The sequence below is a fragment of the Flavihumibacter fluminis genome, from assembly GCF_021491375.1.
GTDB classification, from domain to species: domain Bacteria; phylum Bacteroidota; class Bacteroidia; order Chitinophagales; family Chitinophagaceae; genus Flavihumibacter; species Flavihumibacter fluminis.
The window spans coordinates 57672-115342 of the sequence record NZ_JAKEVY010000001.1; the positions used below are offsets into that span (position 1 = coordinate 57672).

The 57671-nt window shown below is 43.9% G+C and carries 54 protein-coding genes and 1 tRNA gene; 24 read left to right on the top strand and 31 right to left on the bottom strand.

Features of this window, described 5'->3' with window-relative positions; all coding sequences use genetic code 11:
- Window positions 1–38 precede the first annotated feature (38 nt).
- A complete protein-coding gene (locus L0U88_RS00230; RefSeq protein WP_234863468.1) occupies window positions 39–1316 on the bottom strand; it encodes a glucose-1-phosphate adenylyltransferase in 1278 nt (425 codons plus the stop codon).
- Window positions 1317–1360: 44 nt separating this feature from the next.
- Window positions 1361–2779, bottom strand: a complete 1419-nt coding sequence (locus L0U88_RS00235; RefSeq protein WP_234863469.1) for a glycogen synthase — start codon at window positions 2777–2779, stop codon at window positions 1361–1363.
- A gap of 141 nt (window positions 2780–2920) precedes the next feature.
- On the opposite strand from L0U88_RS00235, the gene L0U88_RS00240 reads away from it, so the two are divergent.
- Complete coding sequence (locus tag L0U88_RS00240) at window positions 2921–4525, top strand: MFS transporter (RefSeq protein WP_234863470.1); 1605 nt, start codon at window positions 2921–2923, stop codon at window positions 4523–4525.
- Between the two features lie 12 nt (window positions 4526–4537).
- The gene (locus L0U88_RS00245) at window positions 4538–5533 is read left to right on the top strand and encodes an ROK family protein (protein ID WP_234863471.1); all 996 of its coding nucleotides are present in this window, start codon (window positions 4538–4540) and stop codon (window positions 5531–5533) included.
- 371 nt (window positions 5534–5904) lie between these two features.
- On the opposite strand, the gene L0U88_RS00250 is transcribed toward L0U88_RS00245, so the two are convergent.
- From L0U88_RS00250 to L0U88_RS00260, 3 genes are read right to left on the bottom strand one after another with little or no spacing between them, the layout of a single operon-like run.
- Window positions 5905–6948 (bottom strand): phosphodiester glycosidase family protein, encoded by a 1044-nt coding sequence (locus L0U88_RS00250; RefSeq protein ID WP_234863472.1) that lies wholly within the window; start codon window positions 6946–6948, stop codon window positions 5905–5907.
- Between the two features lie 56 nt (window positions 6949–7004).
- Window positions 7005–7952 carry a lipoyl synthase gene (gene lipA / locus L0U88_RS00255; protein ID WP_234863473.1) on the bottom strand — a complete coding sequence of 316 codons (948 nt, stop codon included), beginning with the start codon at window positions 7950–7952 and terminating at the stop codon, window positions 7005–7007.
- Between the two features lie 17 nt (window positions 7953–7969).
- Window positions 7970–8773 carry a hypothetical protein gene (locus L0U88_RS00260; protein ID WP_234863474.1) on the bottom strand — a complete coding sequence of 268 codons (804 nt, stop codon included), beginning with the start codon at window positions 8771–8773 and terminating at the stop codon, window positions 7970–7972.
- A 50-nt stretch (window positions 8774–8823) separates the two neighbouring features.
- On the opposite strand from L0U88_RS00260, the gene L0U88_RS00265 reads away from it, so the two are divergent.
- Window positions 8824–9228 (top strand): OsmC family protein, encoded by a 405-nt coding sequence (locus L0U88_RS00265; RefSeq protein WP_234863475.1) that lies wholly within the window; start codon window positions 8824–8826, stop codon window positions 9226–9228.
- Here the strand turns inward: L0U88_RS00265 and L0U88_RS00270 are convergent.
- Genes L0U88_RS00270 through L0U88_RS00285 form a run of 4 tightly spaced genes read right to left on the bottom strand, consistent with a single transcriptional unit; the run spans window position 9216 to window position 12574 of the window.
- Window positions 9216–10487, bottom strand: coding sequence for a DUF2851 family protein (locus L0U88_RS00270; protein WP_234863476.1), 1272 nt, complete (start codon window positions 10485–10487; stop codon window positions 9216–9218). The genes L0U88_RS00265 and L0U88_RS00270 overlap by 13 nt on opposite strands.
- Before the next feature lie 43 nt (window positions 10488–10530).
- Complete coding sequence (locus tag L0U88_RS00275) at window positions 10531–11100, bottom strand: Maf family nucleotide pyrophosphatase (protein ID WP_234863477.1); 570 nt, start codon at window positions 11098–11100, stop codon at window positions 10531–10533.
- Window positions 11097–12029 carry a geranylgeranylglycerol-phosphate geranylgeranyltransferase gene (locus L0U88_RS00280; protein ID WP_234863478.1) on the bottom strand — a complete coding sequence of 311 codons (933 nt, stop codon included), beginning with the start codon at window positions 12027–12029 and terminating at the stop codon, window positions 11097–11099. Before L0U88_RS00280 ends, L0U88_RS00275 begins: the two co-directional genes overlap by 4 nt.
- A gap of 23 nt (window positions 12030–12052) precedes the next feature.
- A complete protein-coding gene (locus L0U88_RS00285) occupies window positions 12053–12574 on the bottom strand; it encodes a KdsC family phosphatase (RefSeq protein ID WP_234863479.1) in 522 nt (173 codons plus the stop codon).
- A 112-nt stretch (window positions 12575–12686) separates the two neighbouring features.
- Between L0U88_RS00285 and L0U88_RS00290 the strand changes: the two genes are divergently transcribed.
- A complete protein-coding gene (locus L0U88_RS00290; protein WP_234863480.1) occupies window positions 12687–13703 on the top strand; it encodes an SRPBCC family protein in 1017 nt (338 codons plus the stop codon).
- Here L0U88_RS00290 and L0U88_RS00295 read toward each other — a convergent pair.
- The gene (locus L0U88_RS00295; protein ID WP_234863481.1) at window positions 13684–14493 is read right to left on the bottom strand and encodes a Rossmann-like and DUF2520 domain-containing protein; all 810 of its coding nucleotides are present in this window, start codon (window positions 14491–14493) and stop codon (window positions 13684–13686) included. The two genes, L0U88_RS00290 and L0U88_RS00295, sit on opposite strands and share 20 nt — an antisense overlap.
- Before the next feature lie 16 nt (window positions 14494–14509).
- On the opposite strand from L0U88_RS00295, the gene L0U88_RS00300 reads away from it, so the two are divergent.
- On the top strand, window positions 14510–15352 hold the full coding sequence (locus L0U88_RS00300; RefSeq protein WP_234863482.1) for an alpha/beta hydrolase: 843 nt from the start codon (window positions 14510–14512) through the stop codon (window positions 15350–15352).
- Here the strand turns inward: L0U88_RS00300 and L0U88_RS00305 are convergent.
- Window positions 15349–16008 carry a protein-L-isoaspartate(D-aspartate) O-methyltransferase gene (locus L0U88_RS00305; RefSeq protein WP_234863483.1) on the bottom strand — a complete coding sequence of 220 codons (660 nt, stop codon included), beginning with the start codon at window positions 16006–16008 and terminating at the stop codon, window positions 15349–15351. The genes L0U88_RS00300 and L0U88_RS00305 overlap by 4 nt on opposite strands.
- 44 nt (window positions 16009–16052) lie before the next feature.
- Complete coding sequence (locus tag L0U88_RS00310) at window positions 16053–17777, bottom strand: phospho-sugar mutase (RefSeq protein ID WP_234863484.1); 1725 nt, start codon at window positions 17775–17777, stop codon at window positions 16053–16055.
- 170 nt (window positions 17778–17947) lie between these two features.
- Between L0U88_RS00310 and L0U88_RS00315 the strand changes: the two genes are divergently transcribed.
- Window positions 17948–18910 (top strand): DUF2279 domain-containing protein, encoded by a 963-nt coding sequence (locus L0U88_RS00315; RefSeq protein WP_234863485.1) that lies wholly within the window; start codon window positions 17948–17950, stop codon window positions 18908–18910.
- A 2-nt stretch (window positions 18911–18912) separates the two neighbouring features.
- On the opposite strand, the gene L0U88_RS00320 is transcribed toward L0U88_RS00315, so the two are convergent.
- Entirely contained in the window at window positions 18913–19416 is a 504-nt protein-coding gene (locus L0U88_RS00320; protein ID WP_234863486.1) for a phosphoribosyltransferase family protein, read from the bottom strand.
- A gap of 82 nt (window positions 19417–19498) precedes the next feature.
- Here L0U88_RS00320 and L0U88_RS00325 point away from each other — a divergent pair, with 82 nt between their 5' ends.
- From L0U88_RS00325 to L0U88_RS00335, 3 genes are all read left to right on the top strand, one after another.
- The gene (locus L0U88_RS00325) at window positions 19499–20815 is read left to right on the top strand and encodes a (Fe-S)-binding protein (protein WP_234863487.1); all 1317 of its coding nucleotides are present in this window, start codon (window positions 19499–19501) and stop codon (window positions 20813–20815) included.
- A gap of 66 nt (window positions 20816–20881) precedes the next feature.
- On the top strand, window positions 20882–21634 hold the full coding sequence (locus tag L0U88_RS00330; protein WP_234863488.1) for an SDR family NAD(P)-dependent oxidoreductase: 753 nt from the start codon (window positions 20882–20884) through the stop codon (window positions 21632–21634).
- Window position 21635: 1 nt separating this feature from the next.
- A complete protein-coding gene (locus tag L0U88_RS00335; RefSeq protein ID WP_234863489.1) occupies window positions 21636–22229 on the top strand; it encodes an SGNH/GDSL hydrolase family protein in 594 nt (197 codons plus the stop codon).
- Here the strand turns inward: L0U88_RS00335 and L0U88_RS00340 are convergent.
- The gene (locus L0U88_RS00340; RefSeq protein ID WP_234863490.1) at window positions 22211–22711 is read right to left on the bottom strand and encodes a DinB family protein; all 501 of its coding nucleotides are present in this window, start codon (window positions 22709–22711) and stop codon (window positions 22211–22213) included. The two genes, L0U88_RS00335 and L0U88_RS00340, sit on opposite strands and share 19 nt — an antisense overlap.
- A gap of 150 nt (window positions 22712–22861) precedes the next feature.
- Window positions 22862–22935, bottom strand: a tRNA-Pro gene (locus L0U88_RS00345).
- Between the two features lie 115 nt (window positions 22936–23050).
- On the opposite strand from L0U88_RS00345, the gene L0U88_RS00350 reads away from it, so the two are divergent.
- Genes L0U88_RS00350 through L0U88_RS00385 form a run of 8 tightly spaced genes read left to right on the top strand, consistent with a single transcriptional unit; the run spans window position 23051 to window position 30570 of the window.
- Window positions 23051–24316, top strand: a complete 1266-nt coding sequence (locus L0U88_RS00350; RefSeq protein ID WP_234863491.1) for a dihydroorotase — start codon at window positions 23051–23053, stop codon at window positions 24314–24316.
- Window positions 24313–24834, top strand: coding sequence for a DUF4199 domain-containing protein (locus L0U88_RS00355; RefSeq protein WP_234863492.1), 522 nt, complete (start codon window positions 24313–24315; stop codon window positions 24832–24834). Before L0U88_RS00350 ends, L0U88_RS00355 begins: the two co-directional genes overlap by 4 nt.
- A gap of 9 nt (window positions 24835–24843) precedes the next feature.
- On the top strand, window positions 24844–25791 hold the full coding sequence (locus tag L0U88_RS00360) for a glycosyltransferase family 2 protein (protein WP_234863493.1): 948 nt from the start codon (window positions 24844–24846) through the stop codon (window positions 25789–25791).
- Window positions 25792–25800: 9 nt separating this feature from the next.
- Complete coding sequence (locus tag L0U88_RS00365) at window positions 25801–26937, top strand: glycosyltransferase (RefSeq protein ID WP_234863494.1); 1137 nt, start codon at window positions 25801–25803, stop codon at window positions 26935–26937.
- A 4-nt stretch (window positions 26938–26941) separates the two neighbouring features.
- Complete coding sequence (locus tag L0U88_RS00370; protein WP_234863495.1) at window positions 26942–27517, top strand: D-sedoheptulose-7-phosphate isomerase; 576 nt, start codon at window positions 26942–26944, stop codon at window positions 27515–27517.
- Window positions 27517–28080, top strand: a complete 564-nt coding sequence (locus tag L0U88_RS00375; RefSeq protein WP_234863496.1) for a D-glycero-alpha-D-manno-heptose-1,7-bisphosphate 7-phosphatase — start codon at window positions 27517–27519, stop codon at window positions 28078–28080. The genes L0U88_RS00370 and L0U88_RS00375 overlap by 1 nt, the downstream gene beginning before the upstream one ends.
- Before the next feature lie 20 nt (window positions 28081–28100).
- The gene (locus L0U88_RS00380; protein WP_234863497.1) at window positions 28101–29132 is read left to right on the top strand and encodes a hypothetical protein; all 1032 of its coding nucleotides are present in this window, start codon (window positions 28101–28103) and stop codon (window positions 29130–29132) included.
- Complete coding sequence (locus L0U88_RS00385; protein ID WP_234863498.1) at window positions 29119–30570, top strand: oligosaccharide flippase family protein; 1452 nt, start codon at window positions 29119–29121, stop codon at window positions 30568–30570. Before L0U88_RS00380 ends, L0U88_RS00385 begins: the two co-directional genes overlap by 14 nt.
- Here the strand turns inward: L0U88_RS00385 and lepA are convergent, their stop codons facing one another.
- Window positions 30571–32364 (bottom strand): translation elongation factor 4, encoded by a 1794-nt coding sequence (gene lepA, locus L0U88_RS00390; protein WP_234863499.1) that lies wholly within the window; start codon window positions 32362–32364, stop codon window positions 30571–30573.
- Window positions 32365–32492: 128 nt separating this feature from the next.
- Between lepA and L0U88_RS00395 the strand changes: the two genes are divergently transcribed.
- Window positions 32493–32747, top strand: a complete 255-nt coding sequence (locus tag L0U88_RS00395) for an acyl-CoA-binding protein (RefSeq protein ID WP_234863500.1) — start codon at window positions 32493–32495, stop codon at window positions 32745–32747.
- Here L0U88_RS00395 and L0U88_RS00400 read toward each other — a convergent pair.
- Window positions 32737–33759: a glycosyltransferase gene (locus L0U88_RS00400; protein ID WP_234863501.1), complete on the bottom strand. Its 1023-nt coding sequence runs from the start codon at window positions 33757–33759 to the stop codon at window positions 32737–32739. The genes L0U88_RS00395 and L0U88_RS00400 overlap by 11 nt on opposite strands.
- On the opposite strand from L0U88_RS00400, the gene L0U88_RS00405 reads away from it, so the two are divergent.
- Window positions 33711–34928 (top strand): glycosyltransferase family protein, encoded by a 1218-nt coding sequence (locus L0U88_RS00405; RefSeq protein ID WP_234863502.1) that lies wholly within the window; start codon window positions 33711–33713, stop codon window positions 34926–34928. The genes L0U88_RS00400 and L0U88_RS00405 overlap by 49 nt on opposite strands.
- Window positions 34929–34930: 2 nt before the next feature.
- Here L0U88_RS00405 and L0U88_RS00410 read toward each other — a convergent pair whose 3' ends face one another.
- The 11 genes from L0U88_RS00410 to L0U88_RS00460 form a co-directional block, all read right to left on the bottom strand.
- Window positions 34931–36805, bottom strand: coding sequence for a monovalent cation:proton antiporter-2 (CPA2) family protein (locus L0U88_RS00410; protein ID WP_234863503.1), 1875 nt, complete (start codon window positions 36803–36805; stop codon window positions 34931–34933).
- 3 nt (window positions 36806–36808) lie between these two features.
- Window positions 36809–37372, bottom strand: coding sequence for an NAD(P)H-dependent oxidoreductase (locus L0U88_RS00415; protein ID WP_234863504.1), 564 nt, complete (start codon window positions 37370–37372; stop codon window positions 36809–36811).
- Between the two features lie 40 nt (window positions 37373–37412).
- The gene (locus L0U88_RS00420; protein ID WP_234863505.1) at window positions 37413–37880 is read right to left on the bottom strand and encodes a hemerythrin domain-containing protein; all 468 of its coding nucleotides are present in this window, start codon (window positions 37878–37880) and stop codon (window positions 37413–37415) included.
- Between the two features lie 3 nt (window positions 37881–37883).
- Window positions 37884–38648 (bottom strand): triose-phosphate isomerase, encoded by a 765-nt coding sequence (gene tpiA, locus L0U88_RS00425; RefSeq protein ID WP_234863506.1) that lies wholly within the window; start codon window positions 38646–38648, stop codon window positions 37884–37886.
- Window positions 38649–38662: 14 nt separating this feature from the next.
- Window positions 38663–39850, bottom strand: a complete 1188-nt coding sequence (locus L0U88_RS00430; RefSeq protein WP_234863507.1) for a putative sugar nucleotidyl transferase — start codon at window positions 39848–39850, stop codon at window positions 38663–38665.
- Window positions 39851–39897: 47 nt separating this feature from the next.
- Complete coding sequence (locus L0U88_RS00435; RefSeq protein WP_234863509.1) at window positions 39898–40146, bottom strand: type B 50S ribosomal protein L31; 249 nt, start codon at window positions 40144–40146, stop codon at window positions 39898–39900.
- A 130-nt stretch (window positions 40147–40276) separates the two neighbouring features.
- Window positions 40277–40771, bottom strand: coding sequence for a YajQ family cyclic di-GMP-binding protein (locus L0U88_RS00440; protein WP_234863511.1), 495 nt, complete (start codon window positions 40769–40771; stop codon window positions 40277–40279).
- Between the two features lie 92 nt (window positions 40772–40863).
- Entirely contained in the window at window positions 40864–43320 is a 2457-nt protein-coding gene (locus L0U88_RS00445; protein ID WP_234863513.1) for a TonB-dependent receptor domain-containing protein, read from the bottom strand.
- 220 nt (window positions 43321–43540) lie between these two features.
- Window positions 43541–46021, bottom strand: coding sequence for an outer membrane beta-barrel family protein (locus tag L0U88_RS00450; RefSeq protein ID WP_234863515.1), 2481 nt, complete (start codon window positions 46019–46021; stop codon window positions 43541–43543).
- Between the two features lie 248 nt (window positions 46022–46269).
- A complete protein-coding gene (locus L0U88_RS00455; RefSeq protein WP_234863516.1) occupies window positions 46270–47430 on the bottom strand; it encodes a prolipoprotein diacylglyceryl transferase in 1161 nt (386 codons plus the stop codon).
- A 106-nt stretch (window positions 47431–47536) separates the two neighbouring features.
- On the bottom strand, window positions 47537–47950 hold the full coding sequence (locus L0U88_RS00460) for a BrxA/BrxB family bacilliredoxin (RefSeq protein ID WP_234863517.1): 414 nt from the start codon (window positions 47948–47950) through the stop codon (window positions 47537–47539).
- 218 nt (window positions 47951–48168) lie between these two features.
- Here L0U88_RS00460 and L0U88_RS00465 point away from each other — a divergent pair, with 218 nt between their 5' ends.
- The gene (locus L0U88_RS00465) at window positions 48169–48603 is read left to right on the top strand and encodes an Hsp20/alpha crystallin family protein (RefSeq protein WP_234863518.1); all 435 of its coding nucleotides are present in this window, start codon (window positions 48169–48171) and stop codon (window positions 48601–48603) included.
- A 142-nt stretch (window positions 48604–48745) separates the two neighbouring features.
- Window positions 48746–50062, top strand: a complete 1317-nt coding sequence (locus L0U88_RS00470) for a hypothetical protein (protein WP_234863519.1) — start codon at window positions 48746–48748, stop codon at window positions 50060–50062.
- Here L0U88_RS00470 and L0U88_RS00475 read toward each other — a convergent pair whose 3' ends face one another.
- Window positions 50063–50515 (bottom strand): nuclear transport factor 2 family protein, encoded by a 453-nt coding sequence (locus tag L0U88_RS00475; protein WP_234863520.1) that lies wholly within the window; start codon window positions 50513–50515, stop codon window positions 50063–50065.
- Between the two features lie 66 nt (window positions 50516–50581).
- Here L0U88_RS00475 and L0U88_RS00480 point away from each other — a divergent pair, with 66 nt between their 5' ends.
- Complete coding sequence (locus L0U88_RS00480) at window positions 50582–51004, top strand: hypothetical protein (RefSeq protein ID WP_234863521.1); 423 nt, start codon at window positions 50582–50584, stop codon at window positions 51002–51004.
- Window positions 51005–51106: 102 nt separating this feature from the next.
- On the opposite strand, the gene L0U88_RS00485 is transcribed toward L0U88_RS00480, so the two are convergent.
- On the bottom strand, window positions 51107–52174 hold the full coding sequence (locus tag L0U88_RS00485; protein ID WP_234863522.1) for a DUF4407 domain-containing protein: 1068 nt from the start codon (window positions 52172–52174) through the stop codon (window positions 51107–51109).
- Between the two features lie 181 nt (window positions 52175–52355).
- Here L0U88_RS00485 and topA point away from each other — a divergent pair, with 181 nt between their 5' ends.
- Window positions 52356–54965 (top strand): type I DNA topoisomerase, encoded by a 2610-nt coding sequence (gene topA / locus L0U88_RS00490; protein WP_234863523.1) that lies wholly within the window; start codon window positions 52356–52358, stop codon window positions 54963–54965.
- 163 nt (window positions 54966–55128) lie between these two features.
- Window positions 55129–56004, top strand: coding sequence for a transglutaminase-like domain-containing protein (locus L0U88_RS00495; protein ID WP_234863524.1), 876 nt, complete (start codon window positions 55129–55131; stop codon window positions 56002–56004).
- 218 nt (window positions 56005–56222) lie between these two features.
- Here the strand turns inward: L0U88_RS00495 and L0U88_RS00500 are convergent, their stop codons facing one another.
- A complete protein-coding gene (locus L0U88_RS00500; RefSeq protein ID WP_234863526.1) occupies window positions 56223–57644 on the bottom strand; it encodes a Gfo/Idh/MocA family protein in 1422 nt (473 codons plus the stop codon).
- Between the last annotated feature and the right edge of the window lie 27 nt (window positions 57645–57671).

The window sequence follows — 57671 nt, forward strand, 5'->3', positions numbered from 1 at the left end:
ACACCCTTCTCACATCTCACGTCTGACATCTCACATTCTCAGATCACAAATCCATTTGGTATCACTGCGCCTTTTTTCACAACTACAATCCCATCTTTCACCGTGTATAAGGCATGATCACAGTTTTCGAGGTGAGAGCCACCATTGATACGAACATCATCGCCAATGCGAACATTTTTGTCTACGATCGCATTTTTGATATAGCAACGATCCCCGATTCCAAGGATCGGCTGACCATTTTGACGGGCCAGGTTCATGTCCTGGATGGTTTCGAAATAATCATTCCCCATAAGGTAACTGTTTACCACGGTGGTACCATTGCCGATCCGGGAACGGATACCAACTACTGTATTTTCCACCCGGGAAGCATTGATGATGGAGCCTTCAGCGATGACTGTTTTTTCCAGGGTAGATCCACTGATTTTTGCCGGAGGCAGCATGCGAGCACGGGTATATATCGCATTTTTGTTGTCGAAAAGATTGAACTCAGGAATGTCTTTGGTCAGGCTGATATTTGCTTCAAAGAAGGAATAGATATTCCCGATGTCTGTCCAGTAACCATCATATTGATAGGAGCAAACCTTGTATTTGTGAATGGACTCCGGGATGATTTCCTTTCCGAAATCAGTGGCATCTTTTTTCTCGTTCTCCAGCAAGTCGAACAGCAACTTGCGATTGAAAATGTAAATACCCATTGATGCCAGGTAATTTCTTCCCTGATGGCGCATTTCATCACCCGTATCGCTGATCCATTCGGAGAGGATATCCTTTTTGGGTTTCTCTACGAATGATGTGATAAATCCGTCCGCCGCTTTCAGAATACCAAATTCGGGGGCTTCTCTTTCCGCAACCGGAATGGTGGCGATGGAGATATCAGCTCCGCATTTTTTATGATTCTCCAGCATTTCACTGAAATCCATCTGGTACAACTGATCCCCGGAAAGAATCAATACATATTCACTTTCAAAAGGTGTGATATGACGCAGGCTTTGACGTACGGCATCTGCGGTACCCTGGAACCAGGTAGGGTTATCCGGAGTTTGTTCCGCTGCCAGAATATCCACAAAAGCTGCACTGAATGCACTGAAGTGGTAGGTATTCTTGATATGTCTGTTCAGGGAGGCCGAATTGAACTGAGTTAGTACGAACATCCGGTTGATATTGGAGTTCATACAGTTAGAAATGGGGATATCAACGAGGCGATACTTCCCAGCGATGGGAACGGCTGGTTTACTTCTGCTGGCGGTCAGTGGGTAGAGGCGGGTACCTGCTCCACCCCCGAGAATAACGGCAAGTATTTCTTTGCTGATTGACATATCGTAAAATTTGGATTAGACTGGTTTATGGTATTGTGGGCCTATTAAGGTAGTAAAGATTTGTATAAATCGATGTATTGTTTCGCGCTTACATCCCAGCCGAAATCAAGTTCCATCAGTTTGCGCCGGATGCCATCAAAGCGAAGCTGGTCTTCGTACAATTCAACCGCCCTGTATACACCATGCGTGATATCACCCACACTGGCATTATTGAAGGAAATGCCATAACCACCAGGCTCTCCGATATCAATGACCGTATCGCGCAACCCGCCGGTACGACGAACAACAGGTACCGTGCCATAGCGCATGGCATACAACTGGTTGAGTCCGCAGGGTTCAACACGACTTGGCATCAACAGGAAATCTGCACCCGCGTACATACGATGACTGAGTTGCTCATTGTAACCGATTTTGGAATTATAGAACCCCATCCAGTAGGAACGCATATTTTCCAATTCCTGTTCAACATGGGTTTCCCCACTGCCCAGTACCAGGAAGTTCATACGCTGATCGATATAATAGAGTGAATCTCCAATGGCACGGGGCAACAAATCAGCAGCCTTCTCTCCTACAAGCCTTCCAATGAACACGAATAATGGTTTGTCCGGATTGAGATTAAATTCGGCGCACAATGCTTCCTTATTTGCTCTCTTACCCGCTGCAAGGGAATCAATGGAATAGTGATCAGTCAGATAACTGTCGGTTTCAGGATTCCATACATCACTGTCAATACCATTAATAATACCTGCACATTTCCCTTTTTCGTATTCAAACAGCGCTTCCAGGCCATTGCTGTCCTGCCGCATTTCATAAAGATAACTCCAGCTGACGGTGGTTACCTTCCAGGCACTGCGAATGCCTGCAGCAAGCGGATTGATCATATTATTCCAGTCCAGTATGCCCCAGCGCCAGCCATCCCAATGCGGAATATAGTCCGACTTACTCCAGTCCATCCAACCCTGGTATTGGGCATTGTGGATGGTCAGCACGGTTGGAATATCTTCCAGGTGTGAATACTGGTAGCAGTATTTCACCATGAAGGGAATAAGGGCTGTATGATGGTCATGTACATGCAGGATATCCGGACGATGTTTCCAGGAGCTCAACCAGTCGACTACTGCGATCTGGAAAGATGTGAAACGCTCCGTATCATCCGCGTACCCGTAAATTTTTTCCCGATCCAACAGTCCGTTTATATCAACCAGGTATAAATCAAATCCGAGTTTGTTGGTAGTTTCTTTGATGATGGTATAATCAAACCAGGTATTACCCAGGTAGGCACTTGATTTATGTACCACCTCCCATTTGTTTTCATACAGGAACTTGGTCCGGTACATAGGCATCACCACTTTGTTGATATGACCGGCTTCTGTCAGGTACTTTGGTAAAGCACCTACCACATCACCTAATCCACCTGCCTTCGCCACGGGATAACATTCGGCTGAAACATGAAGAATCTCCATAGAAATAATTACGGTTGAATATAATAAGAAAATGGATTGGGGGGACGATCAATTGAAAAAATTTCAGGCAAATGAAATTCTTCCTATTTTCACTGATTCAGTGCAAGTTCTAATTGCCAAACCAAAAACCTGGATTTTATCATGTCGCAAACCAAACAACCAACCAATACAGGTGCTTTAGCGACGCTTGTAATGGTCTTCTTTTTCTGGGGCTTTATCGCCGCTTCCAACAGTATTCTGATTCCATTCTGTAAAACGCACTTTGATTTAAATCAATTTCAGAGTCAGCTGATCGGCTCAGCGTTTTATGGGGCCTATTTTATAGGCAGTCTGATTTTATTCATCGTTTCCAATAGTTTGGGATATGATATTTTAAACAAGATCGGTTATAAGAAAGGAATTATTTACGGATTATGGATCTCCGTGCTGGGTGCCTTGCTGATCATTCCTTCTGCCAATGCCAACTCCTTTCCGGCGCTGCTTGGGTCGTTGTTTGTAGTTGCTTTAGGGTTTTCTTTGCAGCAGACGGCTGCCCAACCTTTCGCTATTGTACTGGGTGATCCATCCACAGGAACGCAGCGTCTGAACCTGGGTGGTGGTGTGAACTCGCTTGGTACTACCCTTGGGCCCATTATCGTGAGCTTTTTCCTTTTCGGATCGGTTTCTGATGTGGGTAAAGAAGTTACCATAACTAATATTAATACACTGTACATAATTGTAGCTGCTGTTTTTGCCGCAGTTGCCCTCTTTTTCTCCTTTTCAAAAAATCTGCCCGATGGCAAAAACGACGAGCGGTTTGAAAAGGCCAATAAAGCGGCGGGTGCTTTGTTGATGATGACAGGTGTTATCCTGGCAATTATTTTGGTCGGACAGTTTACGGATACCAGCAAACTGGTGTTGCTAATGCTAACCCTGATCGCTGTTGTGGCTATACTTTTTTACTCCAATGCTTCGGCGGTTAAGAGTCCGGAAGGCTGGGGTGCCATGCGTTATCAGCAATTGATCTATGGGATGCTGGGCATTTTTGTATATGTGGGTGTGGAAGTAACCATAGACAACAATTTCGGTGCATTGCTGAAAACGCCGGGCTATTTCAATGAAGTGGGACTTGATGAAAGTGAAATCTCTCATTTTATATCCCTGTATTGGGGAAGTTTGATGATTGGCCGATGGACCGGTGCCATTGGTGTATTCAACCTATCGGCGATGGGTAAACGAATTGCGACGATCGTGGTTCCCTTTATTGCTTTTGCGGTGGTGTTATTTGCCAATCATCTCAAAGGAAATAATATCAGTGATCTTTATGGCTATTCAGTAGTTGTAGTGATCATGATCCTGGCGTTTTTCTATGGTCAGGAAAAACCTGTTAAAACCTTGCTGACCGTATCGGTATTGGCTACCATCTTTATGCTGATTGGGGTCTTTACAAAAGGAATCATATCTGTTTATGCCCTGATGGCCGGCGGCTTGTGTTGTTCGGTTATGTGGCCTTCGATCTTCTCGCTGGCTGTTGCCGGATTAGGCAAATACACCAGCCAGGGCTCAGCTTTCCTGATTATGATGATTTTAGGTGGAGCCGTTATTCCACCTTTGCAGGGGGTGCTCGGAGATATTAAGGATATGCATTTTTCTTATTTATTAGCGGCTGCCTGTTTTGCATTCCTTGCTTATCTTGCGATCAAACTTAAAAACGTATTAACCTCCCAGGGGCTGGATTTCGACAGCCAAATTGGTGGTGGACATTAATTGCAAGCGAACATGAGCATGACTAAAATTCCTTTAGAATACGCCATTGGTGTGGATATCGGCGGTACCAATACCAAGTGTGGTATTGTGAATCGTCGTGGTGAAGTACTGCAGTATGAACAGTTATCAACACCGGAATATGAAAGTCCGGAAGCCTTTGTGGATGCGCTTTGTGTGCGGCTGAATCTGATGATTGAAAAAGTCGGAGGAATTGAGCTGATCAAGGGTATTGGCATTGGTGCGCCGAACGGTAATTATTACACCGGAACGATTGAATACGCTCCGAATCTGCGTTGGGTGGGCGTAGTTCCCCTGGCAGATATGGTTAGCCAGCGCATGGGCCTGGCAACTGCGCTTACCAACGATGCCAATGCGGCAGCAGTGGGTGAAATGCAATATGGAGCGGCCAAAGGCATGCGCGATTTCATCACCATTACGCTGGGTACCGGTGTTGGAAGTGGCATTGTGGCAAACGGTCAGCTTATTTATGGCCACGATGGTTTTGCCGGCGAATTGGGACATACGATTATTCGTCCGGGTGGCCGACCACACTGGTCAACCCAACTCAAAGGTTCCCTGGAAGCCTATGCTTCCGCTACAGGTGTGGTATTAACTGCCAAAGAAATGCTGCAGAATGAACCGGAGAAACCCAGTATGCTGCGTAAGTACAATTTGGAGGAGTTAACCAGTAAGCAAATCTTCGATTGTGCTATGCAGGGAGATGAGATTTCACAATCGGTGTATCGGTTTACCGGACAGATCCTGGGTGAATCCCTGGCCAATTTTGTAATGTTTTCTTCCCCGGAAGCGATCATCCTGTTTGGTGGACTAATCAAAGCAGGTAATCTCATTTTTGATCCAACGATTGAGCATATGGAGCGGAACCTGCTGCCAATCTTCAAGAATAAAGTGAAGGTTATCAAGAGTGATCTTCATGAGGCCGATGCCGCCATTCTGGGAGCGAGCGCATTGGTATGGGAGATGAAGCAGAGTAGTTCGTCGCTGTGAGGAAGATGTGAGATGTGAGACGTCAGACGTGAAAAGTGAAAAGTGAACGGTGAAAGATTGTGAAAGGAAAAAAGTGAAAAAGGAGCCGGGATTTGCGGCTCAGATTCAAATAAAATCCCGGTCAAATTTAATTTGACCGGGATTTTTTATTAATAAGGTCCAAAATCACCCACTCTTTCCAGATTTTTATTGGTGGTAATATGAATCAGCTTCCAAGCATAGGATTGCCTCTAAGTGACGATACTAGTTGTATAATTTTGTAGGGTATAATTACAATTGTTTCTGGTGTTTGAACTTGATAAGGCATCTCAAAGGCTTGATTTCTTCTCACATCTCACATCTCACGTTTCACCTTTCACCATTTTCACCTTTCACTTCTCACCTTTCACCTTCCATACCATCGCTGCCGGTACTGCCCGTTGACCCTCTTTATCGGATGGCCGGATGGTTTCCTTTCCGTTGACCAGCATACAGGAACTACCGCCTCCATCCAGGTTGAGCGCTTCCATACAGCCCAATTGAACAAGAATTGCTGCTGTTTCGGTAAGGGTGGCACCTGCTGCAATACCAGGATTTCTGCCCTCGATGACCAGCACAATTAGTTTGCCTTCTTTTGTATAACCAATAGCTGTTCGGGGATGAGCATCGTTGATTGCATTTCCGGCAAATTTTCGCTCCTGGTTATTGGTAATGTTTATTGTGCTGTTTTGAACCAGCACAGGGCCTCCTCCAATTACCGTTTGCATTTTCCATCGGTGGAGTTGAGTACTGAATGAAGAATGATTGACAATGGTGGTTGAGCTTTTCGCATTGGTCAATAAAAATGTAGTACTGCTATCTTTGATTAATGGAGGAGCCCATTGCGTCGCATATGGTTTTCGTTTGTTCTTCGCTGTGAAAGTCCAGGCAACGTCCATTTCTCCTTTCTTATTAATTCCAAGCGCACTTACAAATGGATGATAGTATAACCCGCTGTCAACTCCCCTGCCTGCTATGGTATGCTGATTATAAGCCAGCAATCTGCCCCTATTAACAATAATGTTCAGGTTCAGATTGTCTTTAAAGGAAAAGAAACTGGTATTTACGACGAGTACCGGATGATTGTTTTTCTCATAAAACCCGGCCGGACTGAGCCGCCGGTTTTGGGTGGTATCATGCTCAATCTGCAATATACCGGAACGTGGATCAGCAATCACATAAAATGCACGGAAGGGTTTGTTCTGATACATCCCTTCAAATGAATATACGTCCATACCAGGTGGTAATGGACCGAAATCAGATGTCCTGTTTTGCCAGTTAATCGAGCTATTGTTTTGGGAATCAGTATCACTTGTAATACTACTTACATCCTGGGCATTGGCAGTGAATGGAAAAAATAAAAGGCCGGTTAAGGCCTTTAAAAAAATATTACTCATGCTATTAACTTGAGAGTTGAATTCAATGTTAGTTCAGTGAGGAAAAAACTGTTACATCAGGAAGCTTTATAAACTTCCATACCCTCCTTTTCTTCCATCCATTTCTGCTTTCCATACCCGGGAATAACATGACGCTCGGAGTGATAAGAAGAACGCACCAGCGGACCACTTTCCACGTAATCAAGTCCCATGTTATAACCGATTTCACGGTACTCAGCAAATTCATCCGGGTGCACAAACCGATCTACCGGTAAATGCTTTTTAGTAGGCTGAAGATATTGCCCTATTGTTACTACATCCACTCCGTTATCGCGCAAATCGGTCAGTGTCTGGATTACTTCTTCTTTGGTCTCTCCCAATCCAAGCATAATACCACTTTTTACACGCATACCACCTTCTTTCAATGTTCTCAGCACTTCCATGCTTCTCCAGTATTTTGCCTGGATACGAACGCGTTTGGTAAGTCGCTCTACAGTTTCAATATTATGCGAAACCACTTCCGGGGCGGCATCAATTACCCGCTGAATCTGGTCTTTTATGCCCTTAAAATCGGGGATCAGGGTTTCCAGGGTGGTTTCGGGGTTCAACTGCTTCACAGCTTTAATGGTATTGTACCAAATAGTAGAACCTCCATCTTTCAGTTCATCCCGGTCTACAGAAGTGATAACCGCATGTTTCACTTTCATCAGATAGATAGCTTCCGCTACCCGCTGGGGTTCATCCCAGTCAACCGGGTCAGGCCGTCCGGTAGCTACTGCACAAAAGCCGCAACTCCGGGTACAGGTATTGCCAAGGATCATAAAAGTGGCAGTGCCTTCGCCCCAGCACTCTCCCATATTGGGACAGTTACCGCTTTCACATATTGTATGAAGCTTATGTGTATCTACAAGAGAACGAACATGTTTATAACTTTCCCCGGTGGGAAGTTTAACTCTAAGCCAATTTGGCTTTTTGATAGCAGACTCAGATTTCGGAACAGCTGCAACTACGGGTAATTCCTGCATAATGGAACAAAATTACATTACTTACGCTTACCAAAGAGTACGGTTACGTAAGCATTAAAAAACAGGTTCCTTTCTTTATTGTTCACCATCTGCAGTACCGACTGGCTATAATATTCAAGGTTAACCCCTGCTTCAATTGCGGAAACCACTTCATTGAAGCGGCCATAATCAAAGCGAAGTGCTGCTTTAGCATGTGCACCCGGATTGAATTTTACCTCTCCCCATCCTACTGTAAAACCGGAAGCTCCCAGGTAAGCATACTGGCGGAAATCGTCAATTTCTGTAAAACGTTTACGGCTTCTTTCCTCGGTGGTACGATCCACTACATCTACATAGTACGGCTTCTCTAGTCCGAAGCTGATGCCACCTGCCCAGATGCCGGTTACAGATACCCCGTTTTTATTGCTTTTTCCACCAATCAGGTATTGCTGACCGTAAGCTCCTTTTAATTGATAAAAATTATTAGCTTTCCCAAAAACATATTGATTCACGTTCCCGGTGAACAAATCAATACTTCCGGCATCCTTATCTTCCTTGGGATGTTTTTTTTCGTTGAATTCAATCTGAATTAACCTCGTTTTGCGTGGTGTGATAAATTTCCCCTTTTCAAAAAAGATTCCCCAGCCATCACTATTGAGTCTTAATCCGAATACATTGTGTTTATCGAAAATCAATTGCCCTTCTTCTTCCATCTTCAACAAGGCATTGATTCTTTCTTTTTTTTCAGCTTTCTTATCCTTCCTGGAGGACGCGGGATTGGATTGGGCCCATACCATGGTTGTCATCACAATTCCTATCGGTAATAACAAGATTTTTTTCACAGTCATTTTTTTAGGTACCTGCTAGCGTAAATTTATACAAAAATAACAGCATGACAGCATCCGTTGTTTACGAAGGACATTTACGTTGTAAGGCCACACACCTGCAGAGCGGTACCTCTATTGAAACTGATGCCCCAACAGATAACAGGGGAAAAGGAGAGCGTTTTTCACCTACAGATATGGTTTGCGTAGCGCTTGGAACCTGCGCCATTACTACAATGGGCATTAAAGCACAGGATATGGGAATTGAACTGGCTGGTACTACCATTGATATTCAAAAACACATGGTCAGTGACCCCAGAAGAATAGATAAAATTGATGTTATACTGCGTTTCCCACAAACGTTAAACCTAAGTGAAAAAGATCGGGTCATCCTGGAAAGGGTTGGAAACAACTGCCCGGTGTTTAAAAGTTTGTCTCCGGATGTTAACATGAACCTGGTTTACGAATGGTAAGGTTCTTTTAATAAATAGCGACCAATAGAACAATCCAGGCAGCGTCTTGCCTCGCAGTAATACTTCTTAAGTTCAATCAGGGCCTGGCTTTCAAGTGCCGTTTCGGAAGTGGCTCCCGCACGTTGCCACTGTTTAATCAGCGCATTTCGCTCAGCTGGCAGACTGCCAATCCAGTTGATTGCTTTTTGCTGAAGAGCCGGCTGCTGTTGGTGAACTCCTGCTGCATACAGGTAAGGAATAATCACATTTATGAGTAGCTGCTGGATCAGTTCTTCACCCGTATGCTTTGGCTGATAGGGAGAAGCTTCATCAAGCGTAAAATGATAATGCCAGAAATCATTGGCGGTTATATCGAGTGTTCTTGTTATATCTGACAGTTTTTCTGCTTCCAGCCAACTCCTGCTGAACATACCCTGCTGGTGCCAGAGCATGGCCAATTGTGCCAGCCGTACTTCCGGAAATGCAGTCGGACGCATGCGTAGTTTCTGCATTCTGCCATGTAATTCCGGTAATTGATACTTATGTTGCAGATACTGATATTCGCGTTGTAATAACTGCACATAAGGATCAGGGTTGGATTCCTTTAACAGGTTTGCCTGCCCCAGTAATAACGCCTCGAGTTGTATCACCTGGTCCTTGTGTCTTGCCATGATACGGGAAGGCAAACTCTTAGCTACCTGCTCAAAAAAATCACCGTTCACTACTGAGCCCATATACCGGGCCATCCAACACCAGCAGGCATCGTTCCAGTTATGATTGCAGGATTTGTATAAATTGAGTAAATCCTTTGCCTTGCGCTGAATCCGTTCCCGTATCAATTGCTGCTTCCAGCCTGCCCAGTAATCAGCAGTTATTTCCGGTAGCCATTCCTGGCAAACCAATTGCCCACCCGATTGCATTAGCTGTTCATACCTGTCTAACAGGATGGCCGATACCCGGTGGTGCAAAACCAGGGTCGGCAAACTGGCCGATAAGCGTGGTGCATCATTTTCCCAAACTACGTGCAGGATTACGTTGTTGTAAGCTGGATCTGTTTGGTGGCGATGCTGGTACCATTGCGAGCTTTTTACATGTATCTCTACATTTCCCGCCCAGGTGGTTCCATCCAGCAGAATTCGCGCATTGAGAAAATCAGGTCCCTGGTCGTGATTCCAGGTCCCGGGATCACGGATGATCAACTGTTCACCGCTTTCCAGCACGAGATCATTCAACTGGAAATATTTTTCCTGCCAGATAAACTGCAAGAGTCGCTCTTTCATTTTTTTGTTGAAAACTAAGCTCCTCTCGTTTGCCGGTCAAGCGTTAAAACACCTGAGTTTGCAGGGTTTGAACAACACGACTAACTGGCAATCCCATTACATTGTAGAAATCACCTGTAATGGAATGAATTCCAACCACGCCTATCCATTCCTGGATGGCATAGGCGCCGGCTTTATCATATGGACGATAATGGTCTACATAATAAGTAATCTGCTCCAGTGTCAACGGATGAAACTGTACCCTGGTGATGTCTGAAAATGACCATTCCTTCTCTCCTTTCCGTATAACCACGCCCGTTATTACCTGGTGCGTTTCGCCGGAAAGGGCACTTAAAATATTTATTGCATCCTCCCGGTCTTTAGGTTTTCCAATGATTTGTTTGTCCAGTACCACAATGGTATCCGCAGCCAGCACAAGTCTTTCTTCTAACAATTCTTCCTGTATTACCCTGGCTTTTTCTCTTGCTATGAAGATGGGCACTTCTTCCATAGCTAAATCAGGAGGAAAGGTTTCAGCTGTTTCTTTCACTTTTATTTCAAACGGGATCTCTGCCCATTCCAATAATTGTTTTCTTCTTGGAGATTGCGAAGCGAGTATAATTTTTTCCATCATAAATACCACTTAAAAAACAGCAGTGTCAGTATGCCTGCAAGCATAATAACTTTTATTAAAGTACTGAGCCGGTGAAAATCGGCTGGGGTTTGCGCTTTTTTCAAATCCAGCAGAAACCTGATTAAAGGAAGGATGACGGCTAATAAGGAAAACAATACTCCAATCCACCAGCCTTTAAACAACCCGATCACCTGAATAATGACCATGCTGGCCAGTAATACAATTGTCCAGATGCCGACAAATAATTTACTTGCTTGCAGTCCCCATACAATAGGCATGGTTTTGCAGCCATACCGGTCGTCTCCTTCCCGGTCTTCCATATCTTTTACCACTTCCCGGATCAACGAAATAATAAATGCAAACCCACTATACAAAACCGCGTATTTAAATACATTCTTGAACGCCAGGATATAATCAGGATCATCAAATCGGCTGATACGCATCTCGGCAAAATACAGAACAAGAATCACCCAGGCAGTTAATAAGGATATCAGGATATTACCAATGAGCAATTGTTTCTTAAATGTGGTACTGTATAACCATAACAGGATCACACAACCGAAATTGGCAAATCCAATGATCGGATTTCGCAGTTCCCAGGATACATAAAAAGCAAGTACGATACCAATACTGGAAAATATAAAATGCCAGAAGATCGCCCAGCGCCTGCTTATAAAACGCTGCACTACGATTGCGTCCGGTTTGTTAACCTGGTCAATATTCAGATCGAAATAGTCATTGATGATATAACCGGCTGCAGCTATCAGCACCGATGAAAGCCCTAGCATACCAAATATCGGCAGGCTCAGCTTCAGGTTTACTCCGATGGTTGGCTGCAGAATGCAATAGTAAAATAACAGCTGGGTTACTACAATAAAAACCAGGTTAGGCCAGCGAACCAGTCGGAGAAATGCAGCGATTGTTTTCAAGTTTACGCTTTCAGTTTTTCAATTTATTTGCTTGATACGGTAGTATCGATCTGCCAGTCGCCTTTTAATTTCATAATTTTTTCCAATACATCCCTAACGCAGCCCTCTCCTCCCTTTTGCTGACTTATATAAGCGGCTACCTGCAAGATTTCCGGAGCTGCATCTGCAGGAGCACAGGGTAATCCAACCAGCTGCATCACTGAAAAATCCGGAATATCGTCACCCATAAAGAGGATCTCTTCCCACTGTAACTGCTGCCTGTTTCTGTATTCTTCCAATAAAGCAGCTTTGTTCTCCACTTTGAGATAAACCTCCTGTATACCGAGTTTCTGTAAGCGTTCCCGTACGGCTTCTGACTGACCGCCAGAAATGATAACTACCCGATAACCCTTCTTTACCGCCAGTTGCAATGCATAGCCGTCCTTGATGTTCATGCGACGTACCATTTGTCCGTCTTCCATCAACCACAGGGTTCCATCGGTTAATACGCCATCAACATCCAGGACAATAGTGGTGATCTTGCGAAACTGATCCAGAAGGTTCATGATAATTTGATTTCAGCGGACAATTAATTTATTTACGGGTAGCGAGCAAAACTAGCAAATGGTGCTTAGACTAACAGGATTTTCACTACTTTAATAGTCCTAAAACCAACATATGAAAAGGGGAATCCGCATTTTGATCTGGATTGCGGCAATCTTAGGTCTTTTATTACTGATTGGCGCTTTCCTGCCCGGATCCGTTACTGTCTCAAGATCTACCAGTATCAAGGCACCGGCTTCAACTGTTTATGGACTTCTTACCGATCTTACTACTTACGATGCCTGGATGCCATGGAACCAAATCGATTCCAATATGAAAAAGACTTTTGGTCCTGTTACCAAAGGAAAAGGAGCCTGGTATTCCTGGTCAAGTGAAAATTGGAAAGTAGGTGAAGGTAAACTGGAAATTTCAGCTGTGGTGCCAAATCAGTCAGTTACTACCGATCTTGTTTTTGGCGGTTCGGATGAAATCAATAAAGCCGAATGGACACTGGAGCCGGATGGAAATGATACAAAGATTACCTGGACCATGCATGCTCATTTCGGTCATAATCCCATCAGTCGCTGGTTTGGTTTATTTGGCGAATCCATGATAGCGCCAGATTTTGAAAAAGGACTTGCTCAACTAAAGCAAAAAATTGAGACGGGTGAACTCCGTTTGCCAGAACCTAAAATGATGGTTGAAACCATTAAAACGGCCCCTTTCCAGGTATTAACCATTCTGGACACAGCAGCTGTACAGTCGGATATCGGTCCGGTTTTGCAAAAGGCCTATGGAGAAATTGGCGAATTGATCAATAAAGATCAGCTGACTTTTACAAGCGCCCCCCTGGCCTGGTTTTATTCCAACTCAGCACCTTATGTATTGGAGGCGGCCATCCCCGTAAATAAGGCTCCGGGCAATACAGCTGGGCGGATCAAATACAAAACGGTTCCTGCTGAAAATGCCGTTGTGGTGCATTTTTACGGTCCTTATGAAGAAACAAATCTGGCGTATGCCAAAATTCAGGATTGGCTGAAAGCCAATAATAAAAAGGCAAAAGGTACTCCCTACGATGTTTATATGGATGATCCAACTACAAAAAAATCCATGTACGAAGTCCGTACCGATATCATTCAGCCTTTTGAGTAATGGTTTCCAGAACCTGTGATTTGTAGGAGATGATTTCTTCCGTGAGGTGCTCATACAGATCTTTCCAGTCGGGGTGCGGACTCATCAGCTCCAGGTGCCTGCGAATAGTAGAATGATCTTCCCGCATAGCAGGACCTGTTTGCCAGTTGAAGGGATCTTTTACAGGTTCATTGTCTGGTTCCAGCCGCATAATGGTTTCTCTTATCAATGGTAAGAGCAATTCAAAGGAAAGCTGGTGTTCCTGGCATAAACGATAGGCGATACTAAACATTAGGTTGGGAAAATTATTCACCCATACCGCACTAACATGCATACGTAAACGCTGCTGATCGCTGACTGACTGGCAGGAATTTCCTATGGACAGTACGAGTTTCTCTAATTGATCCAGGTCATCTGCATGGGCTGCCTGTATCAGAAAGGGCACGGAACCGCTTGCTGGTAGGGTCCCTTTTAAACTTTGTAAGGGATACAGCACTCCACAACGTGTCGACACTCCCTGCAATACAGCCATTGGTACAGTTCCTGCTGTATGTACTACGAGCCGGTTATGCAGTTGCCATTTCAACATCAGTTCCGGCAGCGCGCGATCCGCCAGGGCTACAATATAAAGATCGGCATCAGGTGTAATGGATGAAAATTCAGCCGTGAATCCGGCTCCAAGTTCCCTGGCTAAAGCCTCCCCTTTTTCCTTTGTCCGGTTCATCACCTGCAGGATCTGGTGACCCTTTTGAACAAAGATTCTGCCTAACGTTCCTGCCACATTTCCTGCACCGATCAAAACAATTTTCATATCGTAACTTTACAGCATGAAATTAGCACAAAAGCTGGCCCTGAATTACCTCCGGGCTAAATTGAATTTTACAGCCGTGTTTTCCAAACGCAAGGCTGCGGAAATGGCTTTTGAGATTTTTGCCACTCCTTTTCGTCGCTCAAAGAAGAAGGAAGCTCCTGTTTTTCAGAAGGCAGACAGGCTCTTTGTTCAGGTGGAAGGCAAGCGCGTAGCTGTTTACAGATGGAATAAGGGGGGCATACGAAAAGCGATGATCCTGCATGGATTTGAATCCTCCTCCTGGAATTTTGATCGTTATATTGGTCCGCTTATTAAAAAGGGATACGAAGTCATTGCCGCAGATGCTCCTGCACATGGTGCTTCGGAAGGAACCCAGATCACATTGCCACTTTATGTTAAAACCATTGCTACTATCTACCAGGAGTTTGGTCCTATTCATAGCTTTATGGCACATTCATTTGGAGGTCTCGCGATCGTGCATTTTCTGGAACAGGTGCCACACGACGACCAGGTTCGGGTTGCATTGATTGCGCCTGCTACAGAAACAACAACAGCCATAAAAAGCCTGTACAAAATGCTGCAACTGGATGAAAAAGTTCAGGAGTCATTTGAGGAGATTGTTCTTGAAAGAGGTGGTGTGGCTTCTTCCTATTATTCAATACCCCGGGCACTGCAGCATATTCACGCTTCGATTTTATGGATTCATGATGAAGACGATGATGTAACTCCCCTCAAAGATGTAAAACCAATTATCAAAAAAGCACCAGCTAATATAGAATTCATGATCACCAAAGAGCTGGGGCATCGGAAAATCTACCGCGAAAATAAAGTAGTGAAAAAAGTAGTGGAGTTTCTTTAAGTTCCTTCCCGTCCACCGAGCATGGGCACAAAGGAAAAATTATCAAAAACCTCTTCACTGTAACTGCCATCTGCTTTTTTCGTGAGGCGCAGCATGCGTTGTACCACACCCTCACCAACCGGTATTACCATTTTACCGCCGGTTTTAAGCTGGGAAATGAGTTTCTCCGGAATAAAAGGTGCCGCTGCTGTTACAATTACTTTATCGAAAGGGGCATATGTAGGCAGGCCTTCAAATCCATCCCCATAGAAGAATTTGATGTTGGGATATTTTTTCAGGTAACTGAATCCCCTGTTCTGATCAAACAGGGCTTTCTGTCGCTCGATGGTAAATACCTGTGCACCCATTTCCGCCAATACGCAGGCCTGGTAGGCACTTCCGGTTCCGATCTCCAGCACTTTATCGAATGGTTTGATCTCCAGCAACTGTGATTGATAGGCAACCGTGTAAGGTTGGGAAATGGTTTGACCTACCGCAATCGGAAAGGCTTTGTCTTCATACGCTTTATCATCAAACGCTGAATCCAGGAAATAATGACGCGGTAATTGGAGAATGGCATCCAGCACGCGTTCGTCTGTGATGCCCTTCTCCTTTAAATGATCTACCAGTTTTTTCCGAAGTCCTTTATGGCGATACGTATCTTCAAATCTTCTCATACCGCCCGCAAGTTATTGAAAAGGATCGGATGCCAAACCATCGCTTATAATTTCATGTCGCTGATAATGCCTTTGATTTTAGCATCCAGTTCAGCTTCCTTAGCTGCAAAGGCTGCGCTGTCTGGAAGCTTTGTAGATACGCTGAAGTAAAACTTGATTTTTGGTTCGGTACCACTGGGCCTTGCTGAAATCTTGCTGCCATCAGCCAATATAAATTGCAACACATTGCTTTTGGGCAGAGCGATTTTCCATTCTTCTCCTGTTTGCAGATTTTTACCCTGCTGCAATTCATAATCCAGTAACTGCACTACTGCAGAACCATTTATCGTTTTTGGAGGATTGGAGCGATACCCTTCCATCATAGCAGCAATCTGCTGCTGCCCATCCATACCTTTTTTGGTAATGGAAATCAAATGCTCCTTGAAGAATCCATATTGTACATAGAGGTCGATCAGTTTCTGATACAGACTTCTTCCCTTGTCTTTTTCATAGGCAGCCATCTCACAGAGAAGCGCAACCGCACTTACGGCATCCTTATCACGTAACTGAGGGCCAATCATCAAACCATAACTTTCTTCCCCACCAATCACATAATTTTCTTTTCCTTCTTTTTCCTTGATGAGTTCTGCGATCCATTTAAAGCCGGTCAGAACATTGTAGCAGGCGATATTGTTCTGTTTCGCAATTTCATCAATCAGTTCGGTGGTAACAATGGTTTTTACTACCATATCATTGGGCTGTGCCAGGCCTTTCGCTTTTCTGGCTTCAATCATGTAATTGAATGCCAGCACGGCAGTTTGGTTGCCATTCATCAGCACCCAGTTGCCATTGCTGTCTTTCACACCAATGCCTACCCGATCTGCATCCGGATCAGTTCCCAGGAGAATATCAGCATCGATTTCTTTTGCTTTTTTCAACCCAAGCGCCATTGCATCGGCTTCTTCAGGATTGGGATAATTTACCGTAGGGAAATTTCCATTGGGTTCAATTTGTTCCTTCACGATGGTAACATTTGTGAAACCAAAATCCGCCAGTACATCCGGAACCAGTTTAATACCTGTTCCATGGATGGGGGTGTAAACAATTTTCAGGTCTTTCTGGCGGGCGATAACATCCGGATAAATGCTCAGATTTTTTACCATTTTCCGATAGGCGGTATCCATTTCTGCTCCGATCAGGGTAATATTGGCTTCACCGCCAGACCATTTTACTTCATCTACAGAAGCGATTTTTTCTACCTCCTTGATCACATTTTTATCGTGTGGTGGTACCAGTTGTCCGCCATCGTTCCAATAGGCTTTGTAACCATTGTATTCTTTGGGGTTATGCGAAGCGGTACAAACCACTCCACCCTGGCAGCCCAGGTGACGGATACTGAAACTCAGTTCCGGAGTGGGGCGCAGGGCTTCAAATAAATATACTTTGATACCATTGGCCGCAAACACATTGGCTGTGGTTTCAGCAAAAAAGCGGCTGTTATTGCGACTGTCATGTGCAATGGCCACTTTGATTTCAGTATTCGGAAAAGAGGCTTTCAGGTAATTGGAAAAACCCTGCGTAGCCATGCCTACCGTGTATTTGTTCATCCGATTGGAACCCACTCCCATAATACCCCGGAGGCCGCCGGTTCCGAATTCCAGACTGCGGTAAAAAGAATCAGTCAGTTCAGTTGGATTGTTTTTGATAAGGTCTTCAATGCTGGCTTTGGTTTCGGCGTCGTAATTGCCATTCAGCCACTGGTCTACTTTTGCTTGTATTGCTGCATCCATATGGTTCGCTTTTTTAATCGGGGTTGAAGATATAGAATCTGAATGGAATCTGTTTAGCCGGGTAAAACGTATTTTTAGGGCTGAAATGATATAATCTGTTGAGCTATCTTAAAATATACATCCGTCCGTTTTTGATTTTGTTCTGTTTACTCAATGTTGTACCTATTCTAATGGCACAGGAAAAGAATGGAATAGATGTTGCAGGCAGTTTGGACTCCAGCCGCTATGACTCAATAATCAAAAACGCACCACCATTAGTTGGATCCATAAAGTGTTTTTTGTATACACCAATCCCTCCCTCCCGCAAATGGTGGGTGGCCGGGGGGCATGCAGCTGTTTGGGCAGGCACCTATATTGCACTCAATAAAGCCTGGTACGATGGTTATGAACGCCAGGGCTTCCACCTCTTTGATGATGGTAAGGAATGGAACCAGATGGATAAAGCCGGACATATCTGGACCACCTATCAGTTGGGCCGTTTATCAGGTGAGGTTTGGAAATGGGCGGGATTGAGGCATAACCAGGCAGTATGGCTGGGCGGCGCCAGTGCCATGGCTTTCCAGAGCATCATCGAATTACAGGATGCCTATTCCGCTAAATGGGGTTTCAGTTGGTGGGATATCGCTGCCAATACAGTGGGGGCAGCTGCCTATGTTTCACAGGAATTAGGCTGGAAAGAACAGCGCATCCAGATTAAAATGGGTTATTTCCCTTATCGTTATCCGTCAGAACTGAAAAATCGGCAGAAAGAATTGTTCGGTGCCGGCTTTGCAGAAAGAATACTCAAAGACTATAATGGACAAACCTATTGGCTGAGTGCTAATCTGGACCGGTTTTTCCCGGCAGCGAAACTCCCCAAATGGCTGAATGTATCGCTTGGCTATAGCAGTGACCTGATGTTGGGAGGAATGAGCAACAACTGGACAGAAGCCGATGGTACTCCTGTGAACCGGAATGATATTGCCCGTGTCAGAAGATATTATCTTTCGGCGGATGTAGACTTAACGCGGATACCTACCCGAAAAAAATGGGTGCGCACCATTTTTACTGCCCTTAACGCTATTAAGATACCCGCTCCTGCCCTGGAATACAACAATGGTGGAGGTTTCCGCTTCCACTGGCTGCACCAGTAATCTTACTCCAGGTAGGCTCCGCTCACCGTATCCCCTTCCACCGTTACATAAATATGATCCTGCATTGTAGTTGCAAGGCTGATGCCTACATAATCCGCTTTTACCGGATACGCTTTATGAGTGCGTTCTACCAATGTCAGAATCTGGATCCTTTCAGGATGATGAGCCAGAAACGGCTGCATGGCATATAAAATGGTTTTACCACTATTGGTTACATCATCCACGAGTACGATCGTACGATTGGAAAAATTCATTTCCTTGCTAAGGGTGATGGTAGTTGGGTGACGTTTATCAAGACTTACTTCAATAATATCAGAAGGTATTTCCGCAATCTCATGAATCAGTTTCGCCAGCAGGCGGGCCATCACTACACCATTGTCGCGTATTCCGGCTATAATGATGGGTTCCCTGGTTCCAATCAGTTCTTCTGCCATTTCATAGGCCATTCTTTCCAGTTTCTTGGCTGCCGCCGGGGCATCCAGAATATATTTTCGATTCGCAGACATAGTTGAATTTCAGGGCGAAAAATTACAACAAATCATTGAGCCTGTGCGAAATCACTTAATTTAGTTCCACAATACCGATCTTATGCATTACCTGCAACAAATTGCTTTTGTATTGTTACTGCTTGCTGCTGTCTGGTTTTTTTCCAGGCAGGTCAAATTCATTCGCCGCAATATCCTGCTGGGTAAGGATGAAAACTTTAGTGATCATCCCGACAAAAGATGGAAAAATGTATTGCTACTGGCTTTTGGCCAGAAGAAAATGTTTAAAAACTCACTGGTTGCCATCCTGCACTTTATAATTTATGCCGGATTCATCATCATCAACCTGGAAGTCCTGGAAATTGTCTTGGATGGTATCCTTGGTACGCACCGACTCTTTACGGAATTCCTTGGAATGGGATTCTATCGCTTTCTGATCAACAGTTTTGAATGGCTGGCTTTGGGGGTACTCGTGGTTTGTGTGATTTTCCTGGCCAGGAGAAATATGCTGAAGATCCGGCGATTTATTTCACATGACCTGGATGGATGGCCACGCTCGGACGCAAATTATATTTTGATTACCGAGATCATCCTGATGCTGCTTTTCCTCACTATGAATGCCGCGGATGTGGTATTACAGGAACGTGGTGTGTCAGGTTATACGGAGCATGCAACAGGTGCATTTGCTGTATCCTCCTTTATTCAGCCCCTGTTAACCAGCTGGAGTGATAACAGTATTATATTATTGGAACGTATTTGCTGGTGGTTGCATATTGCCGGTATTCTTTCTTTTCTGAATTATCTGCCTTTCTCCAAACACCTGCATATTCTGCTCGCTTTTCCCAATGCCTATTATGCACGATTGGAAGAGCAGGGTAAAATGAAAAATATGCCGGCTATTCAGAATGAAGTGTTATATGCCATGCAGCCGGAACTGGCTCCTACAGAGGCTGGTGAAGCTCCTTCTTTTGGTGCCAAAGATGTAATGGACCTGAGCTGGAGAAACCTGCTCGATGCGTACAGCTGTACCGAATGCGGTCGTTGTTCAGCTGCCTGTCCGGCTAATATTACGGGAAAATTATTATCTCCCCGCAAAATTATGATGGACACCCGAGATCGCCTGGAAGAAGTGGGGAAAAATATTGATAAGAACGGAGCGTTTGTTCCGGATGGAAAGTCACTTCTGAACGATTATATCACTACCGAGGAATTAAGAGCCTGCACTACCTGTAATGCCTGTGTGGAAGCTTGTCCGGTTAGCATCAGTCCATTGGAGATTATCCTGGAGCTGCGTCGCTCGCTGATCATGGAAGCCAGCAATGCTCCCCAGGAATGGAATGCTATGTTCTCCAACGTGGAAAACAATTTCGCTCCCTGGAAATTTAGTCCGGATGAGCGGGATGCCTGGACTCAAAATTAAGTACCGACCTGATTCTTATCAGTTTTTCCCGTACCTCAACCACGTAGTTTTATAAAAAAATCAATTATGGCTATACTGGAAAACAAAGTTGCTATTGTAACTGGTGCCGGATCAGGAATTGGAAGAGCGATTGCCCGTTTTTATGCCCGCGAAGGCGCCAAAGTAGTGGTATCCGATATCAACCAAGCAGGTGGTGAAGAAACGGTGAAAGAGATCCATGCTGACGGAGGTATTGCTCTTTTTTTTAAAGCGGATACTTCATCCATTGAAGACAATCGCCTGCTGGTAGAGAAAGCTGTTCAGGAATTTGGTGGTTTACATATTGCCTGCAACAACGCTGGCATTGGTGGGCCGATGGGGCCTACGGCCGACTATCCGATTGATGGCTGGAACAAAGTGATTGGTATCAACCTGAGTGGTGTTTTTTATGGCATGCATTTCCAGGTAGCAGCTATGTTGAAATCCGGTGGTGGAGCCATTGTTAATATTGCCTCTATTTTAGGTGCGGTGGGCACCCGGTTTTCTCCCGCTTATGTGGCAGCTAAACATGGAGTGGTTGGGCTCACCAAAGCCACTGCGCTTGAGTATGCCAGTCAGGGGGTTCGGGTGAACAGTATTGGTCCGGGTTATATACTAACACCACTACTCACTAATGCTTTGGATGAAGCCGCAATGGAACAGGTGAAATCGCTGCACCCCATTGGCCGACTGGGTACATCGGAAGAAGTAGCTGAACTCGCACTCTGGCTGAGTTCGGATAAAGCTTCTTTCGTAACGGGATCTTATTATGCGGTAGACGGAGGATATCTTGCACAATAATATGATCCGTTATCTCGCATTGGGTGATTCTTACACGATTGGTGAGCAGGTGTTGCTTACCGAATCTTTTCCCTATCAGTTGGTTCAACTGGCAAGGCGGCAGGGACTGGACCTGGCTGCTCCGGAAATCATTGCCCGAACGGGTTGGACTACCGATGAATTGCAGGCAGCAATGGAAACCTATCAATTTCAGCCACCCTATGATTTTGTCAGCCTGCTCATAGGGGTAAACAATCAATACCGGGGACGCACAGCCGAAGAATATGCCCACCAGTTTAAGCAACTCCTGGTTCACGCGATTGAATTGGCCGGTGGGGTGCATCAGCAGGTTGTTGTGTTATCTATTCCCGACTGGGGAGTTACTCCTTTTGCGGCAGATCGTAACAGGGAGGAGATTTCAGCAGCCATCAATTGTTTTAATGAAATAAACCAACAGCTTGCTAAAGAGCAGGCTGTTGGCTATATCGATATTACTCCAGGTACCCGGGAGGCTGCTACCGACAGCAGCTTACTTGCCGCCGATGCACTTCACCCTTCTGCTAAAGAATACCGGCGTTGGGCGGAACGACTGCTTCCTTATCTCTCCCAGAAGTAAGGAGGCTCAATTCCCAGCGACCGCAGGTAAACATAGCCCTGTCCGCGGTGATGAATCTCATTATCGATCAGGTAAAGAATAGTGCTCAGGTTGGTTCCTTCATACTGGCCAAATGCCATTTCCACGATTGAAAATCTGGCGGGATTAATTGACGGCCATTTGGCATTCATCTCTTCTGTTACGGCATCCCAGAAATCCAGCAGTTCTTCTTTGGTTTTGGGACGCTTTGCGCCACCGGTGTGATCAACTGCCGGCCAGGTTCCGGTGGCCACACCTTCGATGGCGGGAACGGCCAGGGTAGCCATCTCCATTACAAGTTCAAAGAAAGGACGCATCCCTCCTAGAGAAAATTCAAATAATTCTTTTTCGGGGAAAGCAAGGATTGTCTTTCGGGTCAGGCGGCGATGTCCCTGCCAGTGCTCCAGTAATTCGGTGGCTGATAGGATCTCCATTTTGACAGGATGGTTCATAGTTGCATTCATGGTAAACTTATTTTAGTGATGAAGCAAAGAAAAGAGGGGGTTGTGACAACAGTATGTCAGGAGAAGTGAAAGGTGAAAGGTGAAAAGTGAAAAATAGTGAATGGTGAGAAGTGAAAAAGGCAGCCAGAGGGCTGCCTTTTTGTATGAATGTCGGGACGACTGGATTCGAACCAGCGACCTCTTGCACCCCATGCAAACGCGCTACCGGGCTGCGCTACGTCCCGAACTTTACAACTGCTTAACGCTCAGCGTTTTTCAATTGCGGGGTGGCAAAAGTACACCAAAATTTGATTTCACAAAAATGAAATAACAATCCTAATTTCGCAGCATTCTACGCTGATGAAACACTTATTAGAACAGGTTGTAATCAACGATCCCCGCTCTCCATTTAACGGTTCCCGACAAGATATTCTCATCCAGGATGGACAAATCACCGCTATTGGTCAAGGCCTGATTGCCGATGATGCCCACCTTATACAGATGGATGGACTGGTCGTGAGTCCAGGTTGGGTAGATCCTTTCGCCCACTTCAATGATCCGGGATCAGAACACAAGGAAACACTGGAATCCGGTGCTGCTGCTGCATCCGCCGGAGGCTTTACCCGGGTTTTCGTAGTACCAAATACCAAACCGGCCATCGATGCGAAAACGCAAGTTGAATACATTATGGCAAAATCTGCAGGACTTCCGGTGCAGGTACTGCCCCTCGGAGCCATTACCAAAGGAACCGAAGGCAAGGAACTGGCTGAAATGTATGATATGCAGGCGAGTGGTGCCATTGCTTTCAGCGATGGCCTTAAACCGGTGCAATCATCCGGCCTGCTGGTGAAGGCCCTGCAGTATGTAAAAGCTTTTGACGGACTGGTAATCCAGATCCCTGATGATACCAGTCTGGCTCCCCATGGACTCATAAACGAAGGAATTATTTCCACGCAATTGGGCCTTCCCGGTAAACCAATGATGGCAGAAGAACTGATGGTAGCCAGAGACATCAAATTGGCCCGATATACCGGAAGCCGCCTCCATTTTACAGCAGTAAGCTCACCTAAATCACTCGAATACATCCGCAGAGCCAAAGAAAGCGGACTGGATATTACCTGTTCCATTACACCCTATCATCTTTTCTTTTGCGATGAGGACCTGGTGCACTATGATACCAATCTGAAAGTGAACCCTCCCCTACGCACCGCAGCTGATCGGGATGCTTTGAGAAAAGCGGTACTGGAAGGCTCGATTGATTGCATTGCCACGCATCACCAGCCACATGATTATGATGCCAAGATTCTTGAATTCGAATATGCAAAGTTTGGAATGATTGGTCTTGAATCTGCTTTTAGTGTGGTTAAAAAGGCATTGCCAGAACTGAAAGAGGAGCAACTGGTGAAGCTGTTCTCCCTGAATGCAAGAACTATCTTCAGATTGCCTGAGGCAATCGTCAGGGAAGGAGCCTGTGCAGATCTTACACTTTTCCAACCGGATCAGGAGTACGAATTTTCAAAGGAGATGATCCGGTCCAAATGCAGTAACAGTCCTTTTATTGGCCAACAATTCAAAGGAAAAGTAGTCGGAACCATCCTGGGTACTAAAATCAGTCTGAACAATTGAAAACGATCTACGCTTCTGCCCTGCCGACAGGAACCCTGCTCGGCCTTTTGTTTACAGGTATCCTGTTTTTCAGCTGGAAGCAGGGAATTGATTTCATGGTAAGCTTTCATAAGTATTATGCATTGCTGCCGCTTGTTTTTCTGTCAGTATTGGGAGCCGCCTATTTCATAGAGCAGAAACAGAACTGGTCCATCGACTGGAAACTAATCATCCGGTTTGCTTTTCTCAGCTATATCATTTTTGAAATCTTTTACGCATTGGCGAATTACCTCCTGTTTGACATAGTTGATCCGTCGGCTTATCTTCGCATGGTTGACACCCTGAACCAGGAAGACGTGCAGCGCTTAAAAGAGGCAAATGCTCCCGAAGAGAAAATCAAAGAGCTGATCAAAATGGGTGAATATGCCAAACAGCCAATCACCTGGATACAGCGACTGGTTGCGATCGGGCAAAACCTGATCCTCGATTTCATAAAATCTGTACTGATCGGCTTTATAATTAAACAGGTAAAACGCTAAAGATATTACATGGATCTTTCAATTGTGATACCCTTACTCAATGAAGAGGAGTCCCTTCCGGAACTAACGGAGTGGATTAAACGCGTCATGGTTGAAAATGGATTCAGTTATGAAATCCTGTATATAGATGACGGTAGTACAGATCATTCCTGGGAGATAATTTCCAGGTTACGGCAAGGAGATCCCGAACATATCAAAGGCATCAAATTCCAACGTAACTATGGTAAATCAGCCGCGCTCAATGAAGGCTTCAAAGCAGCAAAGGGCGAGGTAATCATAACCATGGATGCGGATTTACAGGACTCTCCGGATGAAATTCCAGGCCTTCGAAACATGATTCTGAATGAGAATTATGACCTGGTGAGCGGTTGGAAAAAAATCCGGTATGATAATACACTTACTAAAAATCTGCCCTCCAAATTATTCAACGCGGCCACTCGAAAGGTATCAGGTATTTACCTGCATGATTTCAATTGCGGATTAAAAGCCTACCGGAAGAAGGTGGTGAAAAGCATAGAAGTTTATGGTGAAATGCATCGCTATATACCTGTGATTGCCAAATGGTCTGGTTTCAGGAAAATTGGAGAAAAAGTAGTGGAACACCGCCCCCGTAAATATGGTGTTACCAAGTTTGGACTCAGCCGTTTTATTAATGGTTTCCTGGATCTTGCATCTATCACGTTTGTGGGGAAATATGGCAAAAGACCCATGCATTTCTTTGGATCCTGGGGCAGCCTGAGTTTTGGAATCGGCTTTGTTTCCATTATTTATTTATTGGTTGCCAAAATCATGAACCCGGAAGTAAGTCTGAGTAACCGGCCTGCTTTTTATATCGGACTAACGGCGATGATCATTGGTTCTCAGTTGTTTCTTGCCGGATTCCTGGGAGAACTTATTTCCAGAAACTCTCCCGGTAGAAATCATTACCTGGTAGAAGAAAAAATCGGATTGGATTAAACGGCGGAAATGGCCTTGCAAATTGTAATACTCGGACCGGCGCATCCATTCAGAGGAGGTGGTATTACCACCTTTAATGAACGATTGGCAAGAGGTTTACAGGAAGTAGGTCACCGGGTGGAAATTCTCAATTTCACAGTGCAATATCCGTCATTTTTATTCCCGGGAAAATCGCAAACAACCAATGAGGCAGCACCTACAGATCTTACTATTGAACAGCGGCTGCATTCTATGAACCCCTTTAACTGGTGGGCCACCGGTGAATACCTTCGCAAGAAAAAGCCTGATCTTGTTCTGGTACGTTACTGGCTTCCATTTATGGGCCCTGCATTTGGAACGGTATTAAGAAGGGTTCGTAAAAATCACCATACCAAAATCATTGCGCTTACGGATAATGTACAACCGCATGAAAAGCGTTTGGGCGATCAACTCTTTACCCGCTATTTTCTCCCGGCCTGCGATGCGTTTATAACCATGAGTAAAAAAGTGGAGCTGGACCTCCGGGCATTTGTTGATAATAAACCTATTCTCCAGGTTCGGCATCCGTTGTATGATAATTTTGGGTTGCCTGTTGAGAAGGATAGAGCAAGAAAACAGTTAGACATTCCATCTGAAAGCAAAGTCCTTCTTTTCTTTGGATTCATCCGGGCCTATAAGGGACTGGACCTGCTCCTTAAAGCCATGCCTTTCATTCGCGAACACAATATTCTTCTGTTGGTGGCAGGTGAATTCTACGAAGATCCGGCTGCTTATCACAAACTAATAAAAGAGCTTGGAATTGAAACTAAGGTAAAGCTGATGGCCGATTTTATTCCCTCCGACCAGGTTCGGTATTATTTCAGTGCAGCGGATCTGGTAGTGCAGCCCTATCGAAATGCCACACAAAGCGGCGTAACACCTCTGGCTTATCATTTTGATAAACCTATGGTAGTTACTAATGTGGGTGGATTGCCTGATTATGTGGAGAATGAGGTAACCGGCCTCATTGCAGAACCGGAACCAGCGTCACTGGCAAATGCTATCAACCGGTTTTTTGAATTTGGGGAAGACCGGTTTAGCGCGCAAATTCGTGAAAAGAAAAAAGAACTCAGCTGGTCTGCCTTTATCAACCAGGTGATGGATTTATTCAATTCTCTTAAAAAATAACACAATGAAAAATATAATCCAGGAATCTGTCCAAGCTTCGATCCAGGTGAAGAAATCCATCTTATTGGATGATGAGTTTCTGCAACGAATCGAGGAGGCGGTAAATAGTATACTGCTTGCATTTCAACAGGGAAAGCGCATTTATTTCTGTGGTAATGGAGGTAGCGCTGCTGATGCTCAACACCTGGCAGCAGAATTCAGCGGACGTTTTTATAAAAACAGAAGAGCTCTTCCGGCAGAAGCCTTGCATTGCAATACTTCCTATCTCACTGCTGTGGCCAACGATTTTGGCTACGATGAAATTTACGCACGGATAGTTGAAGGCATATTGGAACCAGGTGATGTATTGATTGGGTTATCCACTTCCGGCAATTCTCCCAATATTGTAAAAGCATTTGAATCGGCGAGGCTACGCTCCATAACAACGATTGGATTTACCGGAAGAAAAGGTGGACAGCTGGCAGCCTTAAGCGATCTTCTTTTTAATGTGCCCTCTGATGATACACCGAGAATTCAGGAAAGTCATATTATGGTGGGACATATCATTTGCCAGTTAGTGGAAGCAAAATTTTTCGCCTGATGGATTGGTTAAAGCCGGATAAAACCTGGACGCTCTTTCTGGATCGCGATGGTGTAATTAATTACGAGAAAGTAAATGATTATATCTACAACCCGGGTGAATTTAAGTTTTACGAAGGTGTATTGGAAGCCATGCATATTTTCCGTCAGCTATTTGGCAGGATCATCCTGGTAACCAACCAGCGTGGAATTGAAAAAGGGCTGATGACTGTGCAAAATCTGGAAGATATCCACCACTATATGCAGTCAGAACTGTCAAAAGTTGACGGCGTTATTGATGCCATATTTTACTGCAGTTCGCTGGATGATCAGCATCCCAATCGCAAGCCGCAGCCTGGAATGGCTTACCAGGCCCGGGAAAAGTATCCTGAGATAGATTTCACCAGGTCTGTAATGGTGGGCAACAACCTGAGTGATATGTATTTCGGCAGAAATACAGGAATGAAAACCGTTTATGTTCAAACGACCCATCCTGATCTCCCTCTCCCCCACCCTGCGGTAGACCTCGCGTGCAAGGACCTGTTAAATTTTGCGAAGTTGCTGGAGCCGGCATTAAAATGGTAACTTAGACGGGTCTGAGAAATATGAAAAAACTGATAATTATAGCCGTATTAGCATTTGGTAGTGTTCAGCTAAACGCACAACGTACATTTTCTGAAAACGAGCTGAATCAACTTCAGGCAAGGGAAGACAGCCTGCGTATTCAGGCAGATAGTATGATCAATGCCCTGAGTCCGGGTAAACGTTTTTTAAGCGATAGTGTTTTTGTGCGCATGCTGGTTCGTGCATTGAGAATACCTCATTCTTTCCAATATTCATTTGACTCCCTTCAGACCATATCAAGATTGTATGCACCGGACAGCAGTTTTCGGATCTTCACCTGGCAGTTGAAAAAGGATGAATACTTCTATTACCAGAAAGGAGCTATTCAGTTGCGGACAAAAGATGGATCACTACGGCTTTATCCCCTTTTTGATGCTTCCATGTTCACCAGTAATCCGCTGGATTCCGTTCGCAGCAGAAATAACTGGATAGGTGCTATTTATTACAAAGTGATACAGAAAACCTGGAATGGTAAAAACTACTATACCTTACTTGGCTTTGACGGATTCACAGTGGGCAGTAACCGAAAATGGATGGAAGTGCTGACTTTTGATGAGTCCACTGGTGAACCTCGGTTTGGCGGACCATTTTTTAAAGTGAAACATGATACGGCCAAGGCTGAACAGGTACTGAACAGGTTTGTGATTGAGTATAAAAAGGAGGCCAGTACCACGTTCAATTACAATCCTGAAATGGATATGGTCATTGTTGACCACCTGATCTCGGAAACACAGGAACCCCATCGCCCGGAGACCTATATTCCTGATGGTGATTTTGAGGGTTTCCAATGGAAAAACGGGATTTGGGTGCATGTACCCAAGGTGTTCACCGATGTGCCTGACGAATTCAAACGAATCGATCCATTGTTGGGTAATGCGCCTGCAGAGGATGCCATACGTGATAAAGATGGCACCATCAATGAAAAGAAGCTGGAAGAACGCTCCAGGAAAAACATAGAAAAAGCGGCCGAGAAAGAGAAACCCAAACCGAAGAAACCGGGTGGCGGACAATAACAGCAAAATACCGTTCAGGCAACTACTGCTGCAGTATAGCAATACTGCTATCAATATTCTTTTCCCACTGATTCTTTTCCCTTATATGACCCGAACACTCGGTCCTGAGGGATATGGTATTATTGGTTTTTACGAATCGCTGATGTCGGTGGTAATCGTTCTTTCAGCCTTCGGTGTTCGATATTATGGATTACGACTACTTAGTAAATCAGCCATCGGCGACTCAAAACAGGCTAACACCATCCTCCATTTGGTGTTGATCAACCTGACAATGGCATTTATTGGTGTAGTTTGTTATACTATTTACCTGCTTTCCAAACCTGTATTAATTGGTTCAGGTACAATCGCTGTTTTATATGGTTTTATAATGCTACAGTATATGCTTCATATGGATTGGTATTTTCAATCCCAGGAGCGTTATCAACTATTGTTTGCAAGAACCCTTATTGCCCGTTTGTTAGTGTTGGTTGCCTCTATTGTTCTTGTGAGAAAACCAGACGACCTTATTTACTATATTATTATTTCCGCCTGTAATTATTTGCTTATATCTGGTGTTGCCATCTACCATATCAGGGATTTGTTCAAATACTGGCAGTGGGATTTTGCGCTGTTTAAAAAGTTGTTGAGCGCACTTGCCCCCTTTGCCCTTTTGGGTGTATTGGGGTCCATCTATTTTGCATTTGATACGATTTTATTGGCAAGGTTGGGACAGTTGGATGAGCTTGGCTATTATACGGTAGCCGCGAAGGTTGTACGAATCGGTATTAGTGTATTTTCCGGGGCTTCGGTAGTATTCTTTGTAAAACTGTTTCGTTCATCTGTAAATAAAACGTTGCAGGCAGACAGTCTGCTCACCACGATTCATCTAAGTTATCCTATTGGCGCCATTTTATTTTTTTTTGCAGAGGCTGTGATATTATTCGTTTCAGGTGCTGAATATCAACCATCTGTCCATCTCTTGCAAATTTTCTCTCTTTTATGGCTTGTAGTACCTCTTCATGATTTTTTCACCATGCAGGTATTGGTTTTGAATTACAGAGAAAAGTGGGTTTTGTTTATTTATCTGGCTGCCACCATTGTTTCGTTACTGCTGAACCTGTTACTCATACCGATCTGGTTTAGCGCCGGTGCTGCTTGGGCCATTGTCCTTTCAGAAACTCTTGTATTTGTTTTAGGGATTTATCTTTCCAGGAATTATTTTTCTATCAACAAACAGCAATGGTTGGAAATTGTGGGTGTGTTGGTAGTTTTTCCAATCGCATATGGAGTTTTTAAACTAACGAATCATTTGTTCAGTTCTCCTTTGTTGAAAATCATATCAGGAACAGGCAGCACGCTGGCCTTCCATATTCTACTACAGATAACAGTATTTAAAAGCCGAATCTGGAATATTGGCTGGATGGCATTTAAAGCAAGAATAAATCGGATGGCCGCCTGATTAATCGTCCAGTTTAAGAACAGCCAGGAAAGCTTCCTGGGGTACTTCCACCGCACCGATTTGACGCATCCGCTTTTTACCTTCTTTCTGCTTTTCCAGAAGTTTACGTTTCCGGCTGATATCACCACCATAACATTTGGCAGTAACATCTTTCCGCATAGCGCTGATATTTTCGCGCGCCACAATTTTGGCTCCAATGGCTGCCTGGATGGCGATCAGGAATTGCTGGCGGGGCAATAGTTCTTTGAGTTTTTCACAAAGCTTGCGACCGAAATCATTGGCCCTGCCCCGGTGAATCAGAGCACTCAAGGCGTCCACTCTTTCTGCATTAAGCAGAATATCCATTTTTACGATATCTGCTTCCCTGTAACCGATTGGATGATAGTCGAAGGAGGCGTAACCTCTGGTCTGGCTCTTCAGCTTATCATAAAAATCAAAAACGATCTCAGTAAGCGGCATTTCAAAAATCAGCTCCACACGTGTCTGCGTCAGGTAACTCTGATTGATCAGGATACCTCTTTTGCCGAGACAGAGTGTCATGATATTTCCGATATACTCAGGTTTGGTAATGATCTGCGCTTTGATAAAGGGCTCTTCAATCCGGTCGATCCGGCTTGGATCCGGCATTTCAGTAGGGTTATTAACAATTACCTTTTCTCCTTTACTGGTATAGGCAATAAAACTTACGTTCGGAACTGTAGTGATTACAGTTTGATTGAACTCCCGTTCCAAACGCTCCTGGATAATTTCCATGTGCAGCATTCCCAGGAATCCACATCGGAAACCAAAACCCAGGGCCTGGGATGTTTCCAGTTCGTAGGTAAGGGATGCATCATTGAGCTGAAGTTTATCCATGCAATCCCGCAGTTCTTCAAACTGGTCTGTTTCCACAGGGAAAATGCCAGCGAATACCATAGGTTTAACCTCTTCAAACCCTCTGATTTGCTCTGGAGTGGGGTTGTTCGACAGTGTGATGGTATCACCTACTTTCACTTCCTTGGCGTTTTTAATTCCTGTGATGATATAACCCACATCTCCCGCGGAAACTTCTTTGCGCTCAGTCATTTTGAGTTTCAGAATCCCGATTTCATCAGCGAAGTATTCCTGGTTGGTTGATACAAATTTTACTTTATCGCCCTTGCGGATAGTTCCATTCAGAATCCGATAATACACAATTATGCCGCGGAAACTGTTGAACACACTGTCAAAAATTAATGCCTGTAAAGGGGCCTCCGGATCACCTTTGGGAGCCGGGATTTTTTCCACAATTGCTTCCAGAATTTTATCTACGCCCAGACCTGTTCGTCCACTGGCTAGCAGAATCTCTTCTGGTTTGCATCCGATCAATTCCACAATCTGGTCCTTTACCTCTTCAATCATGGCTCCATCCATATCAATTTTATTGATAACAGGAATGATTTCGAGATCGTTGTCAATGGCCAGGTACAAATTACTGATGGTTTGCGCTTGGATGCCCTGGGTGGCATCCACCAAAAGCAAAGCTCCTTCGCAAGCGGCCAGTGCACGACTCACTTCGTAACTGAAATCGACGTGACCAGGTGTATCAATCAGGTTTAATGTATAGTCCTGATTATCAGTATGTTTATAATTGATCTGGATCGCGTGACTTTTAATTGTGATGCCTTTTTCCCTTTCCAGGTCCATATCATCCAGCACCTGGTCCATCATATCCCGTTCACTGATGGTATTGGTGGATTGTAATAGTCGGTCTGCCAGGGTACTCTTTCCGTGGTCAATATGAGCGATGATGCAAAAATTCCGGATATTCTTCATGTATTCAACTGAATAAGGGGGCAAATTTAGCGAAAAGCAGGCAGATAGCAGCGTTCGGTAGAGGCTTTCGCCAAACAATTTGGAGATGTATAAAAATCGGTTAGATTCGCTGAAAATTGACGCAAAATATGGAGCTTACCCAACAATTTGAGCAGGCTGTTGCAGATAGTAAGAATCTGTCTGAAAGACCGAGTAATGAAACCCTGCTTCAATTATATTCTCTTTATAAGCAAGCAACCGAAGGCGATGTAAATGGGGATGCTCCCAATATGTTTGATTTTGTTGCAAAAGCAAAATATGAAGCCTGGTCATCATTGCAGGGAAAATCAAAGGAGGATGCCCAGCGTGAGTACATTGAACTTGTTCGCAAGCTTAAGTCCTGATAAGCTTATTAATGGCTCCAGGGAGATGCTCCCCTCTACATATTTCCTGCTGCAGCGAAAGGATTTTTTTTCTAACGTGATGATAGGCTGTTTCGTCGATGGTAGGAAGCAGTTCTGGCAGTTCTTCCAAACTGTTAATTAACCACCCTATACCCATTGAACTGATGTATTCGGCCGATCCACCAAAATTGGGAGCAATTACCGGCATTCCAGCTAGGATATAAAGTGATAGTTTATGGGGAAATATGTATTGCTGATAATTGCCAATGGCTCCGGATGGTCCATCTGCACCTTCTCCATCCCAAATCAACCCGAAACTTCCAACGATTGCAGAAGGAAGTCCATAGGGGTCATACACTCCATGATAATGAATTCTGGAGTTATCCAAACAACCTATTGGTGGATCTTCCCCGTACAGATGGTATACAATGCTTTCAGACTGCGGAAGGTGGACAAGAAAACCACTTTTAGACAAATTTCCTGCAAAGCATATGGATGGTTGGAGTAGTCTCTTTTCCTGGCATGGGGTAGCCAGGAAATCAAAGGGTCCAAGCTGTACAATTTTTGCTGTTCCGGCTTCAGGAAGGTTTTCAAGCAACCATCTCTGCATAGGGCCGCCATGAACAATAAAATGAGTGCATAGTTTTAATAATTTAAGTTCTTTTTGCAGTATTTGCTCATTGTTTGTTTTAAGTCCATCAATATCAGAAAGAATTACCAGGAGTTTCACCTTTTTTTTAGCCAACAGGTACGTCATTATCCTAAACATGCGCGGATAAACCGGAAATTGAAAGGCGACCAGAGAATTTGGCTTAATTTTCCAAACCCATGATGCCATCACGATTAAACGCATAATAAATTTAATAGGTAAAAATCTTTCGGGCAGTCGGATTGGCAAAAAACCATCCTTTTTTAAGATAGTTTCAATATCCTTGTTCCCTACCCCTCCGTGATGAAATTCATGTGGGTAATAGACTTCGAAAAAATATTTTTCAGATTCGGTTAATTTCAAATCGATTTATTGATTTTTGGAGTAATACAAATATATACATGAATGTAGGAATCCAGGAAGTTGAACATGTTGAAAACCTTTATCCTCTGATTCGTTTATTCGATACTGGATATAACAGGATTTTCCTTTTTGTTCCACGTACTACCTATCTTCAGATAGATGAAATGCTACACGGCGAAATGCACCGTTATCATTGGGTTTTACAAGAAGAAGGTGAATCAACCTGGACCTATTGTAACAGAATATTCCGAACAGTTCAGCAGCAAGAAATTTCACTTTTGTACTTAAATACGATTTCGAAACACCATCTGCTTTTTGCATTTCTTGTTTTTCGGTTGTCCTGTAAAGTTATACTTACTGTGCATGATGTGAATTGTCTGTTTAGACCGACCTTCTCACTTCGAGCAAGATTATTGATGCAGTATATTGGGAAAAAGGCTTTAACGGTTGTTGTTAAAGAGTTTAATACGATTTCTTCGACTGTTGAGCCCGCCCTTCAACTGGCTGCCGGAACCAACAAAAAAGTATGGGTAATTCCAGGTGGTTTTTTTGAAGAAACCATTGCTGCCGGAACCAATACAGCTCCTTCAGCAATGGATATTTTCAATATTGTGGTGCCTGGAACATTAGATACCAAACGGAGGAATTATGAAGCTGTCTTTGAGTTGCTCAATCAGATAAAAAAAATGCCAATAAGAATTACACTACTTGGTGGTGGATCAGATGAAGTGGCCGATCTTATCCGGAACAGAGCGTTGGAGTTTGGCAATCAACTTGTTTTCTACAAGGAATCAACTGTTACACAGGCCGAATTTGATAAGGTAATGACACAGGCACATTTAATATGGATGCCTTTGGTAATTCATACCCGAATTTGCGGGTCCATTCCGGAAATTTATGGTAAAACAAAATCCTCGGGAATAATATTTGACATCGTTAAGTATGCCAGGCCGTTTTTGTATCCTGCAGATTTGACCATACCTGATTTGTTGAAAAGTTCTGGAATTGGATATTCCAGCCTTGCTGATTTGAAAGTTACATTGGCGGACTTGGTTCATAAGCCTGAAAGTCTGTTGGAGCTCCAACAATTAGCAAAAAAAAATTCAGCACATTTCACCATTGAAAAGATAAGGAGAGCCAATTATCCACTGTTTGAAAATATGGATTAGCGTTAAAGGTCTTTCATTTCCTCTATCAGGCTTTCTTCATCCCACCCTTTTTGCTGACCAATATCGGAAGCATGAGTGTCGGTTTGAATAATTCGTTCCAACTCATCTATAAATTCTCTTGATATATTGATATATTGTTTAGGATCGCGGATAGATGATAGTTTTTTCATGGCTAGTTCGTCGTAACGAAGGAAAGTTTGTGCAGCTCTGGTGGCGGTATATGTTCTCCGCCCCATTAAACGGAGTGTATCTACTCCCATGCGCAGCGAGCTATCCAGGTTTTCCCGGTAGATATGAAGCATTCCCGCATTCATCTGGTCATAGGCATCCGTGCGGTCAGCAGCTCTTACCATCATTTGCAGGTGAGGAAAGTGTTTTTTGATGGTTTCGATCATTTCGAGTCTTTTTTCATTATCCCCGATAGTAATCAAAATAATTTTGGCATCTGCTGCGCCTGCTGCATGTAACAGATCATGACGGGATGCATCTCCATAATACACGTTGAATCCAAATTTGCGCAGAAAATCAACTCTGTCAGAGTCGATATCCAATACTGTGCAGCCAATTCCATTAGCCCTTAGAAATCGACCCACTGTATTTCCAAAATGACCAAAACCGGCAATGATAACCGGATTTTTTTCATGGATAGCATCCGGAGCTTTTTCGATCGCCTGTTTGGTACCAACTCTGGGCTGAATAATTCGTTCAAATAAGAGGAAAAGGATGGGGGTAAGCGCCATGCTTAAAGCAACAGCCGCCATAATTAGATCTGTAATTTCATTGCTGATAAGTTGTTCCTGCCGCGAAAACGAGAGCAGTACAAAAGCAAATTCCCCCACTTGGCAAAGTCCCAGTGAAAAGAGTAGATTCTGATCTGTGCCTAAACGAAAGAAACGACCCAGCACGAACAAAACCAGCCCTTTTACTATCATCAGTCCTAATACAATTCCCAGTAATAATACAGGAAGATTCATCAGTAATTGAAAATTAATACTGGCCCCGATGGCTATGAAAAACAGACCCAGCAACATTCCTTTAAAGGGTTCGATGTCGCTTTCCAATTCATGCCGGTATTCTGAATCGGCCAGCACCACCCCTGCCAGAAAGGTTCCAAGCGCAGGACTTAATCCAACCTGTGTCATCAACAGGGTTATACCAATTACCAGTAAAAGCGCAGTTGCTGTGAATACTTCTCTTACCCTGGCAGCTGCTACCATGCGTAAAAGGGGGCGTACCAGTTTCCGGCCTGCGAAAATGATAAAAACAACAGCAGCCAATACCAGCAGGGTCTGGATCCAGGCAGGTTGGTGATCAATCCATGCTGAAGATTGGTGAGTTCCATTTGTGGTGTTTGCGGGTCCTGACCCCAAAAGGGGCAGTATGGCCAGCATGGGAATAACAGCGATATCCTGAAATAGTAATACAGAGAAGCTGCTTTGACCGGCTTCTGATTTCATCAGGCCTTTTTCCTGCAGTGTTTGTAATACGATGGCAGTTGAACTGGGAGCAACAATCATCCCAATAGCAAGTGCAATTTTCCAGTCGTAACCCATCGTCATGGCAAGCACCATCACTATCGCCATGGTACAGAGTACCTGCAAGCCACCTAAGCCCAAGATGGGTTTTCTCATTTTCCAGAGTAACCTTGGCTCCAGTTCAAGGCCAATAACAAAAAGCATTAATACCACTCCGAACTCAGCTGCGTGCATGACATCGGAGCTATCTCCTACCAGGTTAAGAAAAGCTGGTCCGATCAGCATACCTGCTACCAGGTAGCCCAGGACAGATCCAAGGCCGGCTTTTTTAGCCAATGGAACTAATAATACAGCTGCGGTTAGATAAACAAGTGCCTGGTATAGAAAGGAACTTTGATCCATTAATCAAATTTGTATGGTGTTAAGTGAAACAGGTTTTTCGGTCAGTAGATTGAGCAATAGCTGCCGATAATTAATTGCTTCTCTGTGAATCATTTCAGGATCCAGCCTGTGAGTTCCGTAAATCACATACGGATTCCGGTAGTTCATATTGCAAAGGCGGGCAGATTGTTCAAACGGGTAACAGAATTCCTCCACTGTATGGCGGTTTTTTCCCTGTGGCTGATAGGCTTCAACACTACCTCCGCAGGTAATGATATTCATCCAAATTTTGCCACTTAGTGCAGTTCCCTTTTTGCCATAGGCCCATCCATGTTCAAGAACCAGTTCCATCCAGTGTTTGAGTAAAGCAGGTGCGCTATACCAGTAGAATGGAAATTGAAACAGGATGAAATCATGTTCCAATAACAGCCTCTTTTCTTTGTGAACATCAATTAGGAAATCAGGATAGGTTTCGTATAGATCGTGAAAAGTAATTGCTTCCTGTCGGGGGATTTGATTAAGAAACTCCCGGTGCACCCTTGAATTTTCCAGTACCGGATGCGCAAATAGCAGTAAAATTCTGGCCATGCCTGAATTTACTGAAATAGTAGTAATTGAGGGGAATGGGTTATTCCCAGAACTTAACGGGATAGGTATTGCAGATGGCGCTGTGCTGGTTGTCCTGCAATTGAAGTTGGTTTAATTGCTCTGCAGAAAGATTGGTTTCCAGAGAAGGGAAAACAATCCGTTCTTCAAATCGAACATGTTGTTCCAGCTGATCAGCAAGGTCTCCAAGAAGGCGGTGTGTAACATTGGCCTGATCAAGATGAGTCATGGCCGTACGCCAAAGTTCATGGTCACGTAGAATGGCCTCTGCATAATTATTTCCCTCTGGATAAGTTCTTAAGGCCGGAATAAGACTGCGCTCTTCCTGGTCAAAATGTGGTTTAATTTCCTGTTGCCAGCACTTCAGCAGAAAATCAGCCATTACGGATATGGATGCCTGTTTACTGACTCCTTTGCGAATCAATAAACAGGTCATTAAGGAAGATTTGTGTTGCCTTGACAATGGCTGCAGGCTAACCGCTCTTTGCATATCTTATTTTTTTAGTGCCTTGATAATGGCTGTGAATTCCGCCGCCACGAGGGAAGCACCACCCACCAGGCCGCCATCCACATCAGGTTGGGAGAAGATGTCTACGGCATTTGCAGCTTTTACACTTCCTCCATACAAAATGGATATTTCATTCGCCACATCCGCACCGTATTGTTTACTTAACACCTGCCTGATATGAGCATGCATTTCCTGGGCCTGGTCAGAGCTAGCTGTTTTGCCGGTGCCAATTGCCCAGATCGGTTCATAGGCAATTACAACTTTTTTCAATTGGCTTGCTTCCAGGTAAAACAGGCTTTCTTTTAATTGAACTTCCACATACTGATTCTGCTCGCCTGCCTCACGTACTGATAACGGTTCTCCACAACAAAAAATTGGCTGAATCTCCTGTTCCAGCAATAAATTTAGTTTTTCAGCCAATTCTTGATTGGATTCATTGAAATACTCCCTGCGCTCGCTATGCCCAATCACACAAAAAGGAATTCCAATGGAATGAAGCATTTCTGCCGCAATTTCACCGGTATAGGCACCCGATTTTTTATGGTGACAGTTTTGTGCAGCGATAAAATAGTTCTGCTCATTGGCAACCGCACTCTTAGCCATGATGAGGTATGGAAAGGGAACAGCAAAAACAACCTGCTGATCTTGTTTCAAAGCTATTTTTTCATGTAAAATTTCATCCAGTAGTTTTTCACCCTGTTGGTAGGTAAGATTCATTTTCCAGTTGGCCGCTGCGATTTGTTTTCTCATTCTTTCAGACTGATTTAAAAATTATCGTAAATATATCTAAGGATATTCTGTTCTCTCGGACTAATAGTGGAATTTTTCCATTTCTTCCAGTTCTCCAGGTCTCTCAACGCCCTGGAAAATTCATACCTGCGGATACCTTCAGCTCCCCAGGAAAAATGAGGAATGTATTTGGGAAGGAGTCCATTTCCAAATACACTGGAACAAATGCCCACAACTGTACCGGTATTGAAGGACGTGTTGATGGCAGCGCGACTATAATCGCCCATTATGAGTCCGCATTTGGTACCTACCGCAGCCTTGCCTCCTTCACTGGCCGGTGAATAGACAAGAATAGGGCCTGCACTGTTTTTAACATTCGACGCGGAGGTGCCGGCGCCCAGGTTACACCACTCTCCTATCACGGCATCACCAAGATACCCATCATGCGCTTTATTGGAGTAACCCATAAGTACCGCGTTTTTGATTTCTCCACCTGCAATGCAATGAGGGCCGATGGTAGTGCCTCCATAAATTCGGGTTCCCATTTTGACTATGGCATGTTCACCGATAGCAACAGGACCGCGAATACAGGTTCCTTCCATGATTTCGGCATTCCTGCCAATATATACGGGACCTTCTGTTACATTGATGATACAGCCCTCCAATTGTGCACCTTCTTCCAGGAATACCGGGAACTGACCGATTATCTGATTGCTGACGGAAACTGTTTGAGAATTCCTGCCCTTTGTTAGCAGCTCAAAATCTTCGCGAATGGCGCGGTCATTTATTTTAAAAATGTCCCATGGGAATTTTATGGCAAGTAATTCACCTTCATATGGAATGGTGTCTTTAACCTTTATCCGATGAAGGCCGGTAACATCTTCCGCATTAAAATGGAGGGCTATGGCACCCGCGTCAGCGTGAATCAGTGTCTGACCACTTTGCAGTTTTTGAATGGCTTCAACCAATTCAGAAGTTGGAAGTATGTTGGCATGAAGTAAGAGATAATCTCCTTGCTCCAGGTTTGAGTCAATAATCCTTGATCGATCCGATTCCTTATAGTCCCCTTCCCATTTGTCAAAGGAGGAAAGCTGCAATGCTTTTTCCCATTTTTCCCGGATAGTGAGAATACCCAACCGGATATCCTGGAGGTGACGGGTAAGATGAAACGGGTAAAGGTTTTCCGGTTGACAATATTCAGCAGAGAAAATAATGCATTGCATGCATTAAAGATAATAAATAAAAAAGCCGGCACTTGCCGGCTTTCTGATTATTTCTTTGCGTACTTCTTTTTGAATTTGTCGATACGTCCAGCTGTATCCAGCATCACGTTCTTACCTGTGAAGAAAGGATGGGAGGTGTTGGAAATTTCAAGTTTGATAAGCGGATACTCGTTTCCGTCTTCCCACTGAATGGTTTCTTTTGAAGAGGCAGTTGATTTGCTCAGAAAAGCAAAACCATTACTCATGTCCTTGAACACTACAAAGCGATAATTCTGCGGATGGATACCTTGTTTCATAATTTCTATTTTTAAGGCCGTACGGATTTTGCCGTACTGTTTTAATTTTTTGGAACTGCAAAATTAGAACTTTCCGATGGATTTTGAGCAGTGTGCTCAAAAAAAGATTTTAATTATAACCGACTGAAAATCAGCTTTTCATATTGATATATTGCAAAGGAATCGCCAGATTCCAGGTTTTGCTTGCCTGAATGACAGCCTGGAGATCATCGATCTTTTTGCCCGTTACCCGAACGATATCATCCATAATGGCCGCCTGCACTTTCAAATCGCTGTCTTTGATCAGCTTCACGATCTTCTTGGCATCTTCCTGCTTGAGGCCATTCCTGACAGGAATTTCCTTTTTCCAGTTCTTTCCGCTTTGATAGCCATCCTTCGCTTCGAAATCGTAAATATTGGCGTCCAGCCCTTGTTTGATAGAGCGACTGATCAATACATCCAGCACCTGGTTCAGTTTCATTTCACTTTCCACTTCAATAGTTAGGCGAAATTCCTTTTTATTCAAATCAATCTCAACCGGGGAGCCCTTAAAGTCAAATCGGTTGGTTATTTCCTTTTTTACCGTATTTACAGCATTATCCAGGGTTTGGATGTCCACTTTACTAACAATGTCAAATGATGCCATGGCTTGATATTTTCATTACAAGTACAAATGTAAAAAAACGTCCTGTAGAAACAGGACGTTTGAACCTTAAACTAACACTCATAGAGAAAAAACTATTGCTGACTGTTGTTTCCAACACGATTTTGTTCATCTGTTGCACTGCCTGTGCGCCTTCTTTGAGGGCCTCCATTCGCTTTTCCAAACCGGTAGCTGAAGTTCAATGCGACCCTTCTGTTATCCCACCGGGCGTTAATCCGGGTATCGATATTTCCAAATTGGGTATAACCGCTGAATCGCATAACAAAAAACGGATCCGTTACGGAAAGTTTGAGTGTACCCTTTGATTTCAGTACCTGCTTGGACAGGCCAAATGAAAACATACCCATTGGCCTGGCAATGATCAGGCCGCCATCCTGCATTTTGGTGCGATAAAATCCACTTAGTTCAGCACCCCAGGTTTTGGCGAATTTGAACTGGTTGTTCACATTGCCCATAAAAGAGGTAATAGATGCATCCAGGGGCGTATTATTTACAAATCCCTCGAAATAGTTGTTAAACAGGTTACCATAGAGAGAAACCGTCCACCACTTGGTAAGAGGTTGATTGTAGCTGATCGCGATACCAATATTTCTCCGGGTTGCAATATTTTCTTTGGTCTGGAAAGTGACTTTGGTAGTATCATTCTGCTTCAGGATATCGTTGATCACATCGGTAGTTCGGGTATAGTTTAATGTAGTATTGATGATTCCTTTATAGTTGTGAGAGAGTTCCACATTATGAGTGAATTGCGGCTGCAGGTTGGGGTTACCCATCCGGAATGTGTACTGATCAAGGAAAAACTGGAAAGGATTCATGTCCTGGTAATTGGGCCGCTCAATCCTTCTTCCGTAGTTCGCGGTGAGGGTATTTTTCTCATTTAGTTTATAACTCGCAAATATGGTAGGAAACAGTTGTACGTAGTTTCTTATAAACCGATCATTGTTCACGATCTGTTTACCTTTTGCATACGTGTGTTCAAGGCGCAGGCCAGTTTGCAGTGCCCATTTTTTAAACTCTTTGTTATAATTAACATAGGCTGCATTAATATTTTCTTCGTAGATAAACTGGTTGGATCTGGAAAGATCCGTTACCCAATCCTTACCGTGATTATCCCATATTCTGAAAGCAGCTTCATTATCGGTTGTAACATAACTTGATTTAATTCCTGCTTCCAGTTTGGAAGTTTTATTCAATGGATGCACATAATCCGTTTTGAAGCTATAGATCCGGATATCTGAAGGCAGATCTCCTCTTAATAAAAAGGAATCAGAAACTGTATTCTGTGGGAGTAAATAAGTAAAGTTATCAGAAGTTTGTAAGGCATTGGTACCATACCAGATAAAGTCAAGATCTGCTGTAAGTTCACGACCGGTTGTATCCAATCGCTTGCGGAAATTAAAATTGGATCCGAAATTTTTCCAGGTATCCTTATTCAGGCTGGAGGCAACATTGGATGATTCGGGATCCGATCCGCCATTGTAAATCAACGCCACACTCTTTGCTTTGAATTCTCGCGGATTGTAGGTTCCATTCACCTGAAAGCCAATGGTCGTCTTTTTGTTTATGGAATATTCCATTCCGGTGCGGAGACTCAGGTTATGGCTATGAAATTTACCTTTGGAAGTCTGATCAAAGACTGAACCGATTGTTTCATTCGCTTTAGGCGAAAATTTGCGAACCAGGTCGAGATCATTGAAACCTGCCCAGTAAGAATAACTTAGCGTGCTGAAGATTGTCAGCTTATCTTTTTTATAGTTGATATTGATGCTATTCGGTGATTTTGGATATACACCCTGCACAAAACCAAGATTGATCGATCCATTAAATCCATTCTGACGACCTTTTTTTGTTCTGATATTGATAATGCCGCTGTTACCGGAAGCATCGTATTTGGCAGAGGGCTGGGTCATGATCTCTACGGTTTCCAATTGATTGGATGGAGTGTTACGCAGCAGGTTAGCCAGATCCTGTCCTCCTAAGTAAGTTTGTTTTCCATCAACCAAAACAATTACTCCCTGCTTGCCTTTAAGACTGATGTTTCCATCCCGATCAACGGAAACTCCAGGTGCTTTTTCCAACACATCCAGGGCCGTTCCTCCGGCATTTGAAATAAAAGCATCTACATTCACGACGGTTTTATCGGCTTTTACTTCCACCATGGGTTTGCGGGCGGTTACTGTTACACCCTGCAGGTTTTTTTCGGCTGCTTTCAGTTGAACTGCTGGCAACTCTACAATTGCATTATCGCTTAATTTAACTTCATTGCTGTTAAAGGATTCAAATCCTATAGCTGATACCTGCACTAATATGGCTGCTGCCGGTAATTGAATAATTTCAAAGTTCCCTTCTTTATCAGTAGTGCCGATTTTTATCAGTTTTTTGGAATTGCTTTCCAGTAAGGTAATGGTAGCCGCTTCAACAGGCTGTCCGGTTGGATCCTTTACGTTGCCTTTCAATGTGGTTCCCTGCTGGGCCATTACGGTTGTAACAGTAGCCAGGAAAAAAAAGAGGGATTGTATAAATTTTTTCATGTGAAAGGTTTAATGCGGTTCCGAAATCGAAATTGATATTTCTGTGTAGCTTAAAAAAGTGAATTGGTGCGAACGGTTTAAATCAAGTACGAAAGCGTACGTATTGAACTTATCTTGTGAGTAAAGGTTTTGTTAAACGCTCCGCTAATGCGGAACGTTTAACAAAGTGAGACGTGAGATGTGAGACGTGAAAAGGTTTAATGGTAATGGATGAATTCGGTTAATTGCTGCCGCCCATTTTTACTCGGTTTAGCTCATCATTGGCTCCACCGATTTTACGACGGGGTTGTGTTCCTTTGATTGGTTTTCCAAAACGATAAACAAACGAAAGGTTTACTACACGGGTATCACGAAGGTTCATAAAGCTCGCATTGGTTGTCTGGAAATTGATGGTTCCTTTTACTTTCTGTGTATAGAACATATCTCTTACATTCAGCTTCAGCGTACCTTTTGATTTTAATACCTGTTTGGAAATTCCTGCAGCTGCAGCACCCAGTGGATCAATCAGGATTTGTCCCTCTACCCCTTTGCTTCTGTACCAGCCACTGAGTTCCGCACTCCAGCCTTTCTTAAACTTGAACTGGTTGTTGATATTGGCCATGAAAGTACCTGCTGATACATCAATGGTTTCATTGTTGAGTTCCCCCTTGAATTGGTTGTAATTATAGTTGGTGTATACAATTGCTGTCCACCATTTTTGAACCGGAATTTGCGCGCTCACTGAAATGCCCGCATTCTGACGGGAACCGATATTTCCCTGGCGAACGATTGTTGCATACTCAGGTTCATTGAACTGTGGGTTTCCCTGCGAAAAGGTTTCACTGAAGAAATCTTTTGTATAACTATAGTTCAGGGTGGTTGTCAGAAAACTGTTATAGGTATGCGTAAATTCTATGTTCTGTGTGAACTGCGGTTGCAGATAAGGGTTACCACGACCATAAGTATATTTATCCAGGAAAAACAGGAAGGGGTTCAGGTCCTGATAAGCCGGACGATCAATTCTTCTGCCATAAGACATTGCCAGTTGGTTTTTATCATTGGCTGCATAACTTACAAACAGTGTAGGAAACAAGCTGCCATAGTTGCGCCTGAAGCTGGAGTCTGCTCTTTGAGGGTTCCCAAACTGGTAACCTTCATAACTGGTATGTTCGTACCGAAGGCCGGCCTGGATGCCAAATTTTTTGATTTGGCGATTGTAGTTCAGATAACCTGCAATAATATTTTCCTTGTAGTCGAAATTATTTGATTTGTCATAATCCGGTACCCATCCACCATTAACCAGGTTCGTATAACCAGCAACGTTATTAGTATTTACATAACTGGTTTTTAATCCGGCTTCCATTTTTGCGCCTTTTTTCAATGGCTGGGAATAGTCGATTTTGGCGGAATAAATATCAATATCAATCGGCAGGCGGCCTCTCAGGTTTTCAACTGTTTTGGGAGACCAGTTAGGGTCATATATGGTGTTTACAAATAACTGTTCGCTATTGGATCCGTAAGTAACATAGTCCAGGTCAGCAGTCAATTCCCTACCGGTTGAGTCAAACTGATGACGCATGTTCACGTTGATGCTTTTGTTTTTCCAGAGATCCCTGTTGGAACTGGTTGCAGTTATGATGGAGTCATTCTGGGCAGCGGCATTCATCATGTAGCTGGTATTGAGGCCGGCTTGTTTCTCCGGACTAAAGTTCCCGTTGAGTACGATGCCCAGTGTAGTTTTCTTACTCAGGAAATAATCCGCACCAATTTTCATGTTATAGTTCTTATTCTCATTCTTCATGAATGAGGTTTGCTCAAAAATGGCGGTTAGTTCTTTTGAACTGGCATCCGAAAATTTCCGATTGATGTTCAATTCCTGGAAACTGTTCCAGATGCTGTATCCCCCATTGGCAAAAAAATTGAACTTGCCGGTGCGGTAGTTAAGGTTCAAACTGTTATTTGTTTTCCAGTAAGCACCCTGGCCATAATTAAGGGTTAAGGTGCCATTAAAACCTTTCTGCTTGTTCTTTTTGGTTTTAATGTTGATAATTCCGGAATTACCGGCTGCATCATATTTGGCAGAAGGATTGGTTACGAGTTCAATCTGATCAATGGAACTGGCTGGCATGGATTTCAATAAATTAGCCAGTTGTTCACCGGTAAGATAAGTTGGACGGCCATCCATCATTACCATTACGCTTTGTTTTCCTTTCAGACTGATATTACCGTCCTTATCGACCATGACACCGGGTGATTTTTCTAGTACTTCCAATGCAGTTGCGCCAACATTGGTAACAGCAGCATCCACATTTACAATAATTTTGTCTATTTTCTGCTCAATGAACGGTTTGCGATGAACAACCGTAACACCTTGCATTTCACTGGAAGCAGGGTTGAGTTGAACCGATGGCAGTTGAATCGCAGCATTAGCAGCACTTAATTCAAATTCGGCTGAATACGCTTTTTCATGACCAACAGCTGAATAGAGCAGCAGGTAACGGCCAAAGGACAGGTCCAGGAATTCAAAATTCCCGGACTTGTCAGTTGATTGCAGCTTCACTGCGGAAGAGTCTTTTGCCTGCAGCACGGTAATGGTAACAGCTTCTGCCGGCTTTTGCTGTTTGTCCGTCACATTCCCCTTAACCGAGGTATTGCTTTGGCCCATGCTGACAAAGGATAAGGTGGATAAGGCAACTGTCAGCAGAAAGAGTGTCTTTTTCATGTCTAAGGTTCTTTAATTAGTTTGGTACCGTTTAAGGTTAATTACAAGTCAAAAGTAGGTACTATGTTATGCAATGTACATTGTTTTGTGTTGGATGGCTGATTTTACTGATTTACGGCAAAAGGCCACATGAACATTGGACGATTGACCCTGGATTTGGTTACAACGTTTTGGGAATTCCTGATGAATGGTGGTAAAACAGGAAGAGCGGCCAAATGACCGCTCTTCCTGTTTTTGATAAGAATAAATTAGTTCCTGAGCTTTGATGGGTGGGTCTGCTGGTATTTTTTAGCCCAGAACCAGATTATAATTCCGGTAATCACCAGCAGGGAAGAGATGATCTCAGCCTGGGTGGGCTGAAATCCGAAAATGTTATACTTGGTATTTACTCTGATTTTTTCAATAAAAAATCGTTCAATGCCATTGAGCGCCAGGTAAAGTCCAAAAAGTCGCCCTGGAACAGGTATTTTCTTTCTGATGCTCCATAATAGTGCAAATAGTACCAAACAGGCGATTGTTTCATAAAACGCGGTAGGATATACGGGTAGAGGCAGTTCGTTGCAATAATTGCCTTCACATCCCGGAATCGGCACTCCTGCATTGATAACGTTATGTGGGTAGGTATATGACCATACCCAATCAGGCAACCAGGAATAAGGATTGGGCCGATTGTTAACAATACCCCAGTCACCATCTCCCGCAACCTGGCAACCAATTCTCCCTATTCCATATGAAAGCATTAGCGCGGGTGCAGCTGAATCACAAAGATGCCGGATGCCGATTTTATGTTTTCGTGCATACCATATAATAGCAATAGCAGCACAGATCAAACCCCCATAAAAGGTTAGCCCGCTAAAGGAGAGTAAGGCGCCGATTGGATCGGCTACAAATTCGTTCCAGTTTTCAAGGTTGTGAAAAATCTTGGCACCGGCAAACCCAAAGAGCGCAGCAAATACCACAAAATCACCAACCCTGTCATGTGGCCAGATTCGTATCACTCTTTTTTCAGGCTTGGGTAAACGCTGTTTCTGCTTTTCTCTCCATTTTAACCCGGCAAACAATAATCCCAGTAATATGCCCGAGCCCACTGAACCTTGTGAGGAAAATATAAACTCCTGGGGATCCTCCGGTCCAAGTACAAAGGCGCCAATGATTTTATACCCCAATAAAAAACCCAGAATAAAATTGGTGATCAATTCCGCAATACTGGCGGGCTCCCCCACTGTGATAGTTGTTTCTTCATACTGAAGATGTCCCTCCCTGCTTTTTCGTTTAAGCTCAAGAGTTAGTATCCAGGCAGCTCCCAGAAAAGCAAGCGCAACAAAGAAACCAAAGGAATTGATGAATCGTAATCCGGGCAGATTTACTCCAAACAGATCCTTAAAAGCGTAGTATAAATTGGGATACATGAAATGTTGATTAATGGCCTATTTCTGCGCAATGATAAGAAATATGGAGCCGGCAAAAAAATAACCCCTCCTTTTGAGGAGGGGCTATCTGATATTTTCTGAAAGCTTAACAATATTGCTCAAATGCTGCAATCAGGTTATGGGCAATCATTTGTGCAGAACGACCTTCAATCATATGCCTTTCAATAAAATGCACCAACTGGCCATCTTTGAACAAGGCAACTGAAGGGGACGATGGCGGATAGGGCAATAAATGCTCTCTTAATTTGCGAACAGCATCAATATCGAATCCTGCAAAACTGGTTGCGAGGTAATCCGGCTTTTTGGGACTGTTATGTACGGCCATTAAAACGCCCGGACGGGCTGTTCCTGCCGAACAACCGCATACGGAGTTAACTACCACCAGGGTTGTTCCGGCCTTTTTTAACTGGCTATCTACTTCTTCCGGAGTAAGTAACTCAACAAATCCCTGTTCAGTTAACTCCTCTTTCATGGGCATTACTATGTCTGCTGGATACATTATGTTGTTTTTTGAATTTGCAAATCTACTTTAAAAACATAAGAATGCTTATTTGGTTTAAATATGTCAATATGGCTGTTCCTTGTATGTGTTAAGTGTCAAAATGTCCTTTTTGATTTCTTATCTTCTACGGTTGTTTCCAGGAATGGCAGAAAAAAGTGGATGGTATGCGAATTGATTACTACTCTTCAAACACAAAAACAATAAAACTAAATAAAATGACTAGAGTAAAATTCAATCAGCCGGCACGTCCTTTCTTTCATTTACTGGATGACTGGTTCCAGGATTTTCCAGCCCGGAATCCTCGCGAAATGGCAAATGGCGTTCACGCTGTACCGGTTAATATTCTGGAAACTTCTGATGCATACCACCTTGAGTTAAATGCTCCTGGCAGATTAAAAGAAGAATTTAAAATTCAGGTGGAGAATGGTCTTCTGACTGTTTCCTATGATCAGAAAGAAAGCAAGGAGCAGGAAGGTGTAAAGCAAATCCGCCGTGAGTTTTCACAGCTTTCGTTCAAACGCAGTTTTACCCTGGACGACAAAATTGATGAAAATGGAATTCAGGCAAAATATGAGCAGGGCTTACTGAAACTCTATCTTCCTAAAAAGGAAATAGTGGCCAATCAGCCCAAGCAAATTTCAATTCAATAAGTGTTTCTCATAAGCAGTTGGTTTTGGTATAGTCCCGATGTTTCTACATCGGGACTTTTTCTAACATACTGTTAAACCTATCTCACCGCAAAATGATTTAATATTGCCACGATTTTCAGCATGATCCTTAAATAACCAGAGAATGTTAAGACGAATTTCCGCAATTTTGGTGCTGAACATTTTTATTCTGCTTGGGCAGGGTAAATTGTACGCACAGGTAACTGATACTCTTCCTAAAAAGGATCCCCTCCGGACAATGGACACCATTCCTTTGGGGCCAGACAGTTTACCAATAGCGCCTGTTGATACTACGCTCCGGATTCTTAACCTTAACCCTTACATGACGCTTCATGTGGATTCCTCCATCAACTATCAGTTGGAGATCAACCGGGTACCTGGTAATTATTTCTGGTATTTGAGAAATGCTCCGGTAGGCCTTAAAATCGGTAAGGATGATGGCCGCCTCACATTTAAGGCTGAAAAGTCCCTGTTTTTATCTGGCCGTCTGAAGTACGACCAGGAATATAAAGTACAAATGGGCGTCCAAAATCTTTCTGATCCAAAAGAAAGAATCGATACATTTTTTACCCTCATGTTTTATAACACGGAAATAGTTATATCCCGACTCAAGCCGGGTGTTAGTGAAACAATCTTTATTGACGAGGGGGATACGCTTTCCATTCCGGTTCAGTGCGAGCGCGGAAGCTTTCCTATAGAAACAATTTCAACTTTGACGGATGCTTCACTCAAAGGATATGAATCGGTACGCAAATGCGATGATATTTTCAAATGGGCTGTTCCTTATGATTTTGTGAAAGACGGGGATAAGGAAAAGCAGAAAACCTTCCATATAACCTTTGTTGGAGCGGATAAGTTTTATAACCGGGATACTGCAAAAATCACTGTAGTGGTACGCGATGCACTCAATTATCCCTTCCGGAAAGATGAATATGGCCGGGTAGTGAAGGAAATTCAACGTTACATATTACAATTGAAGTTCAGCTTTAAAGAGCTGGATAAAAATGTAAAACGTACCAAAGGTACCCGTACGGGTTTTGATCTGATGTCAGGTTCCTCCGCCCTTGCTGGAACGGTTCTGTCTACCAGCTCTGCTGATGCGGATAAAAACATCGGTAAGGTTATGCCCAGTGTAGGTGTTGCACTGGTACCAGTGAAGGAAGCAGTTAGTCCGGTTAAAGCCTACGAATCAAACTCCGCGGCACAGGTGAGAACAAGTATCAAACGACTTGAATACAGCCTCTCTGATAATGCGCTTGTTGGCGAAACAGACCCTGAGATTCTTACCAAACTTGCTAAACTACGCAGCGATCTGAAACAGGTACAAACTCAGTTGATTGACGTACCAATGGTAGATACCGGAGGCATGAGTGAAGAAGAACTCAACCAGTATTTCAATAGTCCGCGTGTAAACAAAAAATATAAGCTTACCCGTAACTAATCACTGACAACCTTCTTTACGACGGGTGTCGATGATATATTGAATCTTCCAGGTTCCATTCAGCTTTACGAGTTGAAAGGAATTCACGCCGCAGTGACTGAACCGGCTCCCCAAATAAAATTGATAGGGCGTCCATGCTGTGGCGAGAGGACCGTCTATCAGGATGGTTCCAAATTCAATGCGTTCATCGAGTACCTCTTTACCAGGCGTTCCAACCGATTTAATGAAGCCTTCAATAGATTCGGTACGAACCTCAGTTGTCCCATCCTTACTTCTTCCAATGGTTTGAAGAACGGCCGTAGATGCAAAAGCATCACGTAACTGAACAGTATCACGGTTTCGCATAGCCGAAAATAACTGGTTGATGGTGGTTTTGATGCCGGTTTCATCAGTTGTTTGTGCCCAGGCAGACAAACTAACAAGTGTTAATATCAAGCCAAACAGCGCTTTCATTTGCTTACTCTTTTAAACGGTTATTTTTTATTCCAGTCTACTAATGTATAACCAAAAATGATCCCTATGTTAAGAATTGTACCAGCGGTTATACTGACCGCAACCATTGGTCTGACCAGTCTCTCCACACAGGCGCAGGGCCCCTGGAATCAGCATCGTTCCAACACAACGGTTATTGTAATAGATGACGATGACTGGCATGAAAGAGGACCTCATTACAGAAAAAATAAAAAGGGGAAACATTCCCGCCATTGGGAACATCCGGGAAACCGGAGAGGAAGGATCAGTCATCCCCCACTGGTAATTATGGATACACGCCACCTGCCAATTCGTAGATACAATAATAACAGGTATTACTATCGCAGCCAGGCCGGTTTACACTATTGGCTAGGTCGAAATGGCTACCTATACCTGGATGTCAAGTACGTAAACCGGAACCAGTGTACCGACCGTGAGTATGCGTATTGGGAAAGAGGGTATGGATGGTGAATCACGGGAAGAATGGAGGAGGGAGGAATGGAAGGGGAGGAAAGGAAGAGGGGGTGTTCATCCCATCCTCCATTCCCCCTTTCCTCCCTCTTCCCCTCTTCCCTACCCCACAACTTCCATCTTAGGGCTGGTATCCTGCTCGCGGGCAATGGATTTTTCAAGCTGGTGCATGGGCACCAGTTCTTCTTTCGCAATAGCAATATCATAAGGACCGACGGGCAGTAGTAGTTTAGCCAGAATGGGGGCTGTTTCCAATAAAATAATCAATATGGTGATCAGCAGGTTCGCCATAAATACACTGTCTTCCCGATCAGATAAACTTTGCAGGGCTTTGTTCCGGGCCAGAAATCCGATATTCGAATAAGCAGTTTGGGCATACTTTTCCTGATCGGATTTAAGCTCCATTGCAGCATTCTCAAGAAATCTGGTCTGCCTGGCCAGCGCAGTATCCAGTCCGGGAAAAAGCTGCGCATAATTGCTGGCGGTTTGCTCATAAGCGCCCTGTTTAAGCCGGGTAATCCGTTCAATCCCTCTCCTTCCTGACCCACCGGTACCATCGGCCTCCATCAGGTAAGCCTGTTGCAATTTAAGCAGTGTATCCTGCATTGATGCTCTTCGCTGCAGTAGTAGGTTTCTTTCCTGCATTGCTGCAGCCACCCGGGCTTCGTAAATCGTATCCAGTTTCAGATTAAAGGCCTTGATTTGTTCCTGGATATGCGATTCAACCTCTACATTGATCTCTTTTTCAAAGAGCTTCAATTCCAGCGGTCTGGCAATCGTAACTCCAATAAATAGGGCCAGTAATATGCGCGGAAAGGCAACCTTCCATTGACTGGAAGAGGACATTCCATATTTACGGATAGTGGACACCATGAACCGGTCAAGATTGAATATGATTGCTCCCCAAAGCAGGGCAAAAGCAACTGCCCATCCAATATGTTGGAAAATGGTATAAAAAGCATATCCGGAGGAAAGAGCCGCAAGAACAAACGTGGCCAGTAATACCCCACCCAGTGTATGGTATTTGGGGTGTTCCGTTGGATATTGCGCCAGCGTTGGTTGATGTACCCCGGCACACCACCACAAAAAATGGGAGTTATTACCTTTACTACCAGAAAATGATTCATAACCGGAAATAGTGGTTTCCGGCGCGTCTGTTGGCTTCGCCATAGCGTTATTCAGTTAAGGAATCAAAAAAAGGTAGAAGTGGAACGACACAAATAACGACTATTTGAGCATAGTATTTCTTAAAGCTTTGGTAAGACGCAGAAATTTCCTGAATTGGTATTTTCGGTCTTATACTGTAAACTTGCAAGGACTGGATCTACTTTTTAAAACGATTTATTGATACATGGCTAAGAATTTATTGATAGTGGAGTCGCCGGCGAAAGCCAAAACCATTGAGAAAATCCTCGGGAAGGATTTTGAGGTGAAGAGCTGTTATGGCCATATCCGCGACCTGGAAAAGGGTGAAATGGGAATCGACATTAATAACCAGTACAAGCCTCGCTATATAGTTCCTGATGAGAAAGAAAAGGTGGTGAAGGAATTAAAACAACTGGCTAAAAAAAGTGATGAAGTATGGCTGGCAACGGATGAGGACCGTGAAGGAGAAGCCATCAGCTGGCATTTGTGTGAAGTACTCGGTTTAGATCCAGGCAGTACCAAGCGGATCGTTTTTCATGAAATCACCAAACCTGCTATTCAGAAAGCGGTTCAGTCGCCCCGTACAGTAAACATGAATCTGGTAAATGCCCAACAGGCGCGAAGGGTGCTCGACCGGATCGTGGGTTTTGAACTTAGCCCCGTTCTCTGGCGCAAAATGAGCATGGGTACTTCCCTGAGTGCCGGTCGGGTTCAATCAGTTGCGGTTCGGCTGATCGCAGAACGCGAACGCGAGATCAATGCCTTCAAGTCTCAGAGTCATTTCCGTATTGATGCCTTTTTTACGGCCAATGATCTGTCCAATAAACCGGTTCTTTTCAAGGCTGAGGGACAAAAATACAATGAGCAGGAGGATGCGGAGAAGTTCCTGGAGTCCTGTAAGGGGGCCAGTTATACGGTAACAGATATCCAGGTGCGTCCGGGTAAGAAATCACCCGCTGCCCCGTTCACAACTTCCACCCTGCAACAGGAAGCCAGCCGTAAACTTGGTTATTCTGTCAGTAAGACCATGCTGTTGGCGCAGAAACTCTATGAAAGTGGTAATATCACTTATATGCGTACGGATAGTGTAAATCTGAGTGATACAGCCATGGATGGAATCCGTCAGCAGGTTACCGGGCAATATGGTCAGCGTTATTTCCAACCGCGCAAATTCAAAAACAAAAATGAATCTGCTCAGGAAGCGCATGAAGCCATCCGCCCAACCTATATGGAAAACAGTACGGTGGATGATCCGGAAACCAAACGCTTATATGAGCTGATCTGGAAACGTACCATGGCCTCACAGATGGCTGATGCCGAATTGGAAAAAACCACTGCAAAAATTTCAATTTCAACCAATAAGGAGGAACTCACGGCAACCGGTGAGGTGTTGAAATTTGATGGCTTTTTGAAAGTGTATCGGGAGGATCGGGATGATGATGACCTGACCGAGGAAGATGGCAATGATAGCATGTTACCTCCTTTGCAGGTAAAACAGGTGTTGCCGTTAAAAGAAATGACAGCCACTGAACGATTCAATCGGGCAGCCCCCCGTTACACAGAAGCATCACTTGTTAAGAAACTGGAAGAGTTGGGAATTGGTCGTCCTTCTACCTATGCCCCTACTATAACAACCATCCTCAAACGAGGATATGTTGAGAAGCGCGACAAAGAAGGCATTCGCAGAGATTTCAGGATACTGAAACTGGTAAAGGATCAGATCAAAAAAGAAATGTCGCAGGAAACAACAGGAGCTGAAAAATCAAAACTGTTTCCGACTGATTTGGGACTGGTTGTTACAGACTTCCTGAATCAGTATTTCAATGATGTAATGGATTATGGTTTCACGGCCAAAATTGAGGAAGAATTTGATGAAGTTGCCAATGGAAAACGGCAATGGCATAAAATGATTGATGCTTTTTACAATCCCTTCAAAAAGGATGTAGATAAAACCATCGAAACGGCAGAACGGATTAAAGGTGAACGTGAACTGGGAACAGATCCTGAAACGGGTCGTAAAGTTGTTGCAAGGATGGGTCGTTATGGTCCGATGGTACAAATTGGAGATGCCAGTGAAGAAGAGAAACCAAAATTCGCCCGGCTCAAATCCGGCCAGAGTATTGAAACCATCTCCTATGAAGAGGCGATGGAATTATTCAAATTGCCCTTAACCATTGGAGAATACGAAGGCCAGGAAGTATCTGTGAATGTTGGCCGGTTTGGTCCCTATGTGAAATGGGGTGAGGAGTTTGTATCTATTCCAAGAGGTGAAGAGCCGCTGACTGTGGATCTGGAAAGAGCAATTGAGCTCATTAACGAGAAAAAGCAGGCTGATGCACCGATCGCAACGTATGAAGGACTTCCAGTTACAAAAGGCAAAGGCAGATTTGGACCTTTTATCAAATGGAATAACCTGTTTATCAATGTTCCGAAGGCATATAATTTTGATGCACTCAAACAGTCTGATTGCAATGAATTGATTCAGAAAAAACTGGAGAAAGAAGCCAATCGCTTTATCCAGCAATGGCCTGCTGAAAAGATTTCTCTGGAAAACGGGCGCTGGGGGCCTTTCATCCGTTTTGGCAAAAAAATGCTAAAGATGGGGCGAAAGGCGGACGGTTCAAAATTTGCAGAAGAAGAGTTAACCGGAATTTCACTTGAGGAAATCAAAAAAATGATCGAAGCAGAAATTCCGGGAGCATTTGAAAAAGCAGCTAAAAAAGCACCTGCAAAAAAAGCAGCAACCAAGAAAGCTCCGGCTAAAAAAGCCGCGCCAAAAAAGACAGCAAAAAAATCGACACCCGGGAAAAAATAGCAAGGGAATTCGTTAACTGGCAGTACTTCCGCTTATCCACAGAAGTGGATAAGTATCGGGGCATTATACCTGCTTTCCAGCGAAATTTATTGACGGAACAATAACAATATTTTGAGTGATTTAAACGTCCTAAGATTGTTATTAATCTGAACCCAACCCAGGTATGGAAGAAACCCGAGAAATATCAGCCCTTTTTCATCTCATTGATGACCCCGATATCGAGGTGTTTTCGACAGTGAGCGACCGGATTATCTCACTTGGAACCAATATTATTCCAAACCTGGAACATTTGTGGGAAACTACTCCTGATGAGGCTGTTCAGGAGCGGATTGAAATGCTTATTCATCGTCTGCACTATTGTGAGTTAACCAATGATTTTCAACGATGGAAAGCACAACCTGCTCCTGATCTGCTGGGTGGAGCCTTATTGGTTTGTAAATTTCAATATCCGGATCTTAATGTCAGTGCTATTCTGCAGGATATTGAAAAAATGCGTCGTAATATCTGGTTGGAGCTGAATAATTACCTAACACCGCTGGAACAAACCAATGTACTCACCACTATTCTCTATAATTATTATCACCTGAAGGGGTCTGAGATCAATTATTCCGAACCGCATGATTTTCTATTAAATAAAGTCCTGGAAACCAAAAAAGGAAATGCCATTAGCAACGGTATCTTATACCTGGTATTATGTGATTTACTGGATATTCCTATACGGGCGGTTCCCATCCCCCGGCAGTTTATCCTCGCCTATTTTGATATGGAACCGGGTGTATGGCAGGAACCTGCTTCTAACCCGATGCATCAAATTCAATTCTACATTGATCCCATGAGCGGCCAGGTGTTTACACAAAAGGATGTGGATACCTATTTCAAGCGGATATCAGTTCCGCCTACGGCTTCCTTCTTCAAACCAATGAATACCATCCGCATCATTCAGCATTTATTGGAAGAATTCTCACGTTGCTTTGAGTCTGATAAAGATGGATATAAACAGGAGGAACTGATGAAATTGGCGCAGCTGTTGGAGACGTGAGATGTCAGACGTCATATGTGAGACGTGAGAAGGGAGACAGGAGAAGGGAGACGGAAGACGGAAGACGGGGAAGTTTAAGGATCAAAATATAAAATGGAAAAACCCGCATTTCTGCGGGCTTTTATTTTAGAGCTTTGTTTTACTTCTCACTTTTCACGTTTCACTTTTCACTTTTCACTTCTCACGTTTCACCTTTCACGTCTGACGTCTCACGTTCCTCACAGTTCCCAGCCCTTCCTTCTTTCACGTTTCACGAACTGGTTGGCTTCTTCGAAATTGGTGATTTTCATATTCTTAGCATCCCATAACAATTTCTTACGGCCCAGGTATTTATCGTTCCAGCCTTTCAGGTTGGGATTTTTCATCATCCAGCTGCGAATCGCCAGGTTACCAATAAGGATGCTTTCCGTAAAGGGACCTGCATATTCAAACGGAGAACTGGTTTTGCCTTTGCCATGACCTGCGATACAAGCATATACCCATTGCGCATAATGTCCTTCTGGTACTCTTGCGATGGTTGGCGCTGGCAGGCTTTCCTGCATTTTGGTTGTTGGCAACAAACGTGGATTTTCACCATAACAATCTGCCAATAGTTTTCCTTTGGTTCCCTCAAAGAGGATTCCACCATCCCAGTTGCCAAATGCTTCTCCCGGCAACAATTCATCCGGACGGTTCGGTAGCAGGCCACCATCGTACCAGGAAATTTTAATATTACCTTTTCCATCCGTTCTGGGGTAATCCAGGTGAATAATAGAGGATGGAGGACATCCATCAGGATTGGAGCTTTCAACCCACATATCCTGCCAGATATTGGCAACACTGCACTCTACTGAACTTGGATAAAGAATGGGCAATATCCGGAATGCCGGATCTAGAATATGACAGGCCATGTCACCCAGTGCACCTGTTCCGAAAGCCCACCAGCCTCTCCAGTTAAAGGGCAGATATGCAGGATTGTAATCTATATGCTGGGCAGGTCCAAGCCAGAGATCCCAATTTAGTTCTTTTGGAATCTCATGTTTACCGGAAGGTGTAGGAATACCTTGTGGCCAAACGGGACGATTGGTCCAGGCATGTACAGTATGAACATCTCCAATCATGCCCGCGTCAATCAGTTCTTTTGCCCTGCGAACACCATCGCCACTTCCCCCCTGGTTTCCCATTTGGGTTACAACCTTGTATTTTTTGGCAGCTTCGGTAAGTAAACGGGCTTCATAAATATCGTGGGTCAGTGGTTTCTGTGTATAAACATGCTTTCCTAACTGCATCGCTGCAAGGGTAGCATTGGCATGTGTATGGTCGGGAGTAGAAATAGAAACCGCATCGATCTGGTTCTTGTGTTTTTCCAGCATGTCCCGGAAATCCTTGTAATAAGGAGCTTTGGGATGTGCCTGGCGTGATTTGGCCGCTGCTCTGTCATCCACATCGCAGAGCGCAACAATATTTACTTTGCCGGTTTTATAAAACTCTGCAAGGTCGCTGGTGCCTTTACCTCCGGCACCAATTCCGGCAACATTCAGTGTGTCGCTGGGCGCAACAAAGCCTTTTCCTAAAACATGGCGGGGTACAATAAAAAAACCTGCGGCCGCGGCAGTTGAGTTCCGAAGGAATTTTCTACGCGATGGCGATAAACGGGGCATAATTACAATCGGTTTGATAAAAATTAA

Excerpts from the sequence above, each read along its gene's own strand:
- L0U88_RS00230 (WP_234863468.1), bottom strand. The coding sequence starts at position 1,316 with ATGTCAATCAGCAAAGAAATACTTGCCGTTATTCTCGGGGGTGGAGCA.
- L0U88_RS00235 (WP_234863469.1), bottom strand. The coding sequence starts at position 2,779 with ATGGAGATTCTTCATGTTTCAGCCGAATGTTATCCCGTGGCGAAGGCA.
- L0U88_RS00240 (WP_234863470.1), top strand. The coding sequence starts at position 2,921 with ATGTCGCAAACCAAACAACCAACCAATACAGGTGCTTTAGCGACGCTT.
- L0U88_RS00245 (WP_234863471.1), top strand. The coding sequence starts at position 4,538 with ATGAGCATGACTAAAATTCCTTTAGAATACGCCATTGGTGTGGATATC.
- L0U88_RS00250 (WP_234863472.1), bottom strand. The coding sequence starts at position 6,948 with ATGAGTAATATTTTTTTAAAGGCCTTAACCGGCCTTTTATTTTTTCCA.
- lipA (WP_234863473.1), bottom strand. The coding sequence starts at position 7,952 with ATGCAGGAATTACCCGTAGTTGCAGCTGTTCCGAAATCTGAGTCTGCT.
- L0U88_RS00265 (WP_234863475.1), top strand. The coding sequence starts at position 8,824 with ATGACAGCATCCGTTGTTTACGAAGGACATTTACGTTGTAAGGCCACA.
- L0U88_RS00270 (WP_234863476.1), bottom strand. The coding sequence starts at position 10,487 with ATGAAAGAGCGACTCTTGCAGTTTATCTGGCAGGAAAAATATTTCCAG.
- L0U88_RS00275 (WP_234863477.1), bottom strand. The coding sequence starts at position 11,100 with ATGATGGAAAAAATTATACTCGCTTCGCAATCTCCAAGAAGAAAACAA.
- L0U88_RS00285 (WP_234863479.1), bottom strand. The coding sequence starts at position 12,574 with ATGAACCTTCTGGATCAGTTTCGCAAGATCACCACTATTGTCCTGGAT.
- L0U88_RS00290 (WP_234863480.1), top strand. The coding sequence starts at position 12,687 with ATGAAAAGGGGAATCCGCATTTTGATCTGGATTGCGGCAATCTTAGGT.
- L0U88_RS00295 (WP_234863481.1), bottom strand. The coding sequence starts at position 14,493 with ATGAAAATTGTTTTGATCGGTGCAGGAAATGTGGCAGGAACGTTAGGC.
- L0U88_RS00300 (WP_234863482.1), top strand. The coding sequence starts at position 14,510 with ATGAAATTAGCACAAAAGCTGGCCCTGAATTACCTCCGGGCTAAATTG.
- L0U88_RS00305 (WP_234863483.1), bottom strand. The coding sequence starts at position 16,008 with ATGAGAAGATTTGAAGATACGTATCGCCATAAAGGACTTCGGAAAAAA.
- L0U88_RS00310 (WP_234863484.1), bottom strand. The coding sequence starts at position 17,777 with ATGGATGCAGCAATACAAGCAAAAGTAGACCAGTGGCTGAATGGCAAT.
- L0U88_RS00315 (WP_234863485.1), top strand. The coding sequence starts at position 17,948 with ATGGCACAGGAAAAGAATGGAATAGATGTTGCAGGCAGTTTGGACTCC.
- L0U88_RS00320 (WP_234863486.1), bottom strand. The coding sequence starts at position 19,416 with ATGTCTGCGAATCGAAAATATATTCTGGATGCCCCGGCGGCAGCCAAG.
- L0U88_RS00325 (WP_234863487.1), top strand. The coding sequence starts at position 19,499 with ATGCATTACCTGCAACAAATTGCTTTTGTATTGTTACTGCTTGCTGCT.
- L0U88_RS00330 (WP_234863488.1), top strand. The coding sequence starts at position 20,882 with ATGGCTATACTGGAAAACAAAGTTGCTATTGTAACTGGTGCCGGATCA.
- L0U88_RS00335 (WP_234863489.1), top strand. The coding sequence starts at position 21,636 with ATGATCCGTTATCTCGCATTGGGTGATTCTTACACGATTGGTGAGCAG.
- L0U88_RS00340 (WP_234863490.1), bottom strand. The coding sequence starts at position 22,711 with ATGAATGCAACTATGAACCATCCTGTCAAAATGGAGATCCTATCAGCC.
- L0U88_RS00350 (WP_234863491.1), top strand. The coding sequence starts at position 23,051 with ATGAAACACTTATTAGAACAGGTTGTAATCAACGATCCCCGCTCTCCA.
- L0U88_RS00360 (WP_234863493.1), top strand. The coding sequence starts at position 24,844 with ATGGATCTTTCAATTGTGATACCCTTACTCAATGAAGAGGAGTCCCTT.
- L0U88_RS00365 (WP_234863494.1), top strand. The coding sequence starts at position 25,801 with ATGGCCTTGCAAATTGTAATACTCGGACCGGCGCATCCATTCAGAGGA.
- L0U88_RS00370 (WP_234863495.1), top strand. The coding sequence starts at position 26,942 with ATGAAAAATATAATCCAGGAATCTGTCCAAGCTTCGATCCAGGTGAAG.
- L0U88_RS00375 (WP_234863496.1), top strand. The coding sequence starts at position 27,517 with ATGGATTGGTTAAAGCCGGATAAAACCTGGACGCTCTTTCTGGATCGC.
- L0U88_RS00380 (WP_234863497.1), top strand. The coding sequence starts at position 28,101 with ATGAAAAAACTGATAATTATAGCCGTATTAGCATTTGGTAGTGTTCAG.
- lepA (WP_234863499.1), bottom strand. The coding sequence starts at position 32,364 with ATGAAGAATATCCGGAATTTTTGCATCATCGCTCATATTGACCACGGA.
- L0U88_RS00395 (WP_234863500.1), top strand. The coding sequence starts at position 32,493 with ATGGAGCTTACCCAACAATTTGAGCAGGCTGTTGCAGATAGTAAGAAT.
- L0U88_RS00410 (WP_234863503.1), bottom strand. The coding sequence starts at position 36,805 with ATGGATCAAAGTTCCTTTCTATACCAGGCACTTGTTTATCTAACCGCA.
- L0U88_RS00415 (WP_234863504.1), bottom strand. The coding sequence starts at position 37,372 with ATGGCCAGAATTTTACTGCTATTTGCGCATCCGGTACTGGAAAATTCA.
- L0U88_RS00420 (WP_234863505.1), bottom strand. The coding sequence starts at position 37,880 with ATGCAAAGAGCGGTTAGCCTGCAGCCATTGTCAAGGCAACACAAATCT.
- tpiA (WP_234863506.1), bottom strand. The coding sequence starts at position 38,648 with ATGAGAAAACAAATCGCAGCGGCCAACTGGAAAATGAATCTTACCTAC.
- L0U88_RS00430 (WP_234863507.1), bottom strand. The coding sequence starts at position 39,850 with ATGCAATGCATTATTTTCTCTGCTGAATATTGTCAACCGGAAAACCTT.
- L0U88_RS00435 (WP_234863509.1), bottom strand. The coding sequence starts at position 40,146 with ATGAAACAAGGTATCCATCCGCAGAATTATCGCTTTGTAGTGTTCAAG.
- L0U88_RS00440 (WP_234863511.1), bottom strand. The coding sequence starts at position 40,771 with ATGGCATCATTTGACATTGTTAGTAAAGTGGACATCCAAACCCTGGAT.
- L0U88_RS00445 (WP_234863513.1), bottom strand. The coding sequence starts at position 43,320 with ATGAAAAAATTTATACAATCCCTCTTTTTTTTCCTGGCTACTGTTACA.
- L0U88_RS00450 (WP_234863515.1), bottom strand. The coding sequence starts at position 46,021 with ATGAAAAAGACACTCTTTCTGCTGACAGTTGCCTTATCCACCTTATCC.
- L0U88_RS00455 (WP_234863516.1), bottom strand. The coding sequence starts at position 47,430 with ATGTATCCCAATTTATACTACGCTTTTAAGGATCTGTTTGGAGTAAAT.
- L0U88_RS00460 (WP_234863517.1), bottom strand. The coding sequence starts at position 47,950 with ATGTATCCAGCAGACATAGTAATGCCCATGAAAGAGGAGTTAACTGAA.
- L0U88_RS00465 (WP_234863518.1), top strand. The coding sequence starts at position 48,169 with ATGACTAGAGTAAAATTCAATCAGCCGGCACGTCCTTTCTTTCATTTA.
- L0U88_RS00470 (WP_234863519.1), top strand. The coding sequence starts at position 48,746 with ATGTTAAGACGAATTTCCGCAATTTTGGTGCTGAACATTTTTATTCTG.
- L0U88_RS00475 (WP_234863520.1), bottom strand. The coding sequence starts at position 50,515 with ATGAAAGCGCTGTTTGGCTTGATATTAACACTTGTTAGTTTGTCTGCC.
- L0U88_RS00480 (WP_234863521.1), top strand. The coding sequence starts at position 50,582 with ATGTTAAGAATTGTACCAGCGGTTATACTGACCGCAACCATTGGTCTG.
- L0U88_RS00485 (WP_234863522.1), bottom strand. The coding sequence starts at position 52,174 with ATGGCGAAGCCAACAGACGCGCCGGAAACCACTATTTCCGGTTATGAA.
- topA (WP_234863523.1), top strand. The coding sequence starts at position 52,356 with ATGGCTAAGAATTTATTGATAGTGGAGTCGCCGGCGAAAGCCAAAACC.
- L0U88_RS00495 (WP_234863524.1), top strand. The coding sequence starts at position 55,129 with ATGGAAGAAACCCGAGAAATATCAGCCCTTTTTCATCTCATTGATGAC.
- L0U88_RS00500 (WP_234863526.1), bottom strand. The coding sequence starts at position 57,644 with ATGCCCCGTTTATCGCCATCGCGTAGAAAATTCCTTCGGAACTCAACT.